Consider the following 56,059-nt stretch of genomic DNA (forward strand, 5'->3'; position numbering starts at 1 on the left):
GTACGCGAACTGGCGCGCTCGACCGTCGCCGTCGCCTCGCTCGCCGCGGCCGAACTCGCCGCCACCCGCGGCGGCGGCCCCCTCCCCGCCGTCCGGGTCGACGAGGGCGCGGTCGCCACCGCGTTCGTCAGCGAGCGGCACCTCCGCGTCGACGGGCGCGGCGCGTCCACCTTCGCGCCCCTCTCCCGCTTCTGGCGCACCGCGGACGGCTGGCTGCGCACCCACGCCAACTACCCGCACCACCGCGCCCGGCTCATCGCCGCCCTCGGCCTGGACGCCGACGCCGCCGACGAACGGCTCGTCGAACAAGCCGCCGCCGAACTCGCGGGCCGCGAGTCCGAGGAGGTGCAGGAGACCGTCTACGCCGCCGGCGGGCTCGCCGTCGCCGTCCGCGGACCGCGGAACTGGGCCGAACACCCCCAGGGCGCGGCCGTCGCCGGCCACCCCCTGCTCGCCCTCGACCGGACCGGCGACGCCCCGGCCCGTACGCTCCCGCCCGCACCCGCCCGGCCCGCCGAGGGGCTGCGCGTCCTCGACCTCACCCGCGTCATCGCCGGGCCCGTGGCCACCCGCACCCTCGCCCTCCTCGGCGCCGACGTGCTGCGCGTCGACTCCCCGCGACTCCCCGAGAGCCAGGCCGCCCACTCCGACACCGGCTTCGGCAAACGGTCCACCGTCCTCGACCTCGGCGCCCCCGCCGACCGGGCCGCCTTCGAGGAACTGCTGGCCACCGCCGACATCGTCGTCACCGGCTACCGGCCCGGCGCCCTCGACCGGCACGGCCTCGCGCCCGAAGCGCTCATCGAACGCCGGCCCGGCCTGATCGTCGCCCAGCTCAGCGCCTGGGGCCCGTACGGACCCTGGGGACAGCGACGCGGCTTCGACTCACTCGTACAGGCCGCCAGCGGCATCGCCGCCATCGAGGCCGACCGCGACGGGCACCCCGGCGCGCTGCCCGCCCAGGCGCTCGACCACGGCACCGGCTACCTCCTCGCCGCCGCCGTGCTGCGCGCCGCCGCACTCCGGCAGGCGACCGGCGGCTCGTACCTGGCCCGGCTCGCGCTCGCCCAGACGGCGTCCTGGCTGATCAACGACCTGAAGCCGGACGCGGGCGAGCCGACCGGCACGTACGAGCCCACGCCCTGGCTCACCGAGGGCGACGGGCCGCTGGGGCACGTACGGTACGCGCTGCCGCCCGTGTCCTTCGACGGCGGCCCGCGGGACTTCCCCTCGCTGCCGGGGCTGTGGGGCACCGACAAACCCGCTTGGCGGTGACCAGGCGCTTTCCTAGGATGGCCCGATGCCCGACGACGACAGTTCTGCTGAATACCCCTCTGCTGAATACCCCACGTATCTCGCGACCGGACCCCGCGTGGGCATCCGCCCCATCGTGTACGGGGACGGGGAACGGTTCACGGCCCTCGCGCGCGCCAGCGTCGACCTGCACCACCCGTGGCTGGCGATGCCGACCACCGGGACGGCGTGGGAGGCGTTCTACGACGGGCTCGACGGCCCCCACCGCGAGGGCTTCGTCATCTGCGAGACGGTGACGGGTGAACCAGCCGGCTTCATCAACATCAACAACATCGCCCGCGGCCGCTTCCAGTGCGGGGCCGTGGGATACGGCGCCTTCGCGCCGAGCGCCGGGCGCGGCTACATGAGCGAGGGAATGGGGCTCGTGCTGCGCCACGCGTTCGGGCCGCTGGGCCTGCACCGCCTCGAAGCCAATATTCAGCCGGGGAATGAGAGGTCGCTGGCGCTCGTGAAGCGGCACGGGTTTCGGCTGGAGGGCTTCTCGCCGGACTTTCTCTTCATCGACGGGGCTTGGCGGGACCATGAGCGGTGGGCCATCACCTCTGACGGTTCGCCTGCGGCGGGCTTGCGGTGACGGTTCGCCTGCGGCGGGCTTGGGGTGACGGTTCGCCGTGTGGGCGTGTCAGTCCGCCGACTGCGGGTGCGTCGTGGCTGGTCGCGCAGTTCCCCGCGCCCCTGGGGTGGGTGCGGTGGTTCGTTCGCTGCGGGTGCGTTGTGGCTGGTCGCGCAGTTCCCCGCGCCCCTTTGGGGCGCGGGGGGTTCGGGGCTAATGCTGGCCTAGTAGGTGGACCAACCCGTCGGCTAGTTCTGTGCGCCAGCACAGGTAGTCGTGGCCGCCGTTGAATTCTCGGTAGTGGATGTCGTGGCCGTGGGCTTGGAGGGCGTCGCGGAGGCGGCGGTTGGCGGGGAGGAGGACCCATTCCTGTTCGCCGGCGGAGAGGTGGAAGCGGACCGGGAGGCGCGCCGCCTCCGTGGTCGCTATGGCGTGCGTCAGCCATTCGGCGTCGGGGCCGTTGGGCCACCAGAAGGAGCCGGACTGGGCGAGGGCGTTGCCGAAGCGGTGGGGGGCGCGGACGGCGGCGTGGGCGGCCATGAGGCCGCCGAGGCTCTGGCCGGCCAGGACCGTACGGGCCGGGTCGGCCGTCAGGGGCCAGCGGCCGGCAGCCCACGGCAGCAGCTCGTCGGCCAGGAAGTCCACGAAACCGTCGTTGCAGGTCAGTTCCGCCCAGCGGGCGTCGCTGCCCAGGGACTCGGGCAGCAGCGCGACGAGCGGCGGTATGCGGCCGTCCGCGATGAGGTTGTCGAGCAGGGTGGCGACGCCCAGCCCCGGCTGCCACATCTCGCCGTCGAAGAGGACGAGTACGGGCAGGTCGCGGTGGTCCTCGCCGGGCGGCGCGTAGGCCCGTACCCGCCGCTCGTTGCCGAGGACGCGGCTGGCGAACGTATGCGTGGAGACCGTGCCGGCCGGGACGCCGGGGCGCGGCAGCCAGTCGGACTGGGCGGGCGCGCCGGGGAGTTCGACCACGGAGACGGGCTCGCCGCCCCACCGCGGGGGGAACGAGCGGGGGTTGAGGGGGTCGCGGCGGCCCTGGCCGCGCAGCCAGGCGGCGTGCTCGGCGCCTTCGAGCCCCGCCGTCCCCTGTCCCTCGTCCACGCAGAGCGTGTACGTCGCCCGCCAGTCGCGGCGCATCCGCACCGACCAGTGCCAGATGTCGGTGCCCGGCACCCGGTCCATGAGGTTGCGTTCCAGCGCGCGCGGGTCGGCGACCTTGTTCGGCAGTACGAGCACGGCGCGCGTGGCGGCGGAGCCGCGCCACAGGAAGGTGACCACCGCGTGGTCGGCGGAGCCGGCCGGGTCCGCCTCGATCACCGGGGTGCTGCCGCCCGGCAGCGAGCGCCAGAATCCGGCCGCGTCCGGGCGCGGCCCGAGCGAGGCGATCAGCGGGCTGGCCGCGCGCTCCACGGGCGCGGGGCGCGGGATCGGCGGCGGGCGCTTGACCGTACCGGTCGGCGGGGCGGACACCGGCATGAACACGACCTCCGAGGGCGGGCGAACGAGTTAGGTTCACCTTACCCAATGGGCTCCAGCCGCCCCGGAGGGCTCGGCACCGCCTCCCGGACCACCGCCCCGACCGCGCCGCGACGCCGCCCCCGTCACCGCCCCCGCCACCGCTCTTTGCGCAACCCTGACCGAGGGCGGCCCTGTTCAGCGGGGCCGCGAGCGTGTTCCATGGTCATCGGGGGCCGCCGGGCGCGGCGTGCCGGAGCGCCGTCGTGCGGCGGCGCCAGACGAGGAGCGAGGTTGCCGTGGCCACGACCATCCGACGTGCTGTCCTGACCCTGCCCGCCGCGCCGCTCGGGCCCGAGAACCCGCTGCCCGCCCTGCTGCCGCGCGACCCGCGCGGCGAGGCGCACCGGCTCGACGCCCGGCAGCGCGCCGCCCTCCCCGCCGACATGGCCCTCCAGAGCGGCTACGCGCCGCTGCGCTCGGTCCTGCCGGTCCGGCTGCGCGACGGCTACACCCGCCATCGCGCCCCCGTCGACCTCGACGCCCTCGTCATCGAGAACGACCGGCTGCGCGCCACCGTCCTGCCCGGCCTCGGCGGCCGCGTCCACTCCCTGCTCCACAAGCCCACCGGCCGCGACCTCCTCTACGTCAACCCGGTCCTCCAGCCCGCAGACTTCGCGCTCAACGGCGCCTGGTTCTCCGGCGGCATCGAGTGGAACATCGGCGCCACCGGCCACGGCCCGCTGTGCACCGCCCCGCTGCACGCCGCCCGCGTCCCCGCCCCGGACGGCGGCGAGATGCTGCGGCTGTGGGAGTGGGAGCGCCTGCGCGATGTCGTCTTCCAGATCGACCTCTGGCTCCCGGAGGGCGCCGAGTTCCTGTACGCGGGGGTGCGCGTCCGCAACCCCGGCGAGCGCACCGCGCCCGTCTACTGGTGGTCCAACACCGCCGTCCCCGAGAACACCCGCGTCCTCGCCCCCGCCGACGCCGCCTGGCACTTCGGCTACGACAGATCGCTGCGCCACGTCCCCCTCCCCGGCGCCGGGGACGCCGATGGCACGTACCCGCCGCGCGGCGCGTACCCCGCCGACTTCTTCCACGACATCGAGGACGGCGCCCGCCCCTGGATCGCCGCGCTCGACGAGCGGGGCCACGGCCTCGTACAGACCTCGACCGCCGCGCTGCGCGGCCGCAAGCTCTTCCGCTGGGGCTCGGGCGCCGGCGGACGCCGCTGGCAGGAGTGGCTGACCGAACCCGGCACCGGCGGCTACGCCGAGATCCAGGCGGGCCTCGCCCGCACCCAGATGGAGCACGTACCGCTGGCGCCGGGCGCCGAGTTCACCTGGCTGGAGGCGTACGGGCCGCTGTCCGCCGACCCCGCCGCGATCCACGGCGCCGACTGGGCGGCGGCCCGCGCCGAGGCCGAGCGGCGGCTGGCGGCGGCGCTGCCGCGCGCCGACGTGGACGCCGCGTACACGGCCTGGCTGCCGTACGCCGACGCCGAACCCAAGGAGAGCCTGGCCACCGGCTCCGGCTGGGGCGCGCTGGAAACCGAGGCCGGCGGCCACCGGCTGCCCGGCACCCCCTTCGACGCGGCGACGCTCGGCCCCCAGCAGGCCCCCTGGCTCGAACTGCTGCGCTCCGGCTGCCTGCCGCCGCACCCCCGGCACCAGCCGCCCGGCCCCTCGCTCGTCGGCCCGCACTGGCGCGAGCACCTGGAGGCGGCGCGGCCGACGCCCGACGTCCGCTACCACCTCGGCGTCGCCCAGTGGCACGCCGGCGACCGCTCCCAGGCCGCCCGGAGCTGGGAGCACTCGGCCGCCGACCACTGGCCCTCGCTGCGCTGCCTGGCCGTCGCCGACCAGGCCGGCGGCCACCACGCACGGGCCGCCGACCGCTGGCTCCAGGCGTTCCGCGACGCCGGCGACCGCTGCTGCGACGGCGCCGAGCAGCGGGCCGCGCTCGCCGCACTCGGCCAGGAGGCGATCCTCGCGCTGCTCGCCGCGGGCCGCCCGCGCGACGCCGCGGACGTGCTCGACGCGCTGCCCCGCACCACCCGCGACCGCGGCCGCTTCCGCCTGCTGGCCGCCCGCGTCCTGCTCGCGAGCGGGGACGCGCCCGCCGCCCGGGAGATCTTCGACGAGGGCTTCGAGGTGGACGATCTGCGCGAGGGCGAGGAGGCGCTCGGCGACACCTGGTACGCCATCGCCGAGCAGCTCGTCGCGGGCGGCGGCCCGGTCACCGGCGACGTGCGCGAGCGGGCGCGGGCCGCCCACCCGCTGCCGACGCGCTACGACTTCCGGATGCGGCCCCTGTGACGCAAGCGCCCCGATGATGGCGCAGAAGGTGCTTTATCGGGCGCGGAGCCGGGAAATACTGTCGCAGGCGCTCCATATGTCCGTGAGGTTTCCGTCTTCGCGTGCCGATACCGGCATGTGTCCCGTCGTCAGGAGTACCGGCCATGCCCGCGCACCCCCGCCCGCACCGCCCCGACGACAGCGTCCGTCGGCGCGGCAGGCTCAGGCCGGCGATGGCCGCCGAGGGCGGCGGCATCCACAAGCCGCTGCCGCCCGACCTCTTCCACATCCACGGCACCAACGCCGAGACCGTGCCCGCCGCCCTGCGCCGCACCGGCTACCACACCCCCAACGACCGGTTCTTCGTCCGCAACCACACCACCACGCCCCGGCTGGACGCGGCGGACTGGCGGCTGACCGTCTGGGGCGACGGACTGCGCGGCGCGCCCGTCGAATTCGGCTACGCCCAACTGCGCGCCCTGCCCGCCGTGACCCGCGCCACCTGCCTCGAATGCGCCGGCAACGGCCGCAGCTACTTCACCAGCCAGCAGGGCGACGACGTCACCGGCACCCCCTGGACGCTCGGCGCGGTCGGCGCGGCCCGCTGGCGCGGCGCGCGCCTCGCGGACGTACTGCGCCTCGCGGGCATCCGCTCCGACGCCGTCGACGTGATGCCGCGCGGCCTGGACGACCCCTACGTCGACGACGGCGTCGACTACGGCCGGGTGCGCCGCCCGATGCCCGTGGCCAAGGCGCTGGACGACGTGATCCTCGCGTACGAGATGAACGGCGAGCCCCTGCCGTACGACCACGGCTACCCGGTCCGCATCGTCGCCCCCTCCTGGGTGGGCGTCGCCTCCATCAAATGGGTCGGCGACATCGAGGTCTCCGCAGCGCCGCTCAGCTCCCCGTGGACCACCGAGTTCTACCGCCTCTTCGGCCCGGACCACCCGCCCGGCGGCGCGCCGATGACCGTGCTGCCCGTCCGCAGCACCTGGGAGATCGACGCCGGGACCGCGCTGCCCGCCGGCGTCACCCACCGGCTCACCGGGCGCTCCTGGTCGGGCGGCGGGGGAGTGGCGCGGGTCGACGTCAGCACGGACGGCGGCGCGCACTGGCACGCCGCCCGGCTGCGCGACGAGCCGAGCGAGGACGGCTGGGTGCGCTGGGAGACCGACTGGCGGCCGTACGAGCCGGGCCCCGCCGAACTCCTCGCCCGGGCCACGGACACGGCGGGCCGCACCCAGCCCGACCGGGCCGTGCCCAACACCCAGGGCTACTTCTTCGACGCCGTCGTGCGCTGTCCGGTGACCGTCGTCTGACCGCTCCACGCCGGGCGGGCCCACGCCTCGTGGTGAAGTCGGCCGAAGCCCGCCGCGTCAGCCGGGCGTGAGCGTGGTGACCAGGACGTCCCGGCGGGCCGGCCGCGCCGCGTCGAGGGGCCGGATCGGCGAGACCCCGTGCAGCGTCGCGCGATCGTCGCCGAGAAGCAGGGTGCCGGGCTCGCTGAGGGTCGTGCTCATCAACTCCGCGCCGTCGAGGCCGTAGACGGTGCTCTCGCCCCCGACGGCGTTCTCCCTGCCGATCAGCAGCGAGGTCACGAGGGCCACGCCGTCGTGATGCCTGCCCTCGGGGGTGGGGTCGCCGGCGTCGTCCGCCTCGGCCGTGACCCGGAAGGGGTGCACCTTGACGCTCCACTGGTCCGGGTCCGCCAGGCTCGTGGCGACCTCGCCGAGCGCGCGGATCAACGCGGTCAGCAGCGGCTCGGAGCGGAAGGCGGCGGTGAGCGGCTCGAAGTTCCGGCTGACGTCCACGTAGAGCGGATTGCTCTGCTCCGGCTGCACGAAGGCGAGGTGGGGCAGGGACGTGATCTCGCCCGTTCGGGAGAGGGAGAAGTGCCCGTAACGCCGCAGCCGTCGCGTGCCCCGCTCGGCCGCGTAGGCGTCCGGTGCCAGGTCTTCCCAGTGCGCGGCGAACGACGCCCACCCCTCGCCGTCCACACCCAGGCACCGCAAGAGGGCGGCGGCGGGCATCACGTACGAGCCCCGCGTCGCGAGCGCCCGGCAGGCGTCCCCCACCGGCCCCCGGCCCTGTGCCGGCCCGCGGTCCCCCACCGGTCCTCGGTCTTCCGGCGGAATTGGGTCCGCCACCCGTCCTCGGTTCCCGGGTGCGTCGTTCATGGGGCCGGACTCCTCTCCGGTGTGTCTCGCAGGGCGGAGGCGTTCCGGCGCCAGGCGGCCAGCAGGCGGGCGGCGAGCCGGTCCTCCAGGAAGACGGTCGCGTCGGCGCCGAAGGCCACGTCGGCGTCCAGCCGCGGTTCCTCGGCGAGGAGCCCGTCGATCACCTCGTGGCGTACGACCTGCTCGTGCACGGCGTCGGCCTCGACGTGCTCGTCGTAGAAGCGGGCCGCTGCGGGGCCGGCCCCGCAGCGGCGCATCGCGTCCGCCAGGCGGCGCGCGCCGGGCGAGGAGGTGACCTCGACACAGGCGAAGTGGCCGACCAGCGCGCCCCGCAGGGCCCGGTGCAGACCGAAGAGCGTCATCATGTTGACCGGTGCGAGGGCGGCGGCGGGCGCCCGGTCCAGGTAGCGGCCGTAGCGCGGGTCGAGGCCGAGGTCCGTCATCAGTTCGGCGAAGAGCTGGGCGTGGACGTCCTCGGCGCGTCCGGCCCCGAACTCGTCGTATTCGATGGCGACCATGCCCGCCTTGGCCCGTCCGCGCAGGCGGGGGAGGACCCAGGCGTGCGGGTCGGCCTCCTTGAGGTGATAGAGCGACCGCAGGGCCGCGTACTCGCGCAACTGCCACCTCTCGCCCTCGTGTTCGAGATGGTGCGCGACGCTGCCGGTGGGGTCGGCCGGTTCCACCAGGAGGTCGGCGAGCGCCTCCGCGCTGCTCCGGCCGCCGGGCACGTCCGCGCGCAGCGCGTCCAGGAAGCGCCCTTCGAGGGCCTGGCGCAGCGGCATGAGCGCCGGGTCCCACTCGTATGTGTCGGGCACCCCGGCCAGGCCTCGGTAGTGCAGCTCGTAGAGGGCGTACAGGGCGAGCTGCAGATCGCCGCCGTACGGGTCCGCCTCCTCGGCCGCCCGAGGGGCGGGCGCGGGGGCGCCGGGCGCGGTCAGCGCGGCGAGCAGGCGCTCGGAGAGGGGGCCGCGGGGCGCGGGCAGGGGCGGGGCCGTATGGCCGGGGTCAGTGGTCGTCGCGGTCATGGGCGGTGTCCTTCGCGTCGGAGTCCGCCGGCGGCGCGGCGGGGGCCCGGCGGCGCCGCCGGTGGCTGGTATCGCACCACGGGTACGTACGGCTGCGGCGACAGGCGCACAGGGCGACGGTGAAGCGGCCGGAGGCGTGCACGGTGCCGTCGTCGGCGATGACCTCCACCGGCCCCTCGACCAGGAGCGGCCCGCCCGCGACCAGCCGGACCCTGCGCGGACGCTCCCTCCCGGGCGCCGGCCCGGGCGCCGGCGGCGGTGTGGCCGCGGGTTCAGGTTCGTTCGGCACGGATGACCACCAACTCCTCCTCGTCCTCGTCGGCGCCCAGCAGCCCCTGGGCGCGCAGCCAGGGCAGCCGACCGGTGAGCACCGGGCCGAAGGGCACGTACGCCCGCTCGGCCACCGAGCAGCGCAGCCCCGCCGCGGCGAGCTGCCGCAGGCTCGTCCCGACCCCGCACAGTCCCGAATGCACCATCAGCAGCACCCCGCCGGGCCGCAGCGCGGCCGGAGCGCGGGCGGTGAGCGCGTCCACGAGGCGTCTGCCGTTCCTGCCCCCCTCCCAGGACCGGGCGGGGCCCCGGGCAGGCGGCTCGTCGAACGGCGCGGGCACGTACGGCGGGTTGCTGAGCAGCATGTCGAACGTACGGCCGTCCCAGGGCTGGGACAGATCGCCCCTGCGGACGCGGACCCGTGCGCGTGCCGGACGACCGGCGCGCAGCGCGTTGATCCGGGCGGTCAGCACTGCCCGCCGCGAGACGTCCATCGCCGCCACCCTCGCCCCCAGCCGCGCGGCCAGCACGGCCAGCGCGCCGCTTCCCGTACCGATGTCGAGCACCTCCATCCCGGCGGTGAGGCTCTCACCGCGCAGGGCCCGCGCCAGGAGACGGGTGTCCGCCTGCGGGGCGTACACACCCGGCAGCGTCCACAGCCCGTCCAGATCCTCCTCGCACTGCGCGGACCGCGCGGATCGCTTGGTGGCGGTCGTCATCGGGCACCTCCGAAGCTCGGGCTCACTCCCGTGGGCACCGCGCGGACGGAGCCGCCCCGGCTGCGTCCGGGGCCGGTGTGCCCGCTGTCGCGCGGCACGATCCGATCCGCCACGCGAGGCCGCCTGCGACCGACGCCGCGCGATCACCTGCCGCCGCGGTCATGCCCGCTGCACGCGGACTCCGCCAGTCCCTCCCGCGGCAGGTAGCGGTATTGCCATCGTGAGCCATCCCGCGGACAGCGGCCACTCGGCCGTACCCGGGCGGGGAGGAGCGCCCCGTCGCGAGCGGGTAACCGGGCTGTTCAGCCGACGGGGGGCGGTGCTCAGGCCGCCGCCGGTTTGCGGTCGACGTACTCGAAGATCGAGCCGTCCGGGTGGCGGGCGACCAGGATGCGCCCGATGGGGGATGCCACCGGGCCCGCGACGATCTGCGCGCCCACCGCGCGCAGATCGTCGACGGCGACGCCCACGTCCGCCACCGCGATCGTCGCGGTGATCTTGCGGAGGATCGACAGCTCCGCCTCCGGGCCGCTCATCAGGAAGAAGCAGCCGACGGCCGCGACCGAGACGCCGCCGTGCTGGAAGCGCTGCGCCTCGGCGCCCGTCAGCCGTTCGTAGACACCGATCGCGGCATCGAGATCGTTCACGCACACCCGCAGCGAGGTCCCCAGAATGTCCATACGGGCCAGCCTAGTTGGGGAAGATCACGCGCGGCAGAGGAGTTCGCCGTTCAGCACCCCGAACCAGGCGTCCGGCTGCCGGCCCCACTCGCGCCACGCCTCGGAGACCTCGGCCAGCTCCTCCTCCGTGGCGTGCCCGCCGGCCACCGCGACCCGCGCGTACTCGGAGGCGACGGTGCGGTCCGCCCACAGCCCGCTCCACCACGCGATCTCCTCGGGCGTGGCATAGCACCAGGTGTCCGCGGACGCCGTGATCTCCGTGAACCCCGCCTGCCGCGCCCAGGACAGCAGCCGCCGGCCCGCGTCCGGCTCGCCGCCGTTGGCGCGGGCCACCCGCCGGTAGAGCGCCAGCCAGCGGTCGAGGGCGGGCGGCTGCGGGTACCAGGTCATGGCCGCGTAGTCGGCGTCGCGTACGGCCACGATCCCGCCCGGCGCGCAGACCCGCCGCATCTCGGCGAGCGCCCGCACCGGGTCGCCGACGTGCTGGAGCACCTGGTGGGCGTGGACCACGGAGAAGGAGTCGTCCGGGAAGGCCAGCTCGTGCACGTCGCCTACGGTGAAGTCGACGTTGTCCAGGCCGCGTTCGCGCGCCACGGCGCGCGCCTGCTCCAGCACCCCGGGCGCCGCCTCCAGGCCGGTCACCGAGCCCCGCGGCACCAGCTCCGCGAGGTCGGCGGTGATGGTGCCGGGGCCGCAGCCGACGTCCAGGACGCGCATGTCCGGCTTGAGGGAACCGAGGAGGTAGGCCGCGGAGTTGGCGGCCGTGCGCCAGGTGTGCGAGCGGAGCACCGACTCGTGGTGCCCGTGGGTGTAGACGGCGGTCTCCTGAGGCATGGCGCCCTCCTCGGCCTGCGTGAAGCTGCGTGAACCCGCGTGAAGCGATCCCGCCACCGTACGCGCGCATCTCGGATCACGAGAGGGGTGTCTCACCATGCGAACCTGCCAAACGGCCTTCGCCCTTCGTGGGCTCCGCCCCGCCCGTCACTCCTCCAGCAGCCGGTACACCACCAGCGCCTCGTTCTCCTTCTCCAGCGTCAGCCGCTCCGGGCACGGCGTGACCTCACCGTCGAAGGCCAGATGCGTGCCGCGCCGCACCCCGCCGATCCGCAGCCGCCGCTCCCGCGCCGAGCCGAGCACCGGCGAGTGCTTGAGCGCCCCCGTCAGCGCCGCCGTCAGCAGCCGCGTACGGGCCAGCCGGCCGCCGTACACGGCCCGTACGTCCAGCACCCCGTCCGCCAGATCGTGCCGCCGCACCGGGGCCAGCCCCAGCCCCCGATACGTGCAGTTGCCCACGAACAGCAGCCACAGCGAGCGCCGCCGGCCGTTCACCGTCAGTTCGATCGGGGTCGCCGTGCGCAGCACGTGCACCGCCGCCAGCACCCCCGCCGGCCACGCGCCGACCCGCGGCGCCCACCGCTCGCGCACCCGCACCAGCTCCGGGTAGGCCCCGATGGAGAAGGTGTTGAGGAAGTACTCCCCGTCCCCGAACCGCGCCAGGTCGACGGCCATCGCCTCGCCCCGGTTCACCGCCCGGCACGCGTCCGCGACCGTCTCGATGCCCAGGTCGTACGCGAAGTGGTTGCGCGTGCCGCCCGGCAGCACCGCCAGCGGCAGCCCGTGCCGTACGGCCGCGATGGCGGCGGCGTTGACGGTGCCGTCGCCGCCGAACACGCCCAGCGCGCCGCCGAGTTCACGCGCCCGTACCGCCGCCGCGTCCACCGCCTTGGCCAGCGGCTCGCCCTCCTCCGCCGAGCACTCGACGACCTCCGCGCCGGGCAGCGCGTCACGCACCTCCTGGGCCCGGTCCGCGCGGGTCGACGTCCGCTGCCCGGAACCGGCGTTGGCCACCACCACCAGCCCGCGCCCCTCCGGCAGCGCCGGGGCGTCGGCCTGCGGCCGGGCCGGCGGCGCGAGCTGGGAGCGCGTCGGCGCGAGACCGCGCACCGCGTAGGCCGCGCCCGCGCCGAGCGCGGCGCCCGCCAGCACATCGCCCGGATAGTGGACGCCGGTGTAGACCCGGGAGAAGCACACGGAGAACGCGAGCGGCGCGAGCGCCAGCCCCCACCAGCGGTTCTCGAAGGCGACGCCGGTCGCGAAGGCCACCGCCGAGGCCGAGTGCCCCGAGGGGAAGGAGGTGGTGAAGGGCTGCCGGGCGAGCTGCCGTATCACGGGCACCGCGTCCAGCAGCGGCCGTCGCCGCCGGACCGAGCGCTTGCCCAGGGTGTTCACGGCCGCCGACGCCGCGGCGAGCGAGACCGCCCCGCGCAGCGCGGCCCGCCGGGCCGGCCGGCCGCCGAGCGCCGCGGCCCCGGCGGCGATGCCCAGCCACAGCACGCCGTGGTTCGCGCTGCGGGAGAGCCCCGGCAGCACGCGGTCACCGCCCGGCCAGTGCCGGGAGGCGACCTGATGGAAGACCGTGCGGTCCCAAGTACTCAACGGATTTCGCATGCGCGACGTCTACCCCGGCGCACCGCTCGAATGCGGCACCGACACCCGGGCCGGCACCGGCGGCGGCGCGGCGGCTGCCGCGGCCGCTCAGGCGGACGCGCTGCCCGGCCAGGTATTGGGGGAGGCGCGGCTGATATCGGCCAGCGCCGAGCCGGGGTCCTGGTCCCGCAGGAGATCCCCGATGCTGATCACGCCGAGCGGCCGGCCGTCCTCGACGACCGGCAGCCGCCGTACGGCGTGCTCACGCATCAGCCGTACGGCCGCCCGTACCTCGTCCTCGGGGCCGACCGTCACCGGTTCGCGGGTGCACACGGAATGGCAGCTCACGGTCAGCGGATCCACGCCGTCGGCGACCGCCCGCAGGGCGATATCACGGTCCGTGAGCACGCCGAGGAGCCGTCCGTCCTCGGCGATCAGCACATCGCCGATGTCCTGCGAGCGCATGAGCTGCGCGGCCTCCACCAGTGAGGCATCAGGGGAGACCGAGGCGATCGCGGGTGTCATGACGTCCTTTACGAACTGGGCCATCTCTGTTCGACCTCTTATCGGTTTCTCGGTGGTTCCCTTCCCTGCCGGCCCGCCGCGGCAGCCGCGACGCGTGGGACGGCACGTCAGAGCCGGACTGCGGGGAGCGGGTACCCGAGACGGCGTCATCGAACCGAGGGGATCGCGGCCGGCCGCCGGGCGCGCGCGACGGCCCCGCGGGGTCGCAGCCGCCGGGCCCCGCGGTGACAATGGCGGCATGGCTGATCCGTCGCACACCACTCAGCACAACCCGCTGCTCACCCGGCACGCCGAGGCGCTCGACCTGTTCACCGAGCGGCTGCGCGCCGTCCGCCCCGACCAGTGGGGCGCGTCGACGCCCTGCACCGAATGGACCGTACGCGACCTCGTCAACCACCTCACCGTGGAACAGCTCTGGGTGCCGTCGCTCGTCCGCGACGGCTCCACCATCGACGCGCAGGGCGACGCCTTCGACGGCGACCAGCTCGGCGACGACCCGGTCGCGACCTGGGTCCGGGCCGCCGCCGCGGCCCGGGCGGCGTTCTCGGAGCCCAACGCGCTGGAGCGCACCGTCCACCTGTCGTACGGGGACAGCTCGGCCGCCGACTACTGCGCGGAGATGATCACCGACGCCGTGGTGCACTCCTGGGACCTGGCGCGGGGCATCGGCGCCGACGAGCGGCTGCCGGACGACCTCGTCTCCTTCGCGGCCCGCCAGGTGGCCCCGCACGCCGCCGATCTGGCCAAGTCCGGCCTCTTCGCGGAGCCCGTGGAACCGCCGCCGGGCTCGGGCCCCCAGACCAAGCTCCTGTGCCTGCTGGGCCGCCGCCCCTGAGGCCCCGGCCTACAGGGTCCTGAGCCAGATGGCCCCGCACGGCCGTACGGGCGACCGCGCGCCCGGCCGGCGGTCAAAGGCCGTCGCGGTCGGCGGCCGTACGGCGGTCACCGGCCGTGCGACGGTCGCTGACCGTGCCGCGATCGCCGGCCGTGCGACGACCACTGGCCGTCCCGCCGGACGCCCGTACGGCCGGCCGGGGCCGTACCAGCGCCGGGCGTCAGCCGCGGGCCTTGTCGAACTCGCGGGTGAACGCCTCGCGGAAGGCCTTGAGGTCATCCGGCTTGCGGCTGGTGATCAGGGTGTTGGGGCCGCCCGTGCAGACCTTGACCTGCTCGTCCACCCAGGTGCCGCCCGCGTTGCGGATGTCGGTCCGAAGACTCGGCCAGGAGGTGAGGGTCCGGCCGCGCACCACGTCGGCCTCGACGAGCGTCCACGGCGCGTGACAGATCGCCGCGACCGGCTTCCCCGCGTCGAAGAAGCCCTTGGTGAACGCGACGGCCCGGCGGTCCATCCGCAGCGCGTCCGGGTTGGCCACACCGCCCGGCAGCACCAGCCCGTCGTACTCCGCCACCTGCGCCTCGTCCAGCGTCCGGTCCACGGGGAACGTGTCGGCCTTGTCGAGATGGTCGAACGCCTGGATCCGGCCGGAGTCCGTCGAGACCAGCTCGGGCGTGCCGCCGGTGTCCAGCACGGCCTGCCACGGGTCGGTCAGCTCGATCTGCTCCACCCCTTCGGGCGCCACCAGAAAAGCGATCCGCATGATGCTCACTTCCTTACGCGCTGCGTGTGCGGGTGCGTATGTCGGTCTCCTACGAACGAGGGGTCTCCCACGAACGAGGGGACTCCCACGAACGTAGGCGTGGGTCCGCTACGAACGTAGGCGAGGCGCGGACATCCCGACACTCGACGGCCGCCGCCCCGCCGACACGGGTGTCCGCGGGGACGGAGGGAAAAACCCCGTTTGGACCCCGCGCGGCGGGGCACCCGAAAACATGTGCTTCGGACTGGAGGCACGCCCGTGGGAGCGGATCATCGCTCCAGGCGTGTCCTGTCCGCCTCGCGCAGCCGGCTCCCGCGGTGCCACCACCACCCACCGCTGAGGAGACCAGAAATGGCCACCGCGATCACGGTACGCACGCACCGCCGTCACCCCCATGACGACGCCCCCGACACCATGGACGACTTCCGCCGCATCATCGCCATGCCCGACGGCCCCGAGAAGGACGAGCTGCGACAGCGCGTCGTCCGCGCCTGGATCCCGATGGCCGAACGCCTGGCCCGGCAGTTCCGCAACCGCGGCGAGTCCGTCGAGGACCTCCAGCAAGTGGCCCTGCTCGGCCTCGTCAAGGCCGTCAAGAGGTACGACCCGGACCGCGGCACCGCCTTCGAGAGCTTCGCGGTGCCCACCATCGTCGGCGAGGTCAAACGGCACTTCCGGGACCACATGTGGGGCCTGCACGTCCCGCGCCGCGTCCAGAACCTCCGCAACCGGGTGCGCGCCGCCACCCACGAACTGACCCGCTCCCTCGACGGCCGCGGCCCCAGCGTCGCCGACCTCGCCCGGCACACCGGGCTCACCGAGGAAGAGGTGCTGGTCGGCCTGGAGGCGATGGAGAGCTTCACCACCCTCTCCCTCGACGCCGAACTGCCGGGCGCCGAGGACGGCTACTCCCTCGCCGACACCCTCCGCTCGCCCGAGCACGGCTTCGACCTCGTCGTGGACCGCGAATCCCTCAAACCCAAGCTGCGCGACCTGCCCGAGCGCGAGCGGAACATCCTCTACATGCGGTTCTTCTGCGACATGACGCAGAGTCGGATCGCCGACCAGCTCGGCATCTCCCAGATGCACGTGTCCCGCCTGATCAGCCGCACCTGCACCCGGCTGCGCCGCCAGGTGCTCCAGGAGGCCGCGTGAGCCCGGCGAACCCCGAGAACCCCGAGAACCCCGAGAAGACGGGAGACCTGAGCGGAGTGAGGAACCCCGGAGGGGCCGTCGGAGGTACCGCCGGAGCGGCCGGGCGCCGCGCCGAAGTGAGGCGGCGTCAGGAGGCGGCCTCCGCGGTGTTCCGGCCCCGGGCCGGCTCGGCCGCCGCCAGCGCCAGCGCCACATGCCGGGATATTCGGTCCACCACCCCCGCCTCCGCCATCTCGAACGCGTGCCGCCCGCCCGAGCGCAGCAGCGTCAGCGCGCCCCGCACCGGAGTCGTCGGCCCGGTCCGCAGCGGTACGCACACCAGCGAGGTGACCTCCGCCCGTACCAGCAGCGCGGCCCCCTCCCCGTCCCGGCCGAACAGCTCCGGGTCGTCCGGCTGCACCTGGAGCGCCGAGGTCCCCGCGGCCGTCGCCTCCACCACCAGCGGGCAGTCGGCCGGGTCGCCGTCGGCCATCGCCGCGCGCAGCCCCTCCGCCTGTGCCGGGCCCAGCACCACCAGCCGGCGCAGCGTCCCCGCGTCGTTGAGGTCGGCCACCACCCAGTCCGCGAACCGGCCCTGCAACACCCGCGCCACCCGCTCCAGCAGCTCGGCCGGGCCGTCCGCGCGCCGGGCCAGCAGCGCCGTCGCCATCGCGTCGAGCAGGTCCATCAGCTCGGCGTGCCGGACCACTTCCGCCAGGTACGGGCCGGCCGGTGCGGACTGGGCCGCGCCCGGCGCGGACCGCGCGGCCTGGGCGCCGACCGGCGGGGGACCCGGCCGCCTGCCATCGGCGGGCTGGAAGACGGCCAGCACCGCGTTGCGCTGCTCGCCCGGCGGCCGCAGCGCCGACAGCGTCACCCGCAGCGCCGCGCCCGCCCGGCCGCCGGGCAGGTGTACCAGCAGGCTGCGCGCCCCCTCGCCGCGCGCCACCGCCGCGACCTGACCGCGCAGCGCCGCCCGGCCGTCGTGCCGTAGCGAACCCGTCAGCCGCCGGCCCGTCGCGAACCCCGCGCGCATTCCGAAGAGCTGGGTCGCCGCGAAGTTGAGCCGCCGTACGACCGTCTCCCGGTCGAGCAGCGCCACCGCCATCGGCATCCGCTGGAACAGCGCGCGCAGCAACTGCTGCTCCTGCCCACTCTGACCGCCTTGTCCGCCTTGGCCGCCTTGGCCGCCTTGTCTACGCCTGCCCTCCCCGCCGCCGCGCGCCGCCGCGGCCAGCTCCTCGTAGCGGGGCCACAGGACGTCCGCCGCGTGCTCCAGTTCGAACAGCGCGGCGTCCAGCGCGGACAGCCGCTCCTGCGCGGGCAGCGCCCGCGCGGTACGCAATTCGTCGACGCGGCTGCGGAAGTCCGCCAGTTCCGCACCGAATTCCTCAGCCCCGGTCATGGGCACACGGTAACCCTCCCGGGTGACGGCCAGCCCAGCAGATCCGGCCTGTTGTCCGCCGGCGGCCGATCTTGGTCGGTTCCGGGGCGGGCGCGCCGCGGAGCGGAGCCGTTCCGGCGCGGGTTTGTTTCCGGTACGGGCCGGGCGGGCAGCGGCTCAGATAGGGCACGGGAGGAACGAATCGAGCACGAAGGGACTGATCGACCCCATGCCGGACCGTATGAGCACCTCACTTGCGCAGGTCGTCGGCGCATCGGAATACGGCGCGGCGTCCCTCGACCGCGGCCTCGCCCACCTCGCCGAACAAGCCGCGTGGTGCGCTCCCGAGAGCTGCGGCGCCACCGTGACCGCCGTCGCCGACGGCGCCGACGACCCGGCCACGGCCGCCACCCACCCCGACCTGTCGACCCTGGTGACCGCCCAGTTGGAGACCGGCGAAGGTCCCATACCGGCGGCCCTCGACTCCGGCCGGGAGGCCGCCGCCGACGATCTCCTCTACGACCGCCGCTGGCCCGGCTTCCGGGCCCGCGCCCTCGACGTGGGCGTCCGCTCCAGCGCCACCCTCGTCTTCAGCCGCGACGCCCTCACCGTCACCGTCAGCGTCTACGGCTTCCGCCCCGGCCCCCTCCCGCAGGAGGCCCACGAGGCCACCGAGATGCTCGGCGACCTCGCGCTCACCAACTTCGTCCGCGACCGCCGCTACCGCCAGGCTCTCGCCGAGGTCGACCAGCTCGATACGGCGCTGCGCCGCCGCCCGATCGTCGACCAGGCCTGCGGCATCGCCATGTACGTCCTGGGCTGCGACGCGGAAGAGGCCTTCGACCTGCTGCGCCGCCACTCCCAGCGCACCAACCGCAAACTCGCCGACCTCGCCGAGATCGTCGTCCGCACCCGCGGCCACGGCCTTGAGGGCGAACTCCGCAAACTCCGCCACACGCCCCCCACCGACGCCCCCACCCCGTCCGCCCGCCCCACGGGAGCCTGAGCGACGGCCGTCTCTCCCGCCGGGACCATCGCGCACCCCGCGCCGCAGCGACCAGCAGGCCCCTGCCCGGCCTCCGCCGCCCGGTCGCCATGGGCTGTCCCCCACGCCGAGGAACGCCGCATAGTTGCGGCGTCACCCCGCGCCCGCGCGCGGGCTGCCGGGCCCCCGGCCGCCAATCGGCCTTCGGCCGGACGCCGTCCGGCGCTGCCCGTCCGGGCGCTGGGGGCGGCGCTCGTCCGCCTCCGGCGGCGGACCGACCCGTGGCGCCCAGCCCCCAGCAGGGAAGTGTCAGCGCGCGCTCGTGGCGGTGAGGTCTGGGAAGGTGGAGGGGTTCGCAGTGTGCTGATGGATCGTTCACCCTCGCAGCCGGAGGTTCGGATGACGCAGCCCATCGCCCCGGCGCTGGCCGCTCCCGAGAGCGGGCTGCCGGTGCTGCCGGAGTTGGCCGAGCGGGTGGCGGGGGCGGCGGGGCGGGCGGAGCCGGAGCCGGTCGGGGGCGGGCCGGTGCTGCACGCGGCGGCCTGCGGGTACTTCGGGCGGCGCGGGCTGTGGACCGAGCCGGGCCAGGTGGTGGCGGCGCCCGGGGCGCAGGGGTTGCTGCTCGCGCTGCTCGCGTCCGTCGGCGGCGATGTGCTGCTCACGCGCCCCTGCGCGGCCTGGTACACGGCGGTGGCCCGGCTCGCCGGCGGCGCGTCGTACCACGTGCCGGTGCCCGCCGAGTGCGGCGGCGTCCCCGACCCGTTCGCGCTGCTGGAGACCGTGCGGCGGATTCGCGGCGAGGGCGGCAGGCCGCGCGTCCTGGTGCTGTCCGTCGCCGACGACCCGACCGGCACGCTCGTACCGCCGGAGACCCTGCACGAGGTGTGCGAGGCGGCCGAGGCGGAGGAACTGCTGATCATCAGCGACGAGACCTGGCGGGACACGCGGTACGACGCGCACGGCACCGTGGTCGTCGGCCCCGCCGAGATGTGCCCCGAGCACACCGTCGTCCTCACCGATCTCGCGGGTTCCCTCACCCCCACCGCCTGGCCCGCCGCCCTCGCCCGCCTCCCGGACACCGAGTACGGCCGTGCCGTGCGCGACCGTACCCTCGCCGCCTGTACGGCCGTACGGGCGCTGCTCGCGCCCCCGGTCGCCGCGGCGGTCGCCCACGCGCTGGACGAGCCGGAGCCGGTGCGGGCCCGGATGGCCGCCGCGGCCCGGCTCTTCGGGGCGCTGGCCACCGCCGCGCACGGCCGCCTCGCCCTCGCGGGGGCCCTGTGCCGGCCGCCGCAGGCCGGCCCGTTCCTCTACGCCGACCTGGGCGAACTGCGCCCCGCGCTCGCCGCCCGCGGCGTCAGCGACTCCGTCGAGCTGGAGGACCACCTCGGCGCGCGCCTCGGCGTCCGCGCCCCGGGCGGCCACCGTTTCGCCGACGACCCCGACGCGCTGCGCGTCCGCTTCTCCCCGCTGGCCCTGCTGCCCGGCGACGCGGCCCGGCAGCGGGCGTTGGACGCCGCCGAGCCGTTGGAGTCACCGGATGTCGCCCGGGCGCTGGCGGCGTTCGGGGCGGTGCTGGGGGAGCTGACGGAGGGGTGAGGGGCCCGGCCCCGCACCGGCGGCCGTCAGCGGTGCCGTACGCGCCGCCACACCGCCGGCCCCGCGCTGATCAGCACGGTCAGGCCGACCGCGGTGGCCACGCCCTCCCAGGGCCGGGCGAAGAGGGAGCCGCCGAGGATGCCGATGAGCTGGTAGGTGGCGCTCCAGGCGAGGCAGGCGGGGATGCCGCCGCGGATGAAGCGGCGCATGGGCATGCGGGACAGGAGGCAGGCGAGCATCACGGGGATGCGGCCGGCGGGCATCAGGCGGGAGAGGACGAGCACGGCCACACCGTGCTCGTCGAGCTTGGCCTGCGCCTGCGCGAGGCGTTCGGGGGCGGCCCGGTCGCGCAGCCGTTCCAGCCAGCGGGAGCCGTTGCGGGAGCGGACGCCGCGCTGCCCGAGCCAGTAGAGGGCGATGTCGCCGAGGAACGCGCCGAAGGACGCCACGCCGAAGACGACGAGCAGGGCGAAGGGGTCCGTCTGGTGAACGGCGACGACGGCGGCGGAGCTGACGACGGCCCCGGTGGGCACCACGGGCACCAGCGAGCCCAGGAAGACCAGCAGGAACAGCGAGGGGTAGCCCACCGCCTGCTGCGTCGACTCCGGCGGCACCTGGCGCGCCAGCTCCGCCAGGGCCATGCGGACGGTCACCCCCCGGCCTCCAGCCGCACGGACTCGCCATGCCCCAGCCGGTGCACGGTGGCGTCCGGCGCGAGCCGGGCGGCGTGCCGTACGAAGTCGTCGCCCGGCGCGTGGAATTCGTGCGGGCGCACGGCGTCCATGCCGATCGGCCAGTACGTGCCGTAGTGCACCGGCACCGCGTCGCGCGCCGTGAGGCGGGCGAGGGCGAGGGCCGCGCGGCCCGCGTCCAGATGGCCGTGGCCCAGGAACGGTCCCCAGCCGCCCACCGGCAGCAGCGCCGCGTCCACCGCCCCCACGGCCTCCGCCATCCCGTCGAAGAGCCCGGTGTCGCCCGCGAAGTACGTCGCCGCCTCGCCTCGCACGACGTAGCCGAGCGCGGGCGCCCGGTGCGGCCCGTACGGCAGCCGGCGGCCGTCGTGCGCGGCGGGCACCGCCCGTACCACGACGTCCCGCACGCGGACCTCGTCGCCCGCCGCGACCTCGGTGACCCGCAGCCGCCGGTCCGCCGCCACCCGCCGCAGCCCCGGCACGGCGCGGCCCGCGCCGCGCGGCACCACGAGCCGGGTGCCGGGCGCGAGCCGCCGCAGCGAGGCGGGGTGCAGATGGTCGGCGTGCAGATGCGAGACGAGCGCCACGTCCGCGGCCGCGGCGGCGGGCGGCGGCACGTGGCCCCGGCGGCGGCGCAGATGCGCGAGGCGGCGGGCGAAGAGGGGGTCGGTCAGCACCCGTACCCCGGAGTCCTCCACCGTCGTGGTGGCATGACCCCACCAGGTGATCTCGACCGGCACCCGCCGCCTCCCGTCCTGTCGTCCTCGGTCTCCGCGTTCCGGTTGAGCGTAGTTCAGTCCGGTTCGCGCGCGAATTTCTCCTGCCGTCTCCGGAATCCGCCGGAAGAAAGCTCTCGGCGGGCCCGCCGAACAAGAAGTAGGGTGTGCCGAGTTGACGGCACAACGGTTCGATTGGTGGGCAGCTCGCAGTGGTGGACGTCTCGCGCCTGGCGGCCTGGAGCGCGGAGGGCTATGACAGCGCCCGGCCCCGGCTCGTACCGCACCTCAACGCGTTCTACGAGGTGGCCGTCGAACTGGCGGCGGCGGGCGAGCGGCAGGCGCCGCGCGTGCTGGACCTCGGCGCGGGCACCGGCCTGTTCGCCTGCGGCCTGGCCTCGGTGCTGCCGGAGGCGACCTTCGACCTCGTCGACTCCTCGGAGCGGATGCTGGCGGCGGCCCGGCCCGCGCTCGACCTGTTCGCGGTGGGGCACACCCCGCACGTACGGGACCTGCGGGAGGAGCTGCCGCCCGGCCCGTTCGACATCGTGGTCTCCGCCCTCGCCATCCATCAGCTTCCCCGCCCCGAGCAGCGGCGGCTCTACGGGCGGGTCCGCGAGGTCCTGGCGCCGGGCGGCGTGTTCGTCAACGCGGAGCAGGTCGCCGGGCCCGAGCCGGCTCTGGACGCGCTGTACGGCGAGGTGTGGCTGCGCGAGGCGGCCGACCGGGGCGCGAGCGGGAGCGAGATCGACGCGGTCCGCGAGGAACTGGTGCTCGGCGCCCCCGCGCCGGTCGCGGACCATCTGGCGTGGCTCGCGGAGGCGGGTTTCCGCGGCGCGGACTGCTTCTACAAGCGGTACGGCTTCGCGGTGTTGGCGGGCTGGGGCTGAGCCCGGCACCCGGATACGGAGTTCCCCTCGATGTGAAGTTAGGTTAGCCTAACTTTACATCGGAAGGGGTGTGGGCATGTCAGTGACCGCGGCGACCGGAGCCCCGGCGGCCGAACGCGAACGAGTCGCCAGGCCATGGCTGTTGATGGTCCTGGCGTGCGGAGCGCAGTTCCTCGTCGTGCTCGACGCGACGATCATCTCCGTCGCCCTGCCGCCCATCGCCCGGGACCTGGGCTTCACGGCCGCCTCCATCGGCTGGGTCGTCACCGCCTACACCCTCGCCTTCGCCGGCTTCCTGCTCCTCGGCGGGCGGCTGGCCGACCTCTTCGGCACCCGCGCCATGTACCTCACCGGCCTCGGCCTCTTCACCGCCGCCAGCATCGGATGCGGAGCGGCCGGCGGGTCCGGTTGGCTCGTCGCCGCCCGCGCCGCGCAGGGGCTCGGCGGCGCGCTGCTCATGCCGACGACGCTGACCATCGTGCACCAGGCGTACGCCGAACCCCGGCGCCGGGCGCGGGCCCTGGGCCTGTGGTCCATGGTCGGCGCGGTGGGGGCCGCCGCCGGCACCCTGTGCGGCGGGGTGCTGACCGACACCCTCGGCTGGCGCTGGGTGTTCCTGGTGAACGTGCCGATCGGCGCCGTCGTCCTCGCCCTCGCCGCGCTCACCCTCACCCGCCGGCCCCGGACCGAGGCCGGACGCCGCCCCCTGGATGTCACCGGCGCGCTGCTGGTCACCAGCGGCCTCGTCGCGCTGGTCTACGGCGTGGTCTGCTTCGGCGGCGACGGGGGAGCGGCGCGGGGCGGCTGGTTCCTGGGGGCCGCCGCCGTGCTCCTCGCCCTCTTCCTCGTCAGCCAGGCCAAGTGGGCGCGCAGCCCCCTCGTACCCCTGCGGATCTTCGCGCACCGCTCGGTGAGCAGCGCCAACGCGGTCATGTTCGGGCTGGGCCTCGGATATCTCGCCAGCCCCGTGCTGATCTCGCTCTACCTCCAGAACGTCCAGCACTTCTCGCCGCTGCGCGCCGGGCTCGGCTTCCTGCCCGCCGCCTTCGCGGTGATGATCGGCGCCCAGTTCGCCGGCCGGCTCACCCCGCGCTGGGGCGCCCGCCGCACGGCCGTCATCGGCCTCGTCCTGGTGGCGGCGGGCTTCCTGCTGCTGTCCCGGCTCGGCCCGCACACCCCCTTCTTCCCGTCCGTGGTGCTGCCCGTCGCGCTCTTCGGGCTCGGCGCGGGCCTCGCCTTCACCCCGATCACGGTGGCCGCCACCGGCGGCGTCGACCCGGCCATGACCGGCCTCGCCTCCGGGCTGCTCAACACGGTCCGCCAGGTCGCCACGGCGCTCGGCATCGCCGGGTTCTCCGCCGTCGCCAACACCCGCACCGGCGGACACGGCTACGGCCTGGCCTTCCTCCTCGCCGGCATCATCGCGGCGCTCGCCGCCGCCGCGGCCGCCACCCTCATGCCGGGCCGCACGCCCCGCACCGCCCCGGACACGGGCTGAGGCCGGCGGCCCGCGCGGGCCCGGCGCCGTCCGACGCGTACGGGCCGCGGCAAGCCGCCCCATCGCACCGAGCACGGGCTGGGGCCGGGGCCCGGCGCCGTCCGACGCGTACGGGCCGCGGCAAGCCGCCCCATCGCACCGAGCACCGGCCGAGGCCGGCGCCCCGCACCGCGCCGGACACGGGCCGAGACCGGCGGCCCGCGCGGCCCCGAGCACAGGCCGAGACCGGCGGCCTGCCCAGGGGCCGGCAGCCCGCCCGGGGGCCCGTGGCCCGCCCGTGGGCCCGTGGCGTACGGCACCTCCGGTCCACGGCCGCTTTCCCGGCCGCTATGACAGGCTGTAATACGAGTCCGCGTGCGCGATGCGGGCGGCGGACGTGAGGTGGGAACGGCGTGCAGGTGCCCCGATGGCGGAGCGTGGGCATGGCCCTGTTCCGCGTGCTGGTCGTCTGGGCGGTCGGCACCGTCACCATGGTCGTCCTCGCGGCGATCCTCCCCGACTTCCGGCTCCAGTCCGCCGACGGCGACAGCGCCACCCGGATCGCGATCACGGCCGCGGCCGGCGCCGGGGCGTTCGGCCTGCTCAGCGCCCTGGTGTGGCCCCTGCTCGTACGCGCCCTGCTGCTCGTGCCCGCCTTCGTGCTCGGCCTCCTGGTCTTCTTCCTCAACGCCTCGCTGCTGCTGATCGCCCTCGACCTGGCGCCCGTCGGCAACGGCACCGTCGGCCCCGAGACCGCCGTCGTCGTCGCCGCGGTGATGTCCGCCGCCTCCTCCGCCACCAGCACCGCCCTCACCGTCCACGACGACGGCGCGTACCGGCGGCGGCTGGCCCGCCTCGCCGACCGCCGCAGACGCCGCCGCGACGGGCGGGACGGCGCCGCCGGGCACGCCGGGCGGCCCCAGCCGCCCGGCACCGTCTTCCTCCAGCTCGACGGCGTCGGCCACGACGTGCTCCGCGACGCCCTGCGCGAACGGCCCGGCGCGGGCGGCCGGACCCGGCCGCCGCTGATGGAGCATGTCGCCGCCTGGGCCGCCACCACCCACCGCCTCACCCCCTGGCGCACCGACTGGTCCAGCCAGACCGGCGCCAGCCAGCTCGGCATCCTGCACGGCTCCAACGAGGACGTGCCCGCCTTCCGCTGGTACGAGAAGGAGAGCGGCGAGGTGATGATCAGCAACCGGCCGAGCAGCGCCGCCGAGCTCCAGCGCCGCGCCGCCGCCCGCAGCGGCCACGCCGGACTCCTCACCGACGACGGTGCCAGCCGCGGCAACCTCTTCACCGGCGGCGCCGACCAGCTCGCCCTCGTGCTGTCCATCGCCGCCCGGCGCGGCCGCGGCAACCGCTCCCGCTCCGGCTACTTCGCCTACTTCTGCGACCCCGCCAACGCCGCCCGCACCGCCGCCGCCTTCATCGCCGAGCTGTTCCGGGAGATCGGCCAGTCCCTCGCCGCCCGAGCCCGCCGCGACCGCCCCCGGGTGGGGCGCGGCGGCCTCTACCCCTTCATCCGCGCCTTCGCCACCGTCGTCGAACGGGACGTGGTGGTGGCCGCCGTCATCGGCGACATCCTCTCCGGCCGCACCGCCGTCTACGCCGACCTGGTCGCGTACGACGAGGTGGCCCACCACTCCGGGCCGCGCGGCCGCGACACCCACCAGGTGCTGCGCCGCCTCGACCGGTCGCTCGCGCTGATCGCCAAGGTCATCGACCACGCGCCGCGCGACTACCGGCTCGTGCTCCTGTCCGACCACGGCCAGAGCCCCGGCGCGACCTTCGCCGCCCGCTACGGCCTCACCCTCCAGGACCTGGTACGGGCCGGCTGCGGCCTGCCCGTGCCGCGCCGGGCCCGGCGCACCCGCAGCGGCGCTGAGGCCCGGGTGGCGGCGCGCGCCGCCCTGCGTCGCCCGGAAGCCGCAGAGGTTCCGGACGCCGCGGCGGTCCCGGCGGCCCGGACAGCACCGGCGCAGGCGGCCCGCCCCCACCCGCCGCGGGACCCCGTCGTGCTCGGCTCCGGCAACCTCGGCCTCGTCTCCTTCCCCGGCCTCCCCGGCCGCGCGAGCCGCGAGGAGATCGAGCGCCACCACCCGGCCCTGCTGCGCACCCTCGCCGAACACCCGGGCATCGGCTTCCTGCTCGTACACTCCGCCGAACACGGCCCCGTGGTCCTCGGCCGCGGCGGGGCCGAGCACCGGCTGGACAGCGGCGAGGGCGCCGAGAACAGCCCGCTGGGTGCCTTCGGGCCGGGCGCGGCCGAGGCCGTGCGCCGCACCGCCGGCTTCCCGCACGCCGCCGACATCATGGTCAACTCCGCCTGCGACCCGGCGACCGGCGCCGTGCACGCCTTCGAGGAGCAGATCGGCTCGCACGGCGGGCTGGGCGGCGAACAGAGCCGCCCCTTCCTGCTGTGGCCCCGCGAGCTGACCCCGCCCACGGCCGACGGCTCCGAACTCGTGGGCGCGGAGCGCGTCCACGAGGTGCTGCGCCGCTGGCTCGACGAGGCCGCCGCCCGGCCGGAGACCGCACCGCCGCCGGCCGATCCGCCGCCCGCCGAGGAACTGGCCGCGGGCCGCGTCCCGTAGTTCCTTATGCCGTCGCCGCGCTCTTCATTTCCCCCGCTTCCCCCGGTTTTTCCCCGTAATGCACACTGGTCCGGCCATGCGCCCGGCGGGCCCTATAATCCCCCCATGGCACAGAAGGTAGTTACCACCTACGTTGACGATCTGACCGGCGAAGAGTCGGCGGAGATCGCGAAGCACACCATCCTTGTCGACGGCGCCGGGGTCGAACTCGACCTGACCGATGAAAACTACGACAAGCTGCTGGAACTGCTTCAGCCCTACCTGCACGCCGAGGGCGCCCGGCGGGTCCGGGGAAGCGTGGCCGCCGCCAAGGGCAAGCCCCGCAAGGCGCCGGCCGCCGGGGAGAATACGGCGGAGATCCGCGCCTGGGCGAAGGCGAACGGATACGAGGTCAACGACCGCGGCCGGGTGCCGGCGTCGGTGAAGGAAGCCTACGAAAAGGCCGCCCGCTGACACCATGGATTTACCTGAATGCCGGGCCCCAAGGTAATCGCCTTGGGGCTTTGCTATTGGCGCGGCCGGTCACCGAAATCCGGTGCGTACCGTCCATACGATCCGGTGTCCGCGTTCCGCGCGTATCCCGTACCCGCGATCCGGCGTACGGCCCGTGCGCGCCATTCGCCGTACCGCCGCCCGTACCGCGGGCAGGGCGATGGACGAATCGTCGCGGCGTGCGGTGATCGCTGGACGTTTTACGGCCGCGGACAGCGCCTCGCGCAAGGAAACGCGGTGATTTGTCCGTGCGGCGTGGTTCGGTGAGCATGTTCTGTCACCCGGAACCATACGGGGGCCTGCACGACGAGAGGCGCACCACCGCATGCACGACACCGACGGCACCCACACCCGCCGCTTCGGGCTCGCCACCGCGACCGCCCTGGTCATGGGGAACATCATCGGCGGCGGCATCTTCCTGCTGCCCGCCTCGGTCGCCCCGTTCGGCACCGTCAGCCTCGTCGCCTTCGGCGTCCTGACCCTCGGGGCCATCGCGCTCGCGCTCGTCTTCGGGCGGCTCGCCCGGCGCGATCCGCGCACCGGCGGGCCGTATGTCTACGCGCGTTCGGCCTTCGGCGACTTCGCCGGATTCCTGTCCGCCTGGTCGTACTGGACGATGACCTGGGTCAGCAACGCCGCGCTCGCCGTGGCCGGGGTCGGCTACTTCCACGTACTGGCGGGCGACCGGCACTCCATGGGCGAGGACCTCACGGTCGCCCTCGTCGCGCTCTGGCTGCCCGCCCTCGCCAACTTCGCGGGCACCCGCTGGGTCGGCGCGGTCCAGCTCGTCTCCACGGTGCTGAAGTTCGTACCGCTGCTCTTCGTCGCCGTCGTCGGCCTCTTCTTCTTCGACCCGCACAAGCTCGGCGCGTTCAACGAGGGCGGCGGCAGCGCCATCGGCGGGCTCTCGGCCGCGGCCGCGATCCTGCTCTACAGCTACGTGGGCGTCGAGTCGGCGGCCATGAGCGCCGGCGAGGTCCGCGACCCGGAGCGGAACGTGGGCCGGGCCAGCGTGCTCGGCGTCATCGGCGCCGCCGTCGTCTACCTGCTCGGCACCGTCGCCGTCTTCGGCACGGTCTCCCACGACAGGCTCGTCACCTCCACCGCCCCCTTCTCCGAGGCGGTCGACGTGATGTTCGGCGGCCGGTGGGGCGGCACGGTCATCGCCGTCGCCGCCGTCGTCTCCATCGTCGGCGCCCTCAACGGCTGGACGCTGATGAGCGCGCAGGCCCCCTACGCCGCCGCGAAGGACGGGCTGTTCCCGGTCTCCTTCGCCCGCCGGCGGCGCGGCGTGCCCACCTTCGGCGTGCTGGTCGGCACGGTCCTCGCCTCGCTGCTCACCGTCGTCAACTACGTCTCGGGCTCCGGCGGCGTCTTCAAGATCCTCGTCCTGATCACCACCTTCTCGGCCACCGTGCCCTATCTGCTCGCCGCCGCCGCGCAGCTCTACTTCCTGCTGACGGGGCGGCGCGAACAGGTCCGTACGGGCGGCTTCGCGCGGGATGTCGTGCTCGCCGTCGCGGGCTTCGGCTTCTCCTTCTGGCTGGTCGCGGGCGCCGGCTACGCCGCGATCTACCAGGGCGTGCTGTTCCTCTTCGCCGGCGTCCTGGTCTACGTGTGGATGGCGGCCCGCCGTCAGGCCGTGGCGCCGCCGTCGACGACCAAGTCCGCGCCGACCGTGGACGCGGCCTCTTCCGACGCGAGGTAGAGGACGGCGGCGGCGATCTCGCCCGTGGCGGCGGCCCGGCCGGTGGGCATCTCGCGCCGCATGCGCGCGGTCTTCTGCTCCGGGCTCTCGCCCGGCAGCGTGGACATGGGAGCGTCCACCTTGCCCGGGCTGACCGCGTTGATCCGCACCCCGTCGGCGATGTGGTCGAGCGCCGCGTTGCGGGTCAGCGCGGACAGGGCGGCCTTGCTCGCCACGTACGCGCCGAGCCCCGGCACCCGCTGGTGCGCGCCGAGGTTGGACGAGACGTTCACGATGGCACCGCCGCCATGGGCCCGCATATGGGCGATCTCGTGCTGGAGGGAGAGGAAGACGCCGGTGACGTTGGCGTCCATGGCGCGCCGGAAGTCCGCCTCGGGGATGTCGGCGACCGGCGCCGGCGGCACGAACACCCCGGCGTTGTTGACGGCGGCATCGAGCGAACCGAAGCGGGCCACGGTCTCCTCGACCAGATGAGTCACCTCCCGCGCGTCCGTCACATCGGCGGTGACGGCCGCGGCGCCGCCGCCCGCCGCCTCGATGAGGGCCACGGTCTCCTTCAGCGGCTCGGCCCGGCGGCCGGAGACGACGACGTTCGCGCCCTCGCGGGCGAAGGCGAGGGCGATCCCGCGCCCGATGCCGGTGCCGCCGCCGGTGACGAGGACGGTCTTGCCGGTGAAGCGTGCGGTCATGGTGGGCTCCTCCACGGAGGTTCGGGTGATCAGTGACGTGAGCGAGGTGCAAGTGAGCAAGGCGCGAGACTCACGAAATACGAGAACGAACGGTCTCGAATGAGGGCATGAAAAAGCGGGGCGCTTCCAGGTCCGCGCTTTCTCAGTCCAGCAGTGACAGGGCCTGCCGCGCCGCGTCCCGCAGCCGGGCCGGCTCGCCGCCCGACTTGCCGACCACGCGCATGCCCTGGAGCAGGACGAGCAGCAGCCGGGCGAGCGCCGCGGGGTCCCGGTCGGCGGCGAGCTCCCCCTGTGCCTTGGCACGCAAAAGGGCCGAGGTGAGCGCGGTCTCCATGCTGTTCCAGTTGGCCTCGACCCGGCGCGCCGCCGCCGAGTCGTGCGGGGCCAGCTCCACCGCCGTGTTCGCCACGAAGCAGCCGCGCCGCAGCTCGTCGCGGGCGGACTCGTCGGCGAAGCGGCGCACCACCGCCCGTACGGCGGGCAGCGCCGGCCCCGGCTGGGACAACTCCTCGACCAGCGGCGGCGTCCGCTGCTCCCCGTACCGTTCGAGCGCCTTGAGGTACAGCTCGCGCTTGCCGCCGAAGGTCGCGTAGATGCTCGCCCGCGCGATGCCGACGTGCTGCACGAGGTCCGCCATCGTCGTCGCCTCGTAGCCGCGCCGCCAGAACAGCTCCACGGCCGACTGCAGCGCGGCGTCCGGGTCGAATTCCTTGGTCCTTGCCACGTCGGGAACTCTGGCATATCGAGAACGGTCGGTCAATAATCCATGCGTACGGTGCCGTGGGCGTCGTACGGTCCCGGGGTGCGCCTCGCGGGCGGCGAGGCGCACCCGAGGGGCGAACTCGGCGGTGGGGCAGATGAGTTCACCCATGCGGCCCCGGCTACCAGTTGGTGCCGATCTCCTTGCGCGTGCCGCCGCCCCCGATGGAGCCCTTGCCGTCACCCGCGTAGAAGAACAGCTTCTTGGTGCTGTTCTCGACGGCGAGGAGATCGGCCTTGCCGTCCTTGTCGAAGTCGCCCATGGTCAGCTCCCGCATGCTGTTCCAGTTGGTCCCGATCTCCTTGCGGGTGCTGCCGCCCCCTATGCCGCCCTTGCCGTCGCCGGGGTAGAAGAAGAGCTTCCCGGTCTCCTGCTCCACGCCGACGACATCCGTCTTGCCGTCGCCATTGAGGTCACCCGCGGCCAGGTCCTGCATGGTGTTCCAGTTGGTGCCGATTTCCTTGCGGGTGCTGCCGCCGCCGATGGAGCCCTTGCCGTCGCCCGCCCTTGCCGTCGCCCGGGTACAGGAACAGCTTCCCCGTGCTGTTCTCGACGGCGACGAGGTCCGTCTTGCCGTCGCCGTCGAAGTCGCCGGCGGCCAGGTCCTGCATGGTGTTCCAGTTGGTGCCGATTTCCTTGCGGGTGCTGCCGCCGCCGATGGAGCCCTTGCCGTCGCCCGGGTAGAGGAACAGCGCGTCCGGGGGAGTGGGGCGGTCGGGGTACGGGTCGCGGTGGTCGCTGCCGAGGTCGGCCTTGCGGCCGCAGTAGCCCCAGGCGCCGGGGCCCTGGCCCGCCAGCACCCGCTCGGCGATCAGGATCTGTTCCCGCTTGGTGGCCTGGTGTGGATACGCCGCGTACTCGGTGCCGCCGAAGGCTCTCCACGTACTGAGCGCGAACTGCAGCCCGCCGTAATAGCCGTTGCCGTCGTGGATGCCCCAGTCGCCGGAACTCTCGCACTGCGCGACCTTGTCCCAGGTGCTGACGGCGGCGGCCTCGGCCGGGGGCGCGCCGACGGACAGCGAAGCGCCGATGACGGCCATGGCGGTTGCCGCTGCGAACGAGAGCAGACGGCGGGGCGTAAGAGAAGAAGTCATCACGGATAAACCCCTATGGGTCTGTGGTACCGGATCATCGCTCGTGGCGCGGTGGGTCCGTCGGCCTCGCCTCGCACGGCGAAAGGGCCGACGCCGCACCGCATTCAGCCCCGATTCCGGGATTCCCACCCCGAACCGGGCGCTGACTTCGCGTCATACGGCCGCCACCATACATGCTCCCGAGGAAATCGCCCGGCTTTCTCGAAGTGCTTTCGACGGGATTTCGTGACGGTATGCGGCGTCACTTTGGGTGATCTTGCGGGTGCTCTACGTGAAGTCGGAGGGCTGAGTTCCACATTCCGTCACGGGATGATTACAACTCTCCGGCCATCTCCCGCTATTCGGCCTGTCGGCCCGTCATTTGCGGGCATGGCGGACGAATGCGCTCCGGATGTGTGGGGTCGTGCGCGATGTGCCGCTGGATATTTTCTCAACTCCCTTGTGTATGGCGGCGTTTGGTGGACTTTCGGGTGGTGTAGCCGCGCCTCTCCGGGCTCTCGGGATGCGGAGTGCCCCTGGAATCCCTCCTGGCGCTCGCGCCTCTTGAGTACGCACCTTTTGTCGCTGCTTGGTGGGCAATGTGGCGTTAAATCCTGGGGGTTGCGCTGCTTTCACCCCCTCCTTAACGTTCACCCAGTTCGCATTAAGCACCGCCGGAACGCAGACGAGACGTCTCTCCCGGCGCGCCCCCGCGGTGGCCCCTCCATGCCCGCGTGCCGGGTGCGGGGAAATTCGTCGACCCTTGCGGCCCCGCGTCGAATTCGCGCTGCCTTCTCGCCGTGCCGTTTAGCTGAAGGCCGCCCAATATCAGGAAAGAGAGCAGCATGCCCATCGTCGGTATAGCCCGCAGATCCACGCTCGCAGTTCTCACGGCCACGGCCGCCGTCCTGGCCACGACCGCGGCCACGGCGCCGGCGGTGAATGCGGCTCCCGTTCCCGCGTCGGTGTCCCCGCAGCCGCGGGGCGACTACGGCAGCGCGGGCCAGGGGGCCGTGGCCCCGATGCCGCAGGGCGCCGCCGCCAAGGCCCGGCTGGCCGCCCCGGCCATGAAGCGCAGCGAGGCCCTCGCCCGCGCCCAGTCGTGGGTCGGCAAGGGGCTCCCGTACAACATGGACGGCTCCTACCAGGGCTACCGCACCGACTGTTCCGGCTTCGTCTCCATGGCCTGGGGGATCGCCAAGCCCGGCCAGGCCACCAACACCTTCGTGCCCAACGGCGTCGCCCACTGGATCACCAAGGCCGAGCTCAAGCCCGGCGACGCGCTGAACAACCCCAACCCCGGCAAGTACGGGCACATCACGCTCTTCGAGAAGTGGGCCGACTCCTCCCAGTCCTCCTACTGGGGTTACGAGTTCAGTTGGAGTGGCGTGCACCACCGCGTGATCCCGTATCCGTACTTCAACGGCAGCAACCCCGAGGCGTTCAAGCCCCTGCGCTTCAACGGCATCGAGGACGACGCGCTCGTGGGGATGACGAACCTGACGTCGGCGGACTTCGACGGCGACGGCAAGACCGACGTCGTGGCCGTGGAACAGGAGAGCGGAAAACTGTTCTTCTACGCCGGCGACGGCAAGGGCTCCATCGGCGGCGGCAGCACGCGCAAGGAGATCGGTACCAACTGGGACAGCATGCAGGACCTCGTGGCCGGTGACTTCGACGGCGACGGCAAGGCGGACCTGCTCGCCGTGGAACGGTCGACGGGCAAGCTCTTCCTCTACCCCGGTGACGGAAAGGGCGGCGTCGGCGGTGCCAGCACGCGCAAGGAGATCGGTACCAACTGGGACAGCATGCACGACCTCGTGGCCGGCGACTTCAACGGCGACGGCAAGACCGACGTCGTGGCCGTGGAACAGGAGACGGGGAAGCTTTTCCTCTACCCGGGCGACGGTAAGGGCGGCATTGGCGGCGGCGGAAACCGCAAGGAGATCGGCACCAACTGGAACACCATGCAGTCCCTCGCCGCCGGTGATTTCAACGGCGACAAGAAGACCGATCTGTTCGCGGTCGAAAAGGGCACGGGAAAGCTTTTCCTCTACCCCGGTGACGGCAAGGGCGGTATCGGCGGCGGCAGCACCCGCAAGGAGGTCGGCACCAACTGGGACAGCATGCGCGGGCTGACCGCGGGCGACTTCGACGGCGACGGCAAGACCGACCTGCTGGCCATCGAGAACGACACCCAGAAGCTGTTCTTCTACGGCGGCGACGGCAAGGGCGGCATCGGCGGGGGCAGCACCCGCAAGGAGATCGGCACCAACTGGTGACCGGCTGACCGGCTGCTGATCGGCTGACGGGCCGGCCGCTCTCACCGGCCGCCCGACCGCAGGTCAGGTCCTGACTGCCCGTCAGCCACGGACGTACAGCGACTCCGGGCGCCGCACCGCCTTCCGGCACACACGTACCGCCTTCCGGCGTGCACGTACCGCCTTCCGGCGTGCACGCGGCGCCCGGAGTCGCAGCCCACCGCCTCACCTCTGGAGTGCCATGTCCTTGCGCATACCCTTCCGCCCCCGCCTCCTCGGCGCGGTGCTGGCCCCGGCGCTGGCCCTGTCCGTCGCCGCCCCGGCCGCGCTGGCCGCCGACGGTTCCGACGCCAACACCGTCGAATACCGGGGAACGCGGCTCGCCGTCCCGCGCGACTGGAGAGTCGTCGACCTGGAGAAGACCCCCGAGGCGTGCCTGCGCCTCGACCGACCGACCCTCTACCTCGGCCACGCGGGCGACCAGACCCAGTGCACGGGGCGCGGCGCGGCGGTCGAGCGCGCCGACACCCTCCACCTGGAGCCGGCCGACGGCACGCCGCCCCGCGCGGACATCCCCACGGTCCCCGTCGACACCGGCACCGCACTGCCCGCCCGGCACGCCAAGGCGCCGAGCAACGAGATCCGCTACGACCTGAGGCAGCCGGGGCTCATGGCCACCGTCTCGTACGGGGAATCCGCCGACGTGCCGGAGCGGGTCATCGAGACGGCGGTCCTCGCGTCCACCCCGCGTCACGAGCGCCCCCGCCGCCTGCCGAGCCCCCTCGCCGGGCCGGCCGCCGCGCCGCTCGCGCAGGGCGGGTACCAGGGCGCCGGGTTCGACGCCTGCACCGCGCCGACCCAGTCCCAGATGACCGCGTGGCGCGCCGACTCCCCGTACCGCGCCGTGGGCATCTACATCGGCGGCGAGGCCCGCGCCTGCGCCCAGCCGCAGCTCAGCGCCGGATGGGTACGCACGCAGGCGGCGGCCGGCTGGCACCTGATGCCGATCTGGGTCGGCCCGCAGCCCTGGAACAAGGCGCACCGCCTCTCCACCTCGCCCGCCACCGCCGCCGACCAGGGCCGCCAGGCCGCGGACGGCGCCGTGGCGGCGGCCAAGGCGCTCGGCCACGGCCCGGGCACCGTGCTCTACAACGACGTGGAGAACTACAACGACCGCGCCACGTGGGACAAGCCGGTGCTGTCGTATCTCGCCGCGTGGACCGAGCGCCTGCACGGCCTGGGCTACCGCTCCGGCGCGTACGTCGCCAAGTCCTCCGGCGTCCCGGCGCTCAGCGCCCAGTACGGCAAGGGCGCCTACACCTCGCCCGATGTGCTGTGGTCGGCGAACTGGGACGGCGTCGCGGGCGTGGGCGACGCGTCGATGGGCCTGCCCCAGGGCTCCGGGCAGTGGGCGGCCCAGCGCGTCCACCAGTACCGGGGCGACATCAGCGAGACGTACGGCGGCGTGCGGCTCGGCATCGACCGCAACTACGTCGACGTCAGCGCGTCAGCGGGCCCGGTCGGGATGCACGACCTGGCGTCGGGCGACTTCAACGGCGACGGCAAGGCCGATGTCATCGGCGTGGAACAGGAGACGGGCAAGCTCTTCTTCTACCCGGGCGACGGCAAGGGCGGTATTGGCGGGGGCAGCACGCGCAAGGAGATCGGTACCAACTGGAACAGCATGCGGAACCTGGTGGCCGGGGACTTCGACGGCGACGGGAAGACGGACCTGCTCGCTGTGGAGAGCGGCAGCGGGAAGCTGTTCCTGTACCCCGGTGACGGTGCGGGCGGTGTCGGCGGCGGCAGTACGCGCAAGGAGATCGGCACCAACTGGGACAGCATGCAGGACCTGACCGCCGGTGACTTCAACGGCGACGGCAAGACGGATGTCGTCGGCGTGGAGCAGGAGACGGGGAAGCTGTTCTTCTATGCCGGTGACGGCAAGGGCTCCATCGGGGGCGGCAGTACCCGCAAGGAGATCGGGACCAACTGGGACAGCATGCAGGGGCTGACCGCCGGTGACTTCGACGGCGACGGGAAGAGGGACCTGCTCGCCGTGGAGAGCGGCAGCGGGAAGCTGTTCCTGTACCCGGGCGACGGTGCGGGCGGTGTCGGCGGCGGCAGTACGCGCAAGGAGATCGGCACCAACTGGGACAGCATGCGCGAGCTGACCGCCGGGGACTTCGACGGCGACGGGAAGACCGATCTGCTCGCGGTCGAGAACGACACCCGGAAGCTGTTCTTCTACGCAGGTGACGGCAAGGGCTCCATCGGGGGCGGCAGCACCCGCAAGGAGATCGGCACCAACTGGTAGCCCGGGGCCGCTGATCCGGCCGGTCGCTCCCTCGCGCTCCACGCCGAGGGAGCAACCGTTCATTGCCTCCGCCCGATGACCTCGGAGAGCCTGTTCTCGATTCCCAGTGACAGGGACGTCCGCCTGGCATGACAACATTCGACGATGGCTACTTTGTTCTCTCGCATCATCGCTGGTGAGCTGCCCGGGCGTTTCGTCTGGCAGGACCCTGAGATCGTCGCTTTTCTGACCATCGCACCGTTGCGGCCTGGCCACACTCTTGTCGTGCCGCGGCGTGAGATCGACCGGTGGACGGATGCCGACGGGGCCCTCCTGGCGCGTTGCTTCGAGGTGGCCCAGGCCGTTGGGCAAGGGGTGCAGCGGGCGTGGAACGCTCCCCGAGCCGGCCTGGTCATCGCGGGCTTCGAGGTGCCGCACCTGCATATACATGTCGCCCCCGTCTGGGACATGTCCGATTTCGATTTCAGCGAGGTCAAAGAGGAGGAGGACCAGTCGGCTTTGGACGAGGCCGCGGCCAAGCTCCGGACCTCCTTGCTCGATCTCGGTTATGAACAGGCCCTGAACACTGGCCCCGTAGCGTGAACCGGGCTCACATCGTCACCTGACCTCGCTCCTCAAGGTTCCCGACAGGGTGGCTCGGCTCGGTCCCTTCGAATCGATCACTTCAGGTCGATCACTTCAGGTCGATCTGGAACACCTTGTCGGAGCCGGCGGGCTGGCGGCCGGCCAGGTCGGCGTTGGTGGTGGAGAGCCAGAGGGCGTTCTTGCCGGGCACCGTCTCGACCGTACGCAGCCGGCCGTAGTTCTTGGTGTAGTATGCCTTCGGGGTGCCCGCGTCGGCGCCGTCGACCGGGATGCGCCACAGGCGCTGGCCCTTGAGGGCCGCCATGTAGAGCGCGCCGTCGGCGTAGGTGACGCCGCTCGGGGATGCCTCGCCGACCTTCCACTGGCGCTTGGGGTTGGTCATCCCCGAAGTGGAGCACTGGCCCTCGCACTTGGGCCAGCCGTAGTTCTTGCCGGGCTCGATGAGGTTGAGCTCGTCGAACGTGGCGTCGCCCAGCTCCGCCTCCCAGAGCCGCCCTTGCGGGTCCCAGGTGAGGCCCTGCGGATTGCGGTGGCCGTAGGAGTAGACGAGGGTGCCGAACGGGTTGCCGGGGGCGGGCTTGCCGTCGGTGGTCATGCGCAGGATCTTGCCGTTGAGCGAGGACTTGTCCTGCGCGAGGTCGGCTGTGCGGGCGTCGCCCGCCGTCGCGTAGAGGTATCCGTCCGGGCCGAACTTCAGCCGCCCGCCGTTGTGGAACCTGTTCTTCTTGATGCCTTTGACGAGCACCTTGTAGTCGCTGAGCTTGGTGCCGTCGAACGTCATGCGGGCGACGCGATTGCCCTCCGCCGCGGTGTGCATGAAGAACACGTAGTGGTCGTTCTTCCAGTTCGGCGAGACGGCCGCGCCCATGAGGCCGCCCTCGCCGTCCGTGGTCACGGCCTCGGGGACCTTGCCGACCTGCTTCTTCGCGCCCGACTGGGAGAGCGTGAAGACCTTGAAGGAGTCGCGCTCGGCGATCAGCGCCGAGCCGTCGGGCAGCCAGCTCAGGCCCCAGGGGATCGTCCAGTCGGACGAGACGGTCTTCACGGCGCCGGGGACGGAGTCGGCGGTACGGGGCGCGGGCACCGTGTTGGGCGCGGCCGTCGTGCGGGGCGCCGCCGCGCCGCCGGGGTCGGCGGTCGCCAGGAGCAGACCGGCGGCGAGCGCCGTCGCGGCCGCCGAGGCGGTCAGGGCGTGTCGGGCGGCTCCGGTACGTATGCGCATGGGGGGTCTCCGATGGGGAAGCGCGGCCGGAGCCTCGGGTTCGGCGCGGCCGCCATGGCCGGTGCGGGAGGTTGCGCGCTGGTGCGGCTCGGAGGCCGGGACAGCCGGGGGAGGCCGGTCACCAGTGGAGGTCGGGTGATGGGAAGGTTTCCTTCTGGTTCGGCGGTTCGGCCGGAACGTACCGGCTTGTCGTGGGCGGGTCAAGAGAGGGGAAGGTAGGAGGTCTCTTTCCGGCCCGTCCGCGAAGCCTGGTGGACCGCTGGGCGTTACTTCCCGTCAACCCGCGCCACCCCACTGGTGGTTGATGATAGATCGGACCAATGTTCCCGGCCCTCTTGACCGTGTCCTGTCGACTCGCGATTCTGCATCGGAAGGGAACGCGACGGACGGCGGCCGTCGCCCACCACCCGTCGGTCAGGAGGCGGTTCGGGGAGAGCGCCTCGCGCGACGGGTGGGACGCCGAACTGCCCGCGCGCGGACGCGACGGCTCCCACGCCGCGGACCGCCCTCGACCCGGAAGGCAGGCCCGATGAACGCAGCCCCCGCGCCCGTACGGATGCCCCCTCCGCCCGCCCGGCCGGCCCCCGCGCCGACGGCCGCCCCCGCGTCCGTACGCGGGCCGCTCGCGTACGCGCCGACGGCCCCCGCGCCCGTACGCACGCCCGCCCCTCCCGTACCGAGTCCCCGCTAGCGGCGCCCGCCATGAGCAGCAGACACGGACTTCGCGGCGCCCTGACCGCCGCCGCGCTCGCCCTGGTCACGCTCGCCGCACCGGCCGCCGGCACCGCCGACGCCACCCCGGCGCGCCCCGCCCCCGCCGCGATCGCGGCCGCCCCGCGCGCCGCCGCCGACTGGTCCGCGGCGGTCGTGGACTCGACCCTCGCGCGCTTCACCCCGGCCACCATCGGCGGCTGGTCGTACCCCGTCGGCCTCTACCTCTATGGCCAGTACCTCGTCTACCAGCGCACGCGCGAGCCGCGCCTCCTGTCGTACATCAAGGAGTACGTGGACCGGTTCGTAGCGAGCGACGGGAAGATCGGGCAGGGGTTCAACAGCCTCGACAGCATGCAGGCCGGGCGGCTGCTCGTCGCCCTGCACCACGAGACGGGCGAGGACCGCTACCGGATCGCCGCGCAGAAGATCCGCAAGCGGCTCGACACCTATCCGCGCACCGTCGACGGCGGCTTCTGGCACGCCACGGCCGCCAGCCGGGCGCATCAGCTCTGGGGCGACGGGGTGTACATGGTCAACCCCTTCCTGGTCGAGTACGCGCGCGAGTTCGGCGACCGGGCCTACGCCTACGACGAGGCCGCCCGGCAACTCACGGCCTACGGCGGCCACTTGCAGGGGCGCGACGGACTGCTCAAGCACGCCTACGACGAGTCGCGGACGGCGGGCTGGGCGGACGAGAAGACCGGACGCTCGCCGGAGAGCTGGTGCCGCGCCGTCGGCTGGTACTCCATGGCGGCTGTCAATGTTCTCGACGCCATCCCCGCGGACCACCCCGGCCGCGCCCGGCTCCTGGCCATCCTGCGGCGGCTCGCCGCCGGGCTGGAGAAGTACCAGGACCCCGCCACCGGCCGCTGGTTCCAGGTCATCGACAAGGGCGACCGGTCCGACAACTGGACCGAGACCTCCTGTTCCAGCATGTTCACCTTCGCCCTCGCGCGCGGCGCCCGCCAGGGCTACCTCGACGCGGGCTACGCGGCCGTCGCGGAGCGCGGCCTCCAAGGGGTGCTGGAGCGGATCTCGCTCGGCGGCGACGGGCGGACCGAGCTGTCCGGCATCTCGGTGGGCACCAACGTCGGCGACTACGGCTTCTACGTCAAACGCCCGCGCGCGACCAACGACTTCCACGGGCTCGGAGCCTTCCTGATCATGTACGAGGAACTGCGGCACCCAGCGGCGCCCGAGCGCGACGGCTCGCGTAAAGGAGGAGCGGCATGAGCGGGCGGCGAGCGCTCACCCGACTGACCGCGGTCCTCGCGCTGCTGCTCGGGCTGCTCGCCCTGCCCGGCGCGGCGCGCGCCGAGGTGGAGCACCCGCGCCAGGACTTCCTGCGCGGCTCGGTCTCCGGCCTCTTCCTGCACTGGGGCGAGCGGACGTACCCGCAGCACACCGACTGCGCCCAGTGGGAGTCCGACGTCACCAAGGGCGGCTGGACCCCGGAGTACTGGGTGCGCGAGGCCCAGAAGCTGCACGCGCAATACCTCGTCCTCGCCACCTTCCACAGCCGCCTCGGCTACGCCCGCGCCTGGCCGTCCAAGATCCCCGGCTCGTGCAGCACGAAGCGGGACTTCCTCGGCGAACTGATCACGGCGGCGCGGGCGAAGGGCCTCCAGGTCATCCTCTATATGACCGACGACCCTCAGTGGCACGACCAGGGCGGCCACGAATGGCTCGACTCGGCCGCCTACTCCCGCTACAAGGGCCGCGACATCGACCTCACGGAGCGGGAAGGCTTCGGGGAGTACTCGTACGACAACTTCCTCGAAGTGATGGACCGCTACCCGCGGCTCGGCGGGTTCTGGATCGACAACGACAACGACTATTGGCTCGATCACGGCCTCTACGAGCGCGTCCGCGAGGAGCGTCCGGAGTACACGCTCAGCAACAACAACGAGGACACGCCGATCATGGACATGATCAGCAATGAGCAGAAGACCGGCATGTCCCCGGCGTACGACTACCCGCAGGCCGTCTATACCGCTGCGCCCCGGCTCATCGAGGCCGACTTCAAGCTCCCCTCCAAGGGGGCCTGGTGGTACGACGGCTCCGACCCCGCCGTCGACCGGGCGCTCACCCTCGGCCGCCTCGTCACCAACGCCGGCTCCTCCATCAAGGCGCTCATGGCGGAGACGGCGCAGGTGGGCGGGCGCTTCCCGGCGAAGCAGGAGGCGTTCAACGACTTCGCCGACCGATATCTCGACAAGATCTGGCCGTCCCTGAACGGCACCGAGGGCGGCGGCTACCTCCACGGCGGCCTCCAGCCGGGGCAGTGGAACGACGGCGCGTACGGCGTCACGACCGTCAGCAGGACCGACCCCGACCAGCACTACCTCCACGTCCTCACGCCACCGGCCGGCGGCGCCCTGCGCGTCCGCGACAACGGCTACCGGGTGGCGGCCGTGAGCGACCTGCGCACCGGCCGGCCCGTCCCGTTCACCCAGTCCGGCGGCGCGCTCACCCTGACCCGTACGGGCGGCTGGGACCCGTACGACACCGTCTTCCAGGTGCGGACCGCCGGCCGTACGGGCGTCCTGCCGCCCGGCTCGTACCGGATGAGCGCCGACGCCGCCGCGGACGGCCACCCGGCCCCGGCGGCGGCCGACGGCGACTACCGCACCTACTGGGACAGCGCGAAGACCCTCCCGGTCTCGCTCCGCTTCGACCTCGGCGCGGACCGGACCGTCCGCTACCTCGCCCTCAACCAGCGCGAGGACTCGGTGAGCTACGCGCGCTCCGCCACCGAGCAGTCCGCGCGGATCAAGGACTACCGGGTGTACGCGAGCGAGGACGGCCGTACCTGGGGGAGCCCGGTGAAGACCGGCACCCTGCCCAGCCACCGCGCCGTCGCCTTCATCGACCTGCCCGCGACCACCGCCCGGTATCTGCGGCTGGAGGTGCTGAGCACCCACGCCGCCCCGTCCGACACCGCCCGCTACCAGCGCCTGCGCGTCGACGAGGCATGGCCGGGCACCGGCTACGCCACGCCCGCCGCCGGACACCGGAAGGGAGGAAGCCCCTGACGCGCCGGGCACGGCCCGACCCCCACGACCGACCGTGAGAATCCCCCCATCGAAAGGCAGGCACCGCACATGACCCAGCACGACACCCAGGACCGGACGCCCCCCGCCGCCCCCGCCGACCAGGCGCCCGGCGCCGGCCACACCGTCTGGACCACCCCGGACTACGAGATCATCGAGACCGGCCTCGAAGTCACCGCCTACTCCCTGTCCGCCCGCTGAGCGCCCCGCCATGCTGCTGCGCGTGCTCGGCACCGCGGCGGGCGGCGGGCTGCCCCAATGGAACTGCGCGTGCCCCGGGTGCTCCGGGGCACGCCGCCATCCGCAGCGCGTCCGCCGCCACGCCTCTCTCGCCGTGCGGGCCGACGACGCCCGCTGGTACGTGGTGAACGCCACCCCCGACATCGGCGACCAGATCGAATCGCACCCCGAACTCCACCCCGGCCCCGGGCACCGCGACACCCCCGTGGCGGGCGTCGTGCTCACCGACGCCGAACTGGACCACACCCTCGGCATCGCCCGGCTGCGCGAGGCCCGCGCCCTGGACGTGCTGGCCACCGGGCCCGTACGAGGCGCGCTGCTGGAGCGGCTGCGGCTGGGCGACATCCTCGGCCCGTACACCGGCATCTCCTGGCGACCGCTGCCGCACACCCCTCAACCACTGATCGAGGGCGGCCCGTTGGAGATCAGCGCCATTCCGGTGGCGAGCAAGAGGCCGCGCTACGCGGCCGATGACGCGCCCGCCGACGACTGGGTCGTCGCGCTGCGCCTCGCCGACCGCGCGACGGGCGGCACCCTCGTCTACGCTCCCGCCCTCGCCGCCTGGCCCGACGCCCTCCAGCGGGCCGCCGCCGAGGCGGACTGCGTGATCGTCGACGGAACCTTCTGGGACGACCACGAACCGAGGCGCGCCGGATTCACCGAGCGGACCTCAACGGCCATGGGTCACCTGCCGATCGACGGCCCGCACGGCACCGCGCGCCGGCTGCGCGGCCTCGACGCCCGCTGTCTCTACACCCACCTCAACAACACCAACCCCCTGGGTGACCCGGCCGCCGAGGAACACAAACTCCTGGCGGAATGGGGCATCGAGGCGGCCGCCGACGGAATGGTGATCGAACTGTGAGCACGCTGGAAGAGCGGCTGCGGGATGTCGTGGCACGGCGCTACCACGACCGCCACCCGTTCAACCGCCGTATGCACGACGGCGAACTGACCCCCGACGAGCTGCGCCGCTGGATCCGCAACCGCTTCCACTACCAGCGCGCCATCCCCGTCAAGGACGCCCTGATCACCGCCAAGTTCGACAGCCCGGCGCTGCGCCGCATGTGGGTGCGGCGCATCCAGGACCACGACGGCGGCGCCGACGGCGAGGGCGGCATCGAACGCTGGCTGCGCCTCGGCGAGGCCGCCGGGCTCACCAGGGAGCGACTGCTCGACGCCGACGGGGTACTGCCCGGCGTGCGGCTCGCCGTGGACGGCTACGTCAACTTCTGCCGGCTCCGCTCCCCGCTGGAGGCCGTCGCCGCCTCCCTCACCGAACTCTCCGCCCCCGACATCATGCGCACCCGCATCGACGCCTTCGAACGGCACTACCCCTGGATCGAGGCCGACGGACTCGCATACTTCCGCACCCGCGTCGGGCAGGGCAGCCGCGACAGCAAGGAGGCGCTGGCGCTCGTCCTGGAGTGGGCCCGTACGGAGGAGCAGCGGGACCGGGCGGTGGCGGCGCTCGCCTTCAAATGCGATGTCCTGTGGTCCCTGCTCGACGCGGTGGACCACGCGGACGGCAGCGAAATCGGTGACGAGGGGCCCCCGGCGTGAACGACTGGCGGCCCGCGCTCGTCCCCGCGGCCATGCTCCGGCACGACGCGGTGCGCGACGCGGAACTCCTGCTGCTGCCCGAGCGGGTGGTGGTCCTCAGCGACACCGCCGCACAGATCCTGCGGCTGTGCGACGGCGACCGCGACGTGTCCGCCATCGTCGGGGAACTGGAGGCGCGCTACCCCGGCGCGCCCGTGGCCGCCGAGGCACCGCGCTTCCTCGACCGGGTACGCGGGGAGGGCTGGCTGCGATGACCCCCGCCCCGCGCCCCTGGGCGCTGCTCGCCGAGCTGACCCACGGCTGCCCGCTGCACTGCCCGTACTGCTCCAACCCGCTGGAACTCACCCGCAGATCAGCCGAGTTGACCACCGATGAGTGGCGGGACGCGATGCGGCAGGCCGGTGCGCTCGGCGTCGTACAGACCCACCTCTCCGGCGGCGAGCCGCTGCTCCGCGCCGACCTCGCGGAGATCGTCGGCGCCGCCGCGGCCGCCGGCCTCTACACCCAGCTCGTCACCAGCGGCGTCGGCCTCACCGCCGCCCGCCTCGCCGCCCTGACGGACGCCGGGCTGCGCAGCGTGCAACTGTCCGTCCAGCACGCCGACGCGGCGGCCTCCGACCGGATCGGCGGCCGCAGATCCTTCGCCGACAAGGAGCGGGCGGCGGCCGTCGTACGGGACGCCGGGCTGCCGCTCGGCCTCAACGTGGTGCTGCACCGCGCCAACCTCGACGCGGTGGACGCCCTCATCGACCTCGCCGAGGACTGGGGCGCGGAGCGGATCGAGCTGGCCAACACCCAGTTCTACGGCTGGGCGCTGGAGAACCGGGCCGCGCTGCTGCCCACCCGCGCCCAGCTCGACCGGGCCCGGGAGACCGTCGAGCGGCGCCGCCGGGCGGGCGGCCCGGACCTGGTGTGGGTGGTGCCCGACTACTTCGGCGGCGAACCGAAGCCGTGCATGGGCGGCTGGGGCGCGCGCTCGCTGACCGTCGCCCCCGACGGCACCGTGCTGCCCTGCCCGGTCGCCGCCGCCCTGCCCGGCCTCGACCCGCCCAGTCTCCGCGACCACTCGCTGGAGTGGATCTGGGACCGCTCCGCGGCGTTCAACGCCTACCGCGGCACGGACTGGATGCGCGACCCGTGCCGTACGTGCGCCCGGCGCACCGCGGACTTCGGCGGCTGCCGCTGCCAGGCGTACGCGCTGACCGGGGACGCCGCCCGTACGGACCCGGCCTGCGCGCTCTCCCCCGACCACCGCCTCGTACGCGACCTCGTCGACGACGGGCCCGGCGGCGCGGCCGGGCCCGTGCCGGACTTCGTCTACCGCGCGCCCGGCGCGGCGCCCGGGCGGTCCGGGTCCGCGTCCTCGCCGAGCGACGCCGACCACCGGGCGTAGAGGAGGCCGAACGGGCCGCCCGCGACGGCCAGTTCGCGGGGGGAGCCGTCCTCCACGACCCGGCCGTGCTCCAGGACCAGGACGCGGTCGGCGGCCAGGACCGTGGACAGCCGGTGCGCGATGATCACCGCGGTGCGGTCGGCGAGGAGCGCGCCCAGCGCCCGCTGCACCGTCAGCTCGGTCGGGATGTCCAGGCTGGACGTGGCCTCGTCCAGCAGCAGGACGGTCGGGTCGGCGAGGAAGGCGCGGGTGAGCGCCACCATCTGCCGCTGGCCCGCCGACAGCCGGTTGCCGCGCTTACGGACCTCCGTGTCGTACCCGTCGGGCAGCCCCGAGATGAACGCGTCCGCGCCGATCGCCTCCGCCGCCGCCCGGACCTCGGCCCGGCTCGCGCCCGGCCGCGCCAGCGCGATGTTCTCCGCGATGGTCCCCGTGAACAGGAAGTTCTCCTGCGTCACCAGCGTCAGCTCGCGCCGCAGGTCCGCGTCGGCGATTTCCCGCAGGTCGACGCCGTCCAGCAGCACCTGGCCGCTGGACGGGTCGTAGAAGCGGGCGGCGAGCTTGCCGATGGTGGACTTGCCCGCGCCCGTCGCGCCCACCACGGCGACCGTCTGCCCGGCCGGGATGGTCAGGTCCAGGCGGTGCAGCACCACCGGGCCGTCCGCCGCGTAGCGGAAGTCCACCGCGCGGAAGACCAGCCGGCCACGGCCGGGCCGGTCGGCGGGCAGCGGCTTCGGGGCCTCGGGCTCCGGCACCGAGGACGGTGTGGCGAGGAAGCCGGAGATCTTCTCCAGCGCCGCGCTCGCCGCCGCGTACAAGTTGGTGAACGTCGCCAGCTCGTCCAGCGGGTCGTAGAACCGGCGCAGGTAGAGCACGAACGCGGTGAGGACGCCCAGCGGCAGCGCCCCCTCGTTCACCCGCCAGCAGCCGAGCGCCAGCACCAGCGCGAGCGCGATGTTGCCCGCCAGCCGGACCCCGGCGGTATAGCGCGCCACCACGCCGAGCGCCTCCGTGTGCGCGTCCCGGAACACCTCGTTGAGGTCGTTCATCGCGGCGTGCTTGCGGCGCTCCGCGCGGAACGCCTGCACCGCCCGTACCGCGTTCATCGTCTCGCCGAACTGCGTGATGATGTCCGCGACGGTGTTGCGGGCCCGGCGGTACGCGCGTTGCGACCGCTCCCGGAACCAGCGCGTCATCATCACCAGCGGCACGATGGACACGAGCACGATCAGGGCGAGCGGCAGGTCCAGCCAGAGCAGCAGCACGGTGATGCCCGCCACCGTCAGCAGCGAGGTCAGCAGCCCGTCCAGGCTCCCCTCGACGAGATCGCGCACCGCGTCGATGTCGGAGGTCAGCCGGGAGATGACCTTCCCCGACGTGTACGACTCGTGGAAGGCCACCGGCAGCCGGCGCGCGTGCTGGAAGATGCGGGTGCGCAGATCCAGCAGCAGCGACTGGCCGATGGCGCCGGACAGCCGGAAGAACCCGAACCGGGCCGCCGCCGCCAGCACCCCGCACCCCGTGAAGCCCGCGACGCACCACATCAGCCGGCCGGAGTCCCCGGCGACGGCCCGCGGAATGCCGTGGTCGATGGCCTGCGCGATGAGCAGCGGGCCGATGAGCTGGGCCACGTTCTCCAGGATCAGCGCGGCCATCGCCACGACCACCTGCCACCGCCAGGGGCGCAGCAGGGAGTAGAGGAGGGCGCGGGAGCGCCTGCGCACGCGGCGGTGGGTGGCCCGGTCCAGTACCGCCGCGTCCTCCACGGCCTCGGTGTCCGCGGTACGCGCGGGGGCCTCGGGGACAGCGGCGGACACGGGCTCCAGGACCTCCGCCGCCGGCTCGCCGCCGCTCATCGGCTCATCACCTCGCCGTCGGGGGCGCCCGGCGTACGCAGCGGGGTGACCGACATCAGGGAGCGGTAGTGGGCGCTGGAGTCCAGGAGTTCCCGGTGGGTGCCCAGCGCCGCGATCCGGCCGTCGGCGAGGACGGCGACGCGGTCCGCCATCCGCGCGGTGTTGGGCCGGTGCGCGACGACCAGCGCCGTCGAGTTCCGCAGCACGCGGCGCAGCGCCCGTTCGACCTCGGCCTCCGTGTGCAGGTCCAGGGCGGACAGCGGGTCGTCGAGCACCAGCAGGGCGGGGCGGCCCACGATGGCGCGGGCGAGCGCGAGCCGCTGCCGCTGCCCGCCGGAGAGCGACAGCCCCTGCTCGCCGATGCGGGTGCCCAGCCCGTCCGGGCCGAGCGCGTCGACGAATTCCTCGGCGCTCGCGGTGCGCAGCGCGGCGCGGATCTCGTCGTCGGTGGCGTCCGGCGCGCCGAGCGCCACATTGTCGCGGATGGTCAGGGAGGAGAGCATCGGGTCCTCGAAGGCGCAGCCGACGATGGTGCGCAGCTCGGTGAGGGCCAGTTCGCGGATGTCGACGCCGTCGACGGTGATCCGGCCGGCGCTCACGTCGGCCATCCGCGGGACGAGCCCCGCCAGGGTCGTCTTGCCGGAGCCGGTGGCGCCGACCAGGGCGAGGGTCTCGCCGGGCCGGATCTCCAGGTCCACGCCGCGCAGGACGGGCCGGTCCGCGCCGGGATGCTGGAAGGACACGTTCTCGAACCGCAGCGCGCCGCGCACCGGCTGGGCGGCGGGCCGGGGCCGCGGCGGGTCGGTGATGTCGGGTTCGGTGTCGCGGATCTCCCAGTACCGGTCGCAGGCCGCGGCGGCCGTGCTCGTCTCGGCGAGCGCCCAGCCGATGCACTCGGTGGGCCAGCGCAGATACGTGCTGACGGTGACGGCGGCCACCAGGTCGCCGAGGGTGAGGGTGCCGTGGGCGATGCCCGTGCCGCCCAGCGCGAGCTGCCCGGCGATGCCCAGCTCGGGGAGGATCAGCAGCGCCGTGGAGAGCGCGGCCATGATCCGTACGATCCGCATCTCGCCGCGGCGCAGCAGCCGGGCCTGGTCGCGGAAGACGCGGGCGCGCGCCCTGCCCTGCCCGAAGGAGCGCAGCACCCGGATGCCCAGCATCGTCTCCTCGACGATGGTCGTGAAATGTCCCGTCTGGTCCTGGACTTCACGGGCCGCCGCCTTGTAGCGGGTCTCGAAGAAGAAGGAGACCAGCAGCAGGGGCGCGAAGCTGCACAGCCCGACCAGGGCCAGCGACGGCTCGATGGAGAACAGCAGGGCGAGCCCGACCAGCAGGGTCAGCGAGTTGACCACCAGGAAGACGGCGGCGAACGCCAGGAACTTCCGCAGCGTGACCAGGTCGTTGACGGCGCGGGAGAGCAACTGGCCCGACTGCCAGTGCTCGTGGAAGCCGATCGGCAGCCGCAGCAGATGCCGGAAGAGGTCGGCCCGCATGCGCGACTCGACCAGGGCGGTGGGCCGCGCGATGAGCTTGCGGCGCCCGTAGAAGCAGCCGGCCTCGGCCGCGCCGAGCGCCGCGACGAGAAGAATCAGCCATATCGCCTGCCCGGTCCGGCCGTTGGTCAGCGGGCCGTCGATGATGCGCTGCGTGACCAAGGGGATGGTGAGGCCGCACAGCAGCGCGGCCAGCGTGGCCGCGGCGGCCCCGGCCACCGGCACCCCGACCGGCCGTAAATACGGACCGAGCCGCCAAAGGGCCGTAAACGAGGAACCCGACCTCCGGGGCGCGGCGTCGTTCACGCTCAATTCCTGCTCCTCACCAGCATCGAGTGGTGGCCAAACTTCACCGTTGTCCTGGATGTGCGCCGTGCTAGCCTGACGGGAATTCCGACGGGCGTGTGCAAACGAATCGAGGGTCTTTCGTGCAGAATAATCACCTCGCCGACCTGAGCCGAATCAATTCGGACGACAGCTATGCCGAACTCCGAAACGACGCCGCTTTCTGGGAGCCCTGGGCCCGCCACGCCCTCGACGAGCTGGGCCTGCCCGCCGGCGAGCTGCGCGTCCCCGGTGAGAGCACGAACCCGGTCCTGATCAGCGACACCGGCCTCGCGGTGAAGCTGTACGGGGAGCACTGGTGCGGCCCGGAGTCCTACGCCTCGGAGCTGGAGGCGTACGAGGTGCTGGCCGGGGCCGACCTGCCCGTGCCGAAGCTGCTCGGCCGCGGCGAACTGCGCCCCGGCGGCGCCGGGTGGCCCTGGCCGTACCTCGTCATCGAGCGGGCCACGGGCCGCACCTGGCGGGAGGCCGCCGACGCCGCGGGCCCGGACGACCGGCCCGCGCTGCTGGCCCTCGCCAGGGAGTTCGGCGCGACGCTGCGCCGGCTGCACGCCGTGCCGCTGACCGGCCCGGCCGTGCTGCGGCCCGACTCGCGGACCTTCCCCGACCTGCTCAAGGAGCGCCGCGAGGCCACCGTCGCCGACCACCGCGAGTGGGGGTACCTCTCGCCCGGCCTCCTCGACGCCGTGCCCGCCTTCCTGCCCGACGTCGACGAGCTGCTGGCCGGCCGCGAGCCGCGGTTCGTCCACGGCGACCTGCACGGCACCAACCTCTTCGTCGACCCCGGCCTGGGCGGGATCAGCGGGCTGATCGACTTCACCGACGTGTACGCCGGCGACCCGCGGTACAGCCTGGTCCAATTGCATCTCAACGCCTTCCGGGCCGACCGCGAACTCCTCGCCGCGCTCCTCGAAGGCGCCGACTGGGACGTGAGTGACAGCTTCCCCAGGGAAATGCTCCAGTTCACCTTCCTGCACGACTTCGAGGTCCTGGAGGAGACCCCGCTGGACCTGACCGGCATCGACGACATCGATGAGCTGGCGCGGCGGCTGTGGGGCGTCGGCTGACCCGCCCGCGGACGGGCCGGGCCCCGGCGGCCTCACCCGCGCCGGGCCCGGTGGAAGCGGTAGGCATCCTCGATCATCTCCGCCAGATCCGGCCGCCCCGGCTTCCAGCCGAGCTCGCGCCGGATCAGGTCGCCGGCCGCCACCAGGGTCGGCGGATCGCCGGGGCGGCGATCCGCGGCCCGGGACGGCACGGGCCGGCCGGTGACCCGCGCCACAGCGTCCAGCACCTCCAGAACCGAGAACCCCTGCCCGTTGCCGAGGTTGTAGATCCGGTGCTCGCCGGGGGCGACGGTGCGCAGCGCCGCCAGGTGCGCCTCGGCGATGTCCGCCACGTGGATGAAGTCCCGCACGCAGGTGCCGTCCCGGGTCGGGTAGTCGTCGCCGTACACCGAGAACTCCGGCCGCCTGCCCAGCGCCACGTCCAGCGCGATGGGGATGACGTGCGTCTCCGGTTCGTGCCGCTCGCCGCAGTCGCCCACCGAGCCCGCCACGTTGAAGTACCGCAGGCTGACCGCGCCCAGCGGGTGGGCGCGCGTGTAGTCGTCCAGCGCCTTGTCCACGGCCAGCTTCGACGCCCCGTACGGATTGGTGGGCGCCGTCGGCGCGCTCTCCGTGATCGGCACCTCGGCCGGCTGGCCGTATGTGGCGGCGGTGGAGGAGAAGACGAGCCGCTCGACGCCGGCCGCCAGCATCGCGTCCAGCAGCCGCAGCGTCTCGACCGTGTTGCCGCGCCAGTACCGCTCCGGGCGCCGCACCGAGTCGTCGATCAGCGACCGCGCCGCCAGGTGCACCACCCCGTCGAAGCGGCGCGGCCCGGCGAGGACGCGGGCCGCCTCCGCCATCGTGCCGCGCACGAACTCGGCGCCGCGCGGCACCGCGTCCGCGAACCCGCTGGAGAGGTCGTCGACCACCACCACCCGGTGCCCCTCGTCGAGCAGCCGCCGCGCCACCACGCTGCCGATGTAGCCCGCGCCGCCGGTCACCAAAAGCCTCATCGTCCGTCGCCTTTCCACGCGCCGTCGCCGTGCAGTACGGAATTCCGCAAGCGAAATACCGGCCGGACAGTATCGGCCGGTGTTATGCAAATAAGTGGTACGGGGCGGCCGGGAGGAAATGCCGCCGGTTTTCTCATGGGCTCCTGCTTTTTCCGCATGCGTGCTTCCCCAAGATTGTCCCCACTGATATCGTCCTGTCGTATCCCGCCGCCGCCCGAGGTAATTCGACGGGTCGCGCGGAAATTGCTGCGGCAGATGTGCCGCACATTTCGGAGGTGGTACGCACATGAGCGAGACCCAGCGGACACGGCCTCGGATCCTCTTCGTGTCGGCCAATGAATCGGCGCCCTGGGGCCCCAGCGAGACCAACTGGGCGCTGGCCGCCGCCCACTGGCTGCGCGACGGCGCCGAGATCCACGCGAGCGTCAAGGGCTGGGACGAGACCCCCGGCGAACTCGCCGACCTGGAGAAGGCCGGCTGCGTCGTGCACCGCAGGTGGGACCACCCGCCGTACGATCTGCGCCCCTGCTACGAACTGCCGTGGTCCGAGCGGCGGCTGAGCACCCTGGAGGCCGTGCGGCCCGACTTCGTCGTCGTCTCCCAGGGCGACAACTACGAGGGCCTGGGCTGGCTGGAGGAGTGCCGCCGGCGCGGCTACCCCTACGTCGCCTACTCCAATTCCGCGTCCGAGTACGAGTGGCTGACGGATGATGTCGCGGAGCGCCTGGCGAGCGCCTACAACTCCGCTCTGGCGTCGTTCTTCGTCTCCGAGAGCAACCGGGAACTGACGGAGCGACAGGTCGGCGCCCGGATACCCAACGGCCGCGTGGTGCGCTGCCACTTCAAGGTCGACTACGACGCCGCGCCGCCGTGGCCGGCGGAGGACACCCCCGTACGCCTCGCCTGCCTCGCCCGCCTCGACCCCAACAGCAAGGGCCACGACGTCCTCTTCGACGTGCTGGCCCGCCCCAAGTGGCGCGAGCGCCCGCTGACCGTCTCCGTCTTCGGCTCCGGCGAGTACGAGGGGGTGCTGCGGGCCCTGGTCTCGCGGCTCGGCCTCGACAGCGTGGAGTTCGCCGGCTACACCAAGGACATCGAGGAGGTCTGGCGCACCCACCACGGGCTGGTCCTGTGCTCGCGCGCCGAGGGACTGCCGACCGTCATCATCGAGGCGATGCTCTGCGGCCGCCCGGTCATCGTCAGCGACGTCGCGGGCAACGCGGAACTCCTCACCGACGGCGACACCGGCTTCGTCGCCGCCGGCCCCGTGGCCGACTGCCTCGACGAGGCCCTGGAGCGCGCCTGGCAGCGCCGCCCCGACTGGCCCGCCATCGGCGCCCGCGCCGCGGTGGCCGTGCGCCGCCAGATGCCGCGCGACCCGATCGCGCTCCTCGTCGACCAGTTCAAGGAACTGGCCGGGTGAACCGGCCGCTTCCGGGCGCACCCCGCCCGGAAGCGGCGCCCCCCGGCGGGCCGTGCCGTAAGACGTCACCGGGCCCTCACGCCTCCCGCAGCCGCTCGGCGGCGACCTCGGGCTCCAGCGGGGTGAAGAAGATGCCGCTGCCCAGTTCGCCGGCGGCGATGTAGCGGGGGACGCCGGGGGACCGCCAGACCGAGACGATCTCCACGTACAGGTGGGCGCGCGGCCAGGTGGCGCCGTCCGTCGGGTGCTGGTGGACCCAGAGGAAGTACGGGGCCGGGCCGCCGAAGAACCGCTCGAAGCGGCCGACGACGCCGGACAGGAGCCGGGCCAGCGACAGCCGGTCCCGCGCGTCGCAGGCCGGCAGGCCGGGGAGATGGCCGCGCGGCGCCACCCGCACCGTGTACGGGTAGATCGGCGCGCGCGGCACCCACGCCCACCACTCGTCCTCCTCCGCGACCAGCAGCTCCTTCGCCGGCCCGGCGCACAGCGAGCAGCCGTCCGCCCCGCCGTCGCCGCCCAGGTGCGCGGCGGCGGTCGGCGGCACCTCGGCCAGGCCGAACGCCTGGCCGTGCGGATGGTCGACGGTCGCGCCCGCCTCCGCGCCCCGGTTCTCGAAGAGCAGCACGTAGCCGACATCGGGCAGCGCGCCCAGCGACCGCGTGCACGCGTCCCACAACCCGACCGCGCGCACCGCCTGTTCCTCGCCCATCGTCGCCCAGGTGGCGGCGTGGTCGGGGGAGTACAGCAGCACTTCGCACCGCCCCGCCTCCAGCGCGGGCCAGCGGTTGGCGAACCGCCGCACCCGGTAGGGCTCCGGCGCCTCCAGGCCGCCGGGGCAGAACGGGCAGTCCGCGCCGCGGGTGCGGGGCCGGCCCTGACGGCTGCCCCGCACCATGACGCGCGCGCCCGTCAGCGGGTCCCTCCTCAACTCGGCCACGGAACGGTCTCCTTCCTCGGTTCCCCGGCTACGAGTCCGCGCGGATCGCGACCCGGATGACCTCGTCCCCCGGCTCGTCCGCGAGGTGGAACGCCTTGCCGGCGTCGGAGAGGTCCACGACATGGGTGATGACCTCGTCGGTGCGGATCGCGCCCCGGCTCACCAGGCCCGCCGCCGCGGGCATATAGCGGCCCGGCCCCATCGTGCCGATCATCTCCATCAGCTTCAGCGGCCACCGCGCGGACTCCAGCTCGACGCCGCGGCCCATCCGGTAGCCGATCAGCCCCACCCGGCCGCCCGGCACCACCAGATCCGTGGCCAGCCGCACGGCGGGCGGCTCGCCGCTCGCCTCCAGCACCACGTCCGGCAGCCCGGCCGGCCCCGCGTCGGCGATCCACGCGGCCACGTCAGCGGGGTCGCCGAGCACCGTCTCGGCGCCGAGCGCGGCCGCCGCCCGGGCCCGCTTGGCGATGGGGTCCACGGCCAGGACGACCCGGGCGCCCACCGCCCGTACGGCCTGGAGGACATTGAGGCCGATGCCGCCGCAGCCCAGCACGGCGACGCTCTCGCCCGGCTCCAGCCGCACCCGGTGCAGCGCGTGCAGCGCGACGGCCAGCGGCTCCGCCTGGGTGGCGGTCAGCAGGTCCGTGCCGGGCGCGAGCCGCACCAGGTTCGCCGCGGGCACCGCGATGTACTCGGCGCAGGCGCCCGGGTCGGTGAAGCCGAACTCCCGCAGCTCGGGGCACATCACGAGCTGCGAGCGGCGGCACCAGCGGCAGCGGCCGCAGCCCAGCGCGAGATCGGCGACCACCTCGTCGCCCGCCGCGAAGCCGCCGCCCCGGCTCTCCACGACCGTGCCGCTCCACTCATGGCCCGGCACCGCCGGAAACGCGGTGCCGTGCCACGCGTTGTTGTACAGCGACACGTCGCTGCCGCAGATGGAGTTGTACGCGACCTTCACCAGCGCCCAGCCCTCGGGGACCTCCGGGTCGGGCACCTCCCGCACGGTGATGTCGCGGGGGCCGTTCAGGACTGCTGCTCGCATGCCGTGGCCTTTCTGGTCGAGGGAAGGAAACGGGGAGGCGGGCTCAGCGGGGGCCGGGGACGTCGCGGAGCGACTGGGTGACGTAGTGGAAGATCATGCTGTGCATCGCCTCGGCCAGGCCCACGTCCTTGGTCGGGGCGTTCACCTCCAGATCGGCCAGGTCCCGCAGCGTGCCGCCGGTGCCCGCCGTCACCGCGACGACCCGCACCCCGGCCTCCTTGGCGTGCCGGGCGGCGGCCACCACATTGGGGCTGGTGCCGGAGCAACTGATCACCAGCAGCCGGTCGCCGGGCGCCGCCAGCAGCCGCAGCGGCTCCACGAACACCCGCTCGTAGCCGCAGTCGTTGGCGTAGGCCGTCAGCATCGAGAGGTTGTCGGTCAGGGCGATGGCCCGCAGCGGCGGCCCGTCGCCCGTGTACGCGCCCTTGAGGAGGTCCTGCGCGAGGTGCGAGGCGGCCGAGGCGCTGCCGCCGTTGCCCGCGAGGAAGACGGTCGAACCGTCGCGGCGGACCGCGTCGAGTTCGGCGATGAGCCGGTCGACCTGCTCGCCCATCGAGCCGAGCAGCGGGCCCGCCGTGGCCAGGTATTCGTCCCACGGGCCCAGGTCCGGGCGGACCGGGGCGGCGAATGCGTTCTGTGTCATGTCTGCGTCCCTGCAATCCTGTCGGGGAATCCGGTGCGCCGCGCCGGGGAGGCGCCCGCACTCAGTGCACGAAGTCCTCTTCGACGTCGTGGTCCACGTAGCCCGCGCCGCGCAGATCCCCGGTCTCCCCGTCCAGCTCGCGCCAGTCGGAGAGGAACGTCGGACCGTACCCGAACGCCACCAGCAGCCGGTCGCCGTCGGTGAGCTTGCGCCGGGTGCCGTGCATCAGGGCCTCGTTGAGCAGCAGCATGTCTCCGGAGCGGACGAAGACATCGGTCAGGGTGGGGAAGCCCGTATCGATCAGCGAGGCGCGCACCCCGCGCTCGGCGCGGGGCCGCAGCAGCGGGAAGTTGGCCTTGTGCGACCCCTGCACATAGCAGAACGAGCCGTCCTCCTGGGACTGGATGTCGCTGAGGTAGACCAGGGTCTTGACGTACGGGCAGTACAGCTTGCCGTCGTGGTAGGTGTGCGTGATGGACAGGTCCCGGCCCACCACACCGCCGCCGAGGTCGAGGAGTTCGGAGTTGCCGCCGTGCAGGTAGAGCACGCTGTCCTTGCCCCGCCGCAGCCCGTACCCCTCCAGCAGGCGCAGCGGCTGGTTGACGACGTCGCGCACCGGGCCGACCAGCCGCTCGTCCAGCGCCAGCCGGTCGAAGACGGGGCTCGCGGCCGGCAGGTCCCGGTAGCGCGCCGTGTTCGCGAACCCCGGGTCGACGGTGGCCAGCCGGCCCAGCTCCGCCGTGTACGTCTCCACCTCCGCGGCGCTGAACGCGCCCCGGACCACGAGGAACCCCGTGGTGTCGAACAGATACAGCTCTTCCTCCGATAGTGCGGGCACGGCTGTCCTTTCGCGATGCCGGGGCGGGCGGGGCCGCGGCGGTCAGGTGAGGTTCTTCTCCAGGGCCGTGACGACGAAGTCCACGTCGTCCTCGGTCATGCGGGTGTGCAGGGGCAGGCAGATGTGGCGGGCGCACACGTCCTCGGACACGGGGTGGCGCGTATCGCGCGGTATCCGGTCGGCGAACACCGGCTGGGCGTCCAGCGGCATCTCGTAGATCTCGCCGCCCAGGCGCACCCCGGCCTCCTTGAGGGCGGCCTTCAGCGCGGCCCGGTCCACGGCGGGCTCCAGCAGCACCGCGTACTTGTACCAGCTCGCCGGGGTGTGCGACGGGAGTACGGGCGTGAGCCCCGGCAGCCGGGACAGGCCCGCGGTGTAGCGGTCCGCCAGCCGCTGCCGCACGTCCAGGAACTCGTCCAGGCGGCGCAGTTGGGCGCGGCCGACGGCGGCGTGCAGCTCGCTCATCCGGGCGTTCTCGCCGAGCACGGTGTGGTGGCTGCGCCACGCCTCGGTCTTGCCGAGGTTGCGGTACAGCCCGATCGCCGCCGCCAGCTCGTCGTCGTCGGTGGTCAGCATGCCGCCCTCGGCACAGGTGAGCACCTTGGTGGCGAAGAACGAGAACGCGCCCGCCACCCCGAAGTTCCCCGCGTGGACCCCGTCGAGGCGGCTGCCGTGCGCGTGCGCGCAGTCCTCGAACAGCCACAGCCCGCGGGCCTCGCACCAGTCGGCGATCGCCCGCAGCTCGGGGGTGATGAGGCCGCCCATGTGCACCACCAGCACACCGACGGTGTCCTTGGTGACGGCCCGTTCCAGCGTCTCGACGGACGGCG

51 protein-coding genes (2 of these 51 only partly in view) are annotated in these 56,059 nt (G+C 73.7%); 25 read left to right on the top strand and 26 right to left on the bottom strand.

Annotated features, from left to right (window positions below; translation table 11 throughout):
* Both IF55_RS16600 and IF55_RS16605 read left to right on the top strand, forming a co-directional pair.
* Positions 1-1,275: the 3' portion of a CoA transferase gene (locus IF55_RS16600; protein WP_030877336.1), read on the top strand. The gene continues 120 nt to the left of window position 1, outside the view; 1,275 of the gene's 1,395 nt are visible here — the last part of the coding sequence; its start codon lies beyond the left edge, outside the window; it ends in the stop codon at positions 1,273-1,275.
* Between the two features lie 25 nt (positions 1,276-1,300).
* Positions 1,301-1,888: a GNAT family N-acetyltransferase gene (locus tag IF55_RS16605; RefSeq protein WP_048832064.1), complete on the top strand. Its 588-nt coding sequence runs from the start codon at positions 1,301-1,303 to the stop codon at positions 1,886-1,888.
* A 192-nt stretch (positions 1,889-2,080) separates the two neighbouring features.
* Here the strand turns inward: IF55_RS16605 and fes are convergent, their stop codons facing one another.
* Complete coding sequence (fes, locus tag IF55_RS16610) at positions 2,081-3,343, bottom strand: enterochelin esterase (RefSeq protein WP_030877331.1); 1,263 nt, start codon at positions 3,341-3,343, stop codon at positions 2,081-2,083.
* Positions 3,344-3,621: 278 nt separating this feature from the next.
* Between fes and IF55_RS16615 the strand changes: the two genes are divergently transcribed.
* Both IF55_RS16615 and IF55_RS16620 read left to right on the top strand, forming a co-directional pair.
* Complete coding sequence (locus IF55_RS16615) at positions 3,622-5,640, top strand: DUF5107 domain-containing protein (protein WP_030877328.1); 2,019 nt, start codon at positions 3,622-3,624, stop codon at positions 5,638-5,640.
* 143 nt (positions 5,641-5,783) lie between these two features.
* Complete coding sequence (locus tag IF55_RS16620) at positions 5,784-6,941, top strand: sulfite oxidase (RefSeq protein WP_030877325.1); 1,158 nt, start codon at positions 5,784-5,786, stop codon at positions 6,939-6,941.
* 57 nt (positions 6,942-6,998) lie between these two features.
* Here IF55_RS16620 and IF55_RS16625 read toward each other — a convergent pair whose 3' ends face one another.
* From IF55_RS16625 to IF55_RS16660, 8 genes are all read right to left on the bottom strand, one after another.
* On the bottom strand, positions 6,999-7,733 hold the full coding sequence (locus tag IF55_RS16625; RefSeq protein ID WP_030877323.1) for a 2OG-Fe dioxygenase family protein: 735 nt from the start codon (positions 7,731-7,733) through the stop codon (positions 6,999-7,001).
* A gap of 62 nt (positions 7,734-7,795) precedes the next feature.
* On the bottom strand, positions 7,796-8,824 hold the full coding sequence (locus tag IF55_RS16630; RefSeq protein WP_030877320.1) for an iron-containing redox enzyme family protein: 1,029 nt from the start codon (positions 8,822-8,824) through the stop codon (positions 7,796-7,798).
* Entirely contained in the window at positions 8,805-9,113 is a 309-nt protein-coding gene (locus tag IF55_RS16635; protein ID WP_078644521.1) for a CDGSH iron-sulfur domain-containing protein, read from the bottom strand. Before IF55_RS16635 ends, IF55_RS16630 begins: the two co-directional genes overlap by 20 nt.
* Positions 9,097-9,813: a methyltransferase gene (locus IF55_RS16640; protein ID WP_030877316.1), complete on the bottom strand. Its 717-nt coding sequence runs from the start codon at positions 9,811-9,813 to the stop codon at positions 9,097-9,099. Before IF55_RS16640 ends, IF55_RS16635 begins: the two co-directional genes overlap by 17 nt.
* Before the next feature lie 323 nt (positions 9,814-10,136).
* Positions 10,137-10,493 (bottom strand): VOC family protein, encoded by a 357-nt coding sequence (locus tag IF55_RS16645; protein WP_030877314.1) that lies wholly within the window; start codon positions 10,491-10,493, stop codon positions 10,137-10,139.
* 24 nt (positions 10,494-10,517) lie between these two features.
* Entirely contained in the window at positions 10,518-11,327 is an 810-nt protein-coding gene (locus tag IF55_RS16650; RefSeq protein ID WP_030877311.1) for a class I SAM-dependent methyltransferase, read from the bottom strand.
* Between the two features lie 147 nt (positions 11,328-11,474).
* Positions 11,475-12,941 (bottom strand): bifunctional phosphatase PAP2/diacylglycerol kinase family protein, encoded by a 1,467-nt coding sequence (locus IF55_RS16655; RefSeq protein ID WP_030877308.1) that lies wholly within the window; start codon positions 12,939-12,941, stop codon positions 11,475-11,477.
* Between the two features lie 87 nt (positions 12,942-13,028).
* On the bottom strand, positions 13,029-13,469 hold the full coding sequence (locus tag IF55_RS16660) for a CBS domain-containing protein (RefSeq protein WP_030877305.1): 441 nt from the start codon (positions 13,467-13,469) through the stop codon (positions 13,029-13,031).
* Between the two features lie 214 nt (positions 13,470-13,683).
* Between IF55_RS16660 and IF55_RS16665 the strand changes: the two genes are divergently transcribed.
* Positions 13,684-14,280 carry a TIGR03086 family metal-binding protein gene (locus tag IF55_RS16665; protein ID WP_030877302.1) on the top strand — a complete coding sequence of 199 codons (597 nt, stop codon included), beginning with the start codon at positions 13,684-13,686 and terminating at the stop codon, positions 14,278-14,280.
* A gap of 220 nt (positions 14,281-14,500) precedes the next feature.
* Here the strand turns inward: IF55_RS16665 and IF55_RS16670 are convergent, their stop codons facing one another.
* Complete coding sequence (locus tag IF55_RS16670) at positions 14,501-15,043, bottom strand: type 1 glutamine amidotransferase domain-containing protein (protein WP_030877299.1); 543 nt, start codon at positions 15,041-15,043, stop codon at positions 14,501-14,503.
* 351 nt (positions 15,044-15,394) lie between these two features.
* On the opposite strand from IF55_RS16670, the gene IF55_RS16675 reads away from it, so the two are divergent.
* The gene (locus IF55_RS16675; RefSeq protein ID WP_030877296.1) at positions 15,395-16,198 is read left to right on the top strand and encodes a SigB/SigF/SigG family RNA polymerase sigma factor; all 804 of its coding nucleotides are present in this window, start codon (positions 15,395-15,397) and stop codon (positions 16,196-16,198) included.
* A gap of 127 nt (positions 16,199-16,325) precedes the next feature.
* Here IF55_RS16675 and IF55_RS16680 read toward each other — a convergent pair whose 3' ends face one another.
* Positions 16,326-17,582, bottom strand: coding sequence for a PAS domain-containing protein (locus tag IF55_RS16680; protein ID WP_048832065.1), 1,257 nt, complete (start codon positions 17,580-17,582; stop codon positions 16,326-16,328).
* 220 nt (positions 17,583-17,802) lie between these two features.
* Between IF55_RS16680 and IF55_RS16685 the strand changes: the two genes are divergently transcribed.
* Together IF55_RS16685 and IF55_RS16690 are read left to right on the top strand one after the other, a co-directional pair.
* Positions 17,803-18,567, top strand: a complete 765-nt coding sequence (locus IF55_RS16685) for an ANTAR domain-containing response regulator (protein ID WP_048832097.1) — start codon at positions 17,803-17,805, stop codon at positions 18,565-18,567.
* 378 nt (positions 18,568-18,945) lie between these two features.
* The gene (locus IF55_RS16690; protein WP_030877290.1) at positions 18,946-20,145 is read left to right on the top strand and encodes an aminotransferase class I/II-fold pyridoxal phosphate-dependent enzyme; all 1,200 of its coding nucleotides are present in this window, start codon (positions 18,946-18,948) and stop codon (positions 20,143-20,145) included.
* A gap of 26 nt (positions 20,146-20,171) precedes the next feature.
* Here IF55_RS16690 and IF55_RS16695 read toward each other — a convergent pair whose 3' ends face one another.
* Both IF55_RS16695 and IF55_RS16700 read right to left on the bottom strand, forming a co-directional pair.
* Positions 20,172-20,786 carry a DedA family protein gene (locus tag IF55_RS16695; protein WP_030877289.1) on the bottom strand — a complete coding sequence of 205 codons (615 nt, stop codon included), beginning with the start codon at positions 20,784-20,786 and terminating at the stop codon, positions 20,172-20,174.
* A gap of 8 nt (positions 20,787-20,794) precedes the next feature.
* Positions 20,795-21,577 carry an MBL fold metallo-hydrolase gene (locus tag IF55_RS16700; RefSeq protein ID WP_030877286.1) on the bottom strand — a complete coding sequence of 261 codons (783 nt, stop codon included), beginning with the start codon at positions 21,575-21,577 and terminating at the stop codon, positions 20,795-20,797.
* A 191-nt stretch (positions 21,578-21,768) separates the two neighbouring features.
* On the opposite strand from IF55_RS16700, the gene IF55_RS16705 reads away from it, so the two are divergent.
* The 5 genes from IF55_RS16705 (at position 21,769) to IF55_RS16725 (ending at position 28,717) form a co-directional block, all read left to right on the top strand.
* Positions 21,769-22,443, top strand: coding sequence for a class I SAM-dependent methyltransferase (locus IF55_RS16705; RefSeq protein WP_048832099.1), 675 nt, complete (start codon positions 21,769-21,771; stop codon positions 22,441-22,443).
* A 76-nt stretch (positions 22,444-22,519) separates the two neighbouring features.
* On the top strand, positions 22,520-23,941 hold the full coding sequence (locus IF55_RS16710) for a DHA2 family efflux MFS transporter permease subunit (protein WP_037963087.1): 1,422 nt from the start codon (positions 22,520-22,522) through the stop codon (positions 23,939-23,941).
* A 422-nt stretch (positions 23,942-24,363) separates the two neighbouring features.
* Positions 24,364-26,517, top strand: a complete 2,154-nt coding sequence (locus IF55_RS16715; RefSeq protein WP_106980409.1) for a phage holin family protein — start codon at positions 24,364-24,366, stop codon at positions 26,515-26,517.
* Positions 26,518-26,622: 105 nt separating this feature from the next.
* Positions 26,623-26,970 carry a histone-like nucleoid-structuring protein Lsr2 gene (locus IF55_RS16720; RefSeq protein ID WP_030877277.1) on the top strand — a complete coding sequence of 116 codons (348 nt, stop codon included), beginning with the start codon at positions 26,623-26,625 and terminating at the stop codon, positions 26,968-26,970.
* Between the two features lie 364 nt (positions 26,971-27,334).
* Positions 27,335-28,717, top strand: coding sequence for an amino acid permease (locus tag IF55_RS16725; protein WP_037963083.1), 1,383 nt, complete (start codon positions 27,335-27,337; stop codon positions 28,715-28,717).
* Here IF55_RS16725 and IF55_RS16730 read toward each other — a convergent pair.
* The 4 genes from IF55_RS16730 to IF55_RS41215 all read right to left on the bottom strand — a co-directional run bounded on the left by IF55_RS16730 (position 28,645) and on the right by IF55_RS41215 (position 31,260).
* Positions 28,645-29,406, bottom strand: coding sequence for an SDR family NAD(P)-dependent oxidoreductase (locus tag IF55_RS16730; protein WP_030877273.1), 762 nt, complete (start codon positions 29,404-29,406; stop codon positions 28,645-28,647). The two genes, IF55_RS16725 and IF55_RS16730, sit on opposite strands and share 73 nt — an antisense overlap.
* A 142-nt stretch (positions 29,407-29,548) precedes the next feature.
* Positions 29,549-30,130, bottom strand: coding sequence for a TetR/AcrR family transcriptional regulator (locus IF55_RS16735; RefSeq protein WP_030877270.1), 582 nt, complete (start codon positions 30,128-30,130; stop codon positions 29,549-29,551).
* Positions 30,131-30,287: 157 nt separating this feature from the next.
* Positions 30,288-30,602: an FG-GAP repeat domain-containing protein gene (locus IF55_RS16740; RefSeq protein WP_048832066.1), complete on the bottom strand. Its 315-nt coding sequence runs from the start codon at positions 30,600-30,602 to the stop codon at positions 30,288-30,290.
* Positions 30,580-31,260 carry a transglycosylase family protein gene (locus tag IF55_RS41215; RefSeq protein WP_078644524.1) on the bottom strand — a complete coding sequence of 227 codons (681 nt, stop codon included), beginning with the start codon at positions 31,258-31,260 and terminating at the stop codon, positions 30,580-30,582. The genes IF55_RS16740 and IF55_RS41215 overlap by 23 nt, the downstream gene beginning before the upstream one ends.
* Before the next feature lie 824 nt (positions 31,261-32,084).
* Between IF55_RS41215 and IF55_RS16750 the strand changes: the two genes are divergently transcribed.
* From IF55_RS16750 to IF55_RS16760, 3 genes are all read left to right on the top strand, one after another.
* Positions 32,085-33,521 carry a C40 family peptidase gene (locus tag IF55_RS16750; protein WP_048832067.1) on the top strand — a complete coding sequence of 479 codons (1,437 nt, stop codon included), beginning with the start codon at positions 32,085-32,087 and terminating at the stop codon, positions 33,519-33,521.
* Between the two features lie 220 nt (positions 33,522-33,741).
* Positions 33,742-35,817, top strand: a complete 2,076-nt coding sequence (locus IF55_RS16755) for a glycoside hydrolase domain-containing protein (protein ID WP_048832068.1) — start codon at positions 33,742-33,744, stop codon at positions 35,815-35,817.
* Between the two features lie 144 nt (positions 35,818-35,961).
* Positions 35,962-36,399: an HIT family protein gene (locus tag IF55_RS16760; RefSeq protein WP_030877259.1), complete on the top strand. Its 438-nt coding sequence runs from the start codon at positions 35,962-35,964 to the stop codon at positions 36,397-36,399.
* Positions 36,400-36,490: 91 nt separating this feature from the next.
* Here IF55_RS16760 and IF55_RS16765 read toward each other — a convergent pair whose 3' ends face one another.
* The gene (locus tag IF55_RS16765; protein ID WP_030877257.1) at positions 36,491-37,624 is read right to left on the bottom strand and encodes a PQQ-dependent sugar dehydrogenase; all 1,134 of its coding nucleotides are present in this window, start codon (positions 37,622-37,624) and stop codon (positions 36,491-36,493) included.
* A 702-nt stretch (positions 37,625-38,326) separates the two neighbouring features.
* On the opposite strand from IF55_RS16765, the gene IF55_RS16770 reads away from it, so the two are divergent.
* The 7 genes from IF55_RS16770 to pqqE all read left to right on the top strand — a co-directional run bounded on the left by IF55_RS16770 (position 38,327) and on the right by pqqE (position 44,587).
* Positions 38,327-39,571, top strand: a complete 1,245-nt coding sequence (locus IF55_RS16770) for a glycoside hydrolase family 88/105 protein (RefSeq protein WP_048832069.1) — start codon at positions 38,327-38,329, stop codon at positions 39,569-39,571.
* Positions 39,568-41,373: a discoidin domain-containing protein gene (locus tag IF55_RS16775; RefSeq protein ID WP_030877253.1), complete on the top strand. Its 1,806-nt coding sequence runs from the start codon at positions 39,568-39,570 to the stop codon at positions 41,371-41,373. Before IF55_RS16770 ends, IF55_RS16775 begins: the two co-directional genes overlap by 4 nt.
* Before the next feature lie 69 nt (positions 41,374-41,442).
* Complete coding sequence (gene pqqA / locus IF55_RS36335) at positions 41,443-41,592, top strand: pyrroloquinoline quinone precursor peptide PqqA (RefSeq protein ID WP_063763978.1); 150 nt, start codon at positions 41,443-41,445, stop codon at positions 41,590-41,592.
* Between the two features lie 10 nt (positions 41,593-41,602).
* Positions 41,603-42,496, top strand: coding sequence for a pyrroloquinoline quinone biosynthesis protein PqqB (gene pqqB, locus IF55_RS16780; RefSeq protein WP_030877251.1), 894 nt, complete (start codon positions 41,603-41,605; stop codon positions 42,494-42,496).
* Positions 42,451-43,194, top strand: a complete 744-nt coding sequence (gene pqqC, locus IF55_RS16785) for a pyrroloquinoline-quinone synthase PqqC (RefSeq protein WP_048832070.1) — start codon at positions 42,451-42,453, stop codon at positions 43,192-43,194. Before pqqB ends, pqqC begins: the two co-directional genes overlap by 46 nt.
* The gene (pqqD, locus tag IF55_RS16790; RefSeq protein WP_030877249.1) at positions 43,191-43,448 is read left to right on the top strand and encodes a pyrroloquinoline quinone biosynthesis peptide chaperone PqqD; all 258 of its coding nucleotides are present in this window, start codon (positions 43,191-43,193) and stop codon (positions 43,446-43,448) included. Before pqqC ends, pqqD begins: the two co-directional genes overlap by 4 nt.
* Positions 43,445-44,587 (top strand): pyrroloquinoline quinone biosynthesis protein PqqE, encoded by a 1,143-nt coding sequence (gene pqqE, locus IF55_RS16795; RefSeq protein ID WP_048832071.1) that lies wholly within the window; start codon positions 43,445-43,447, stop codon positions 44,585-44,587. Before pqqD ends, pqqE begins: the two co-directional genes overlap by 4 nt.
* On the opposite strand, the gene IF55_RS16800 is transcribed toward pqqE, so the two are convergent.
* Positions 44,512-46,443 carry an ABC transporter ATP-binding protein gene (locus tag IF55_RS16800; RefSeq protein WP_078644527.1) on the bottom strand — a complete coding sequence of 644 codons (1,932 nt, stop codon included), beginning with the start codon at positions 46,441-46,443 and terminating at the stop codon, positions 44,512-44,514. The genes pqqE and IF55_RS16800 overlap by 76 nt on opposite strands.
* Positions 46,440-48,242: an ABC transporter ATP-binding protein gene (locus IF55_RS16805; RefSeq protein ID WP_051776088.1), complete on the bottom strand. Its 1,803-nt coding sequence runs from the start codon at positions 48,240-48,242 to the stop codon at positions 46,440-46,442. The genes IF55_RS16800 and IF55_RS16805 overlap by 4 nt, the downstream gene beginning before the upstream one ends.
* 122 nt (positions 48,243-48,364) lie before the next feature.
* Between IF55_RS16805 and IF55_RS16810 the strand changes: the two genes are divergently transcribed.
* Positions 48,365-49,348, top strand: coding sequence for a phosphotransferase family protein (locus IF55_RS16810; protein WP_030877241.1), 984 nt, complete (start codon positions 48,365-48,367; stop codon positions 49,346-49,348).
* A gap of 32 nt (positions 49,349-49,380) precedes the next feature.
* Here the strand turns inward: IF55_RS16810 and galE are convergent, their stop codons facing one another.
* Positions 49,381-50,343, bottom strand: coding sequence for a UDP-glucose 4-epimerase GalE (gene galE / locus IF55_RS16815; protein WP_030877239.1), 963 nt, complete (start codon positions 50,341-50,343; stop codon positions 49,381-49,383).
* Between the two features lie 286 nt (positions 50,344-50,629).
* Here galE and IF55_RS16820 point away from each other — a divergent pair, with 286 nt between their 5' ends.
* Positions 50,630-51,766 (top strand): glycosyltransferase family 4 protein, encoded by a 1,137-nt coding sequence (locus IF55_RS16820; RefSeq protein ID WP_030877236.1) that lies wholly within the window; start codon positions 50,630-50,632, stop codon positions 51,764-51,766.
* Between the two features lie 76 nt (positions 51,767-51,842).
* Here IF55_RS16820 and IF55_RS16825 read toward each other — a convergent pair whose 3' ends face one another.
* The 5 genes from IF55_RS16825 to IF55_RS16845 all read right to left on the bottom strand — a co-directional run.
* Positions 51,843-52,703, bottom strand: a complete 861-nt coding sequence (locus IF55_RS16825; protein ID WP_048832073.1) for a galactose-1-phosphate uridylyltransferase — start codon at positions 52,701-52,703, stop codon at positions 51,843-51,845.
* Between the two features lie 28 nt (positions 52,704-52,731).
* Positions 52,732-53,748 carry a zinc-dependent alcohol dehydrogenase gene (locus IF55_RS16830; RefSeq protein ID WP_030877232.1) on the bottom strand — a complete coding sequence of 339 codons (1,017 nt, stop codon included), beginning with the start codon at positions 53,746-53,748 and terminating at the stop codon, positions 52,732-52,734.
* A 43-nt stretch (positions 53,749-53,791) separates the two neighbouring features.
* Positions 53,792-54,391 (bottom strand): SIS domain-containing protein, encoded by a 600-nt coding sequence (locus IF55_RS16835; RefSeq protein ID WP_063763979.1) that lies wholly within the window; start codon positions 54,389-54,391, stop codon positions 53,792-53,794.
* A gap of 61 nt (positions 54,392-54,452) precedes the next feature.
* Positions 54,453-55,229: a phytanoyl-CoA dioxygenase family protein gene (locus tag IF55_RS16840; protein WP_030877226.1), complete on the bottom strand. Its 777-nt coding sequence runs from the start codon at positions 55,227-55,229 to the stop codon at positions 54,453-54,455.
* Between the two features lie 42 nt (positions 55,230-55,271).
* Positions 55,272-56,059 carry the 3' portion of a DegT/DnrJ/EryC1/StrS family aminotransferase gene (locus IF55_RS16845; RefSeq protein ID WP_078644530.1) on the bottom strand. 337 nt of this gene lie beyond the right edge of the window, so 788 of the gene's 1,125 nt are visible here — the last part of the coding sequence; its start codon lies off the right edge, out of view; the stop codon is at positions 55,272-55,274.

Source organism: Streptomyces varsoviensis, from assembly GCF_000718635.1.
GTDB lineage: Bacteria > Actinomycetota > Actinomycetes > Streptomycetales > Streptomycetaceae > Streptomyces > Streptomyces varsoviensis.

What these genes read in the sequence shown, in the direction of transcription:
- IF55_RS16725 (WP_037963083.1), top strand. Translation starts at nt 27,335, where the DNA reads ATGCACGACACCGACGGCACCCACACCCGCCGCTTCGGGCTCGCCACC.
- IF55_RS16770 (WP_048832069.1), top strand. Translation starts at nt 38,327, where the DNA reads ATGAGCAGCAGACACGGACTTCGCGGCGCCCTGACCGCCGCCGCGCTC.
- IF55_RS16650 (WP_030877311.1), bottom strand. Translation starts at nt 11,327, where the DNA reads ATGCCTCAGGAGACCGCCGTCTACACCCACGGGCACCACGAGTCGGTG.
- galE (WP_030877239.1), bottom strand. Translation starts at nt 50,343, where the DNA reads ATGAGGCTTTTGGTGACCGGCGGCGCGGGCTACATCGGCAGCGTGGTG.
- IF55_RS16680 (WP_048832065.1), bottom strand. Translation starts at nt 17,582, where the DNA reads ATGACCGGGGCTGAGGAATTCGGTGCGGAACTGGCGGACTTCCGCAGC.
- pqqE (WP_048832071.1), top strand. Translation starts at nt 43,445, where the DNA reads ATGACCCCCGCCCCGCGCCCCTGGGCGCTGCTCGCCGAGCTGACCCAC.
- IF55_RS16645 (WP_030877314.1), bottom strand. Translation starts at nt 10,493, where the DNA reads ATGGACATTCTGGGGACCTCGCTGCGGGTGTGCGTGAACGATCTCGAT.
- IF55_RS41215 (WP_078644524.1), bottom strand. Translation starts at nt 31,260, where the DNA reads ATGACTTCTTCTCTTACGCCCCGCCGTCTGCTCTCGTTCGCAGCGGCA.
- IF55_RS16720 (WP_030877277.1), top strand. Translation starts at nt 26,623, where the DNA reads ATGGCACAGAAGGTAGTTACCACCTACGTTGACGATCTGACCGGCGAA.
- IF55_RS16630 (WP_030877320.1), bottom strand. Translation starts at nt 8,824, where the DNA reads ATGACCGCGACGACCACTGACCCCGGCCATACGGCCCCGCCCCTGCCC.
- IF55_RS16685 (WP_048832097.1), top strand. Translation starts at nt 17,803, where the DNA reads ATGAGCACCTCACTTGCGCAGGTCGTCGGCGCATCGGAATACGGCGCG.
- IF55_RS16740 (WP_048832066.1), bottom strand. Translation starts at nt 30,602, where the DNA reads ATGCAGGACCTGGCCGCGGGTGACCTCAATGGCGACGGCAAGACGGAT.
- IF55_RS16670 (WP_030877299.1), bottom strand. Translation starts at nt 15,043, where the DNA reads ATGCGGATCGCTTTTCTGGTGGCGCCCGAAGGGGTGGAGCAGATCGAG.
- IF55_RS16695 (WP_030877289.1), bottom strand. Translation starts at nt 20,786, where the DNA reads ATGGCCCTGGCGGAGCTGGCGCGCCAGGTGCCGCCGGAGTCGACGCAG.
- IF55_RS16675 (WP_030877296.1), top strand. Translation starts at nt 15,395, where the DNA reads ATGGCCACCGCGATCACGGTACGCACGCACCGCCGTCACCCCCATGAC.
- IF55_RS16690 (WP_030877290.1), top strand. Translation starts at nt 18,946, where the DNA reads ATGACGCAGCCCATCGCCCCGGCGCTGGCCGCTCCCGAGAGCGGGCTG.
- IF55_RS16710 (WP_037963087.1), top strand. Translation starts at nt 22,520, where the DNA reads ATGTCAGTGACCGCGGCGACCGGAGCCCCGGCGGCCGAACGCGAACGA.
- IF55_RS16765 (WP_030877257.1), bottom strand. Translation starts at nt 37,624, where the DNA reads ATGCGCATACGTACCGGAGCCGCCCGACACGCCCTGACCGCCTCGGCG.
- IF55_RS16730 (WP_030877273.1), bottom strand. Translation starts at nt 29,406, where the DNA reads ATGACCGCACGCTTCACCGGCAAGACCGTCCTCGTCACCGGCGGCGGC.
- pqqA (WP_063763978.1), top strand. Translation starts at nt 41,443, where the DNA reads ATGACCCAGCACGACACCCAGGACCGGACGCCCCCCGCCGCCCCCGCC.
- IF55_RS16835 (WP_063763979.1), bottom strand. Translation starts at nt 54,391, where the DNA reads ATGACACAGAACGCATTCGCCGCCCCGGTCCGCCCGGACCTGGGCCCG.
- fes (WP_030877331.1), bottom strand. Translation starts at nt 3,343, where the DNA reads ATGCCGGTGTCCGCCCCGCCGACCGGTACGGTCAAGCGCCCGCCGCCG.
- IF55_RS16820 (WP_030877236.1), top strand. Translation starts at nt 50,630, where the DNA reads ATGAGCGAGACCCAGCGGACACGGCCTCGGATCCTCTTCGTGTCGGCC.
- pqqB (WP_030877251.1), top strand. Translation starts at nt 41,603, where the DNA reads ATGCTGCTGCGCGTGCTCGGCACCGCGGCGGGCGGCGGGCTGCCCCAA.
- IF55_RS16605 (WP_048832064.1), top strand. Translation starts at nt 1,301, where the DNA reads ATGCCCGACGACGACAGTTCTGCTGAATACCCCTCTGCTGAATACCCC.
- IF55_RS16775 (WP_030877253.1), top strand. Translation starts at nt 39,568, where the DNA reads ATGAGCGGGCGGCGAGCGCTCACCCGACTGACCGCGGTCCTCGCGCTG.
- IF55_RS16755 (WP_048832068.1), top strand. Translation starts at nt 33,742, where the DNA reads ATGTCCTTGCGCATACCCTTCCGCCCCCGCCTCCTCGGCGCGGTGCTG.
- IF55_RS16660 (WP_030877305.1), bottom strand. Translation starts at nt 13,469, where the DNA reads ATGGCCCAGTTCGTAAAGGACGTCATGACACCCGCGATCGCCTCGGTC.
- IF55_RS16715 (WP_106980409.1), top strand. Translation starts at nt 24,364, where the DNA reads ATGGCCCTGTTCCGCGTGCTGGTCGTCTGGGCGGTCGGCACCGTCACC.
- IF55_RS16800 (WP_078644527.1), bottom strand. Translation starts at nt 46,443, where the DNA reads ATGAGCGGCGGCGAGCCGGCGGCGGAGGTCCTGGAGCCCGTGTCCGCC.
- IF55_RS16665 (WP_030877302.1), top strand. Translation starts at nt 13,684, where the DNA reads ATGGCTGATCCGTCGCACACCACTCAGCACAACCCGCTGCTCACCCGG.
- pqqC (WP_048832070.1), top strand. Translation starts at nt 42,451, where the DNA reads ATGGGGCATCGAGGCGGCCGCCGACGGAATGGTGATCGAACTGTGAGC.
- IF55_RS16620 (WP_030877325.1), top strand. Translation starts at nt 5,784, where the DNA reads ATGCCCGCGCACCCCCGCCCGCACCGCCCCGACGACAGCGTCCGTCGG.
- IF55_RS16750 (WP_048832067.1), top strand. Translation starts at nt 32,085, where the DNA reads ATGCCCATCGTCGGTATAGCCCGCAGATCCACGCTCGCAGTTCTCACG.
- IF55_RS16760 (WP_030877259.1), top strand. Translation starts at nt 35,962, where the DNA reads ATGGCTACTTTGTTCTCTCGCATCATCGCTGGTGAGCTGCCCGGGCGT.
- IF55_RS16830 (WP_030877232.1), bottom strand. Translation starts at nt 53,748, where the DNA reads ATGCGAGCAGCAGTCCTGAACGGCCCCCGCGACATCACCGTGCGGGAG.
- IF55_RS16655 (WP_030877308.1), bottom strand. Translation starts at nt 12,941, where the DNA reads ATGCGAAATCCGTTGAGTACTTGGGACCGCACGGTCTTCCATCAGGTC.
- IF55_RS16640 (WP_030877316.1), bottom strand. Translation starts at nt 9,813, where the DNA reads ATGACGACCGCCACCAAGCGATCCGCGCGGTCCGCGCAGTGCGAGGAG.